The organism is Alistipes sp. DJF_B185 (assembly GCF_964250025.1).
Taxonomy (GTDB): Bacteria; Bacteroidota; Bacteroidia; order Bacteroidales; family Rikenellaceae; genus Alistipes; species Alistipes finegoldii.
In genome coordinates this window covers 173,014-230,684 of sequence record NZ_CAXUDY010000004.1, presented here as the reverse complement: position 1 = coordinate 230,684, position 57,671 = coordinate 173,014, and the positions used below count along the sequence as shown (strand labels likewise).

Sequence of the window (57,671 nt, the reverse complement as noted above, 5' to 3'; positions counted from 1 at the left end):
GGGCCAGCGGGTAATGCTGGATTTCGACCTGGCCGAACTCTACCAAGTAGAAACCCGAGTACTAAAGCAGGCAGTAAGGCGCAATATCGAAAGATTCCCCGAGGATTTCATGCTACGATTATCCGCCAAAGAGGCTAACAGATTGATAGACATAGGGAGATCACAAAATGTGATACCCCAAGGCTACAACATCGGTTCCTCGGAAATGTTTGCATTTACCGAGGAAGGCGTAGCGATGCTTTCCGGTGTTTTACGCAGTAAAGCCGCAGTACAGGTAAATATCGCCATTATGCGGGCTTTCGTGGCAATGCGCAACTACATCACAACCACAACGACGGTAACGGCAGAACTGTCCGAAATACGGGCACGGCTTGCGCTACTGGAGCAGACGGGCAAGGATAACGCCGAAGCGGTCAGCGACCTATCGGAGGATATGCGCCGAGAACTCGACAGCATCTACCAGGCTATCGGGGCGCTGTCGGTCAAGTTGCCGCAAACCCGCAAGCCCTCCCAGCCGGTAGGATTCAGACAGGCACACCCGGAGGCAAAGAAATAACCGCCCACCGCAACAGCCGCCCGCCCCGGGGCGGTTGTTTGCATTCAAGGCCCCCGGACCGTTGGGCCTTGTGCCGTGTATCCGGTCCTATCGTTGAGGCGAACAGCATTGGATTAAATACCCACAAAAATAAGGATTTGCCCCGGCCGTTCGGGTAAGTAATTAATAGATACCAACGGGCTATTGAGCCCCGACCCCGTCGAACATTGCCGGGTGTTCCTCTTGGCCCGCCGTGTCAACTTTTGACACTTCGGCCGTTTTTATCGATAATATAGCACGGCTATTTGTTCGAAAGGTTTGATATTTCCCGAACCAAAACACCCACAAGCGCTCTAAAATTGTTCCATTCGTTCAATACACACCAACACGTGCCGGGCCGCCGCTTCCCGTTATCCCGTTGATCCGTTCCCCGGCCGTTGAGGCAAACAGCCCGGGCGGCCAGCCCTCGGAGGGCATAGCACTGCCATCGTCCCGCAGTCGCACGGAACCGCTCCAAATTTCGACGATCTTCCGAAAACTGAACAACGCCACGACTGAAAGCATCGGAGGCCCTGCACGGGCTTCCATCGTTCGGCATCTGCAACATAGAGAATAACGGCCCCGACTGCCGGTCCTGCGCTATACCGTTGATCTGCTCCCCGGTCGTTGAGGCGAACAGCCCGGGCGGCCAGCCCTCGAACGTGTCGGCGTTGCACCCGATACAGTCCACCGCACCGACCGTACACCATGCACAAGCAGTGCCGACGGAAGACACTCCGCGACCAAGAGAGACCAACGCGAGGCGCCGCCAGGTCCTTATGCGTGCAAATATGCAAGAATAAGACGCCGGGAACGTGCGGAAAACATGCGATTTCGTGCAAAAAGACGATTAAAACGCGCGATTTCCGTACAAAAATCGCACGCATTTTCAATCAAAAAACGGGCGCTTTCAGCCGGCAACAACCTCAGGCAGAACCGGGGCGGCCCCTGTGTCATCCTCTCCGTACTGCTTGTATAGGACACGCTACGCGGACACAAAACAGCCCCACGAGTGCACCCGGAGGGGATAGCCGGGCCGAACGGCAAACGTTTCGCATAAGGGGATAGGGGGTAATATTTTATTGTTTTACGCGCTGCAAACCTCGCCGTGCCCGGCTTTACACACACGGACTTTTTTTCAAAATCGCCAACTTTTACGCACAAATACAAGCGTAGGGGCACCTGTATCTCCAGCCCCAGCCGGCCGCGGGTCGTCGATTCATCGTATTTTCAACCGGGCGGCATCCCTATCGGTCCTCATCGCGTTCCACCATCCGGAGGTAATCGGCATAAGGAATTGTTTTGCGCTGTGCCTCGTCCCGAAGTGTCTGAAAGCGCACCAACCGATACCGGAACACAAAACGGGCAAGGATCTCCGCCTCGTTCTTCATCGCGGTGCATTGTGGATCGTGTGTCACGTGCAGGAATGTTTCCTGCATGATGTCGGCATCATCCATTGCACCCTGGACGGGTCCGGACTGCGACGCGCAAAGCCTTTCCATCAGTCGGGAGTAGTTCCGAACGATCACCGAGGCGACGGCGGGCGAATATTTACCGCGGCATCTGTTTCGCATCTTGTTCTATCCGAATTAATCACTACCTTTGTTGTGGGTTCAGGGGTGATTCTTCGGAATTGCTCAAAAATCCGGGGCGGCGTAATACTGTCCCGGATTTTCTTTTTACAGTCCAGCGGTGAAGCAATCTAAAACGGCCCGACATCCCCGATTGCATCCGTTGCGGGATCGTCGTAGTCGGCTATCCGGGTCATACTTTCGTTATGTCGGAAAACTATGCTCCCCGTCGCACCTTCCCGGTTCTTGGCGATATGTAGCAGCCCGACACCCTCGGCAGAAATGGTTCCGTATCGGCCCGCGTCTATCTCGGTCCGCCCGTACATCGCCGGACGGTCGAGAAACAGCACCATATCGGCGTCCTGCTCGATGGCGCCCGATTCCCGGAGGTCAGACAGTAGCGGTGTCTTATCCGTCCGCTCCTCAACCTTGCGCGACAACTGCGACAACAAGATAACCGGAACATCGAGTTCCTTTGCGAGCAGTTTTGCCGAACGGCTGGCGGCGGCGATCTCCCGCTCGCGGGTGCTGTTCGTGTTCCGGCTTGCCGTGTCGAGCAGTTGCAGATAGTCGATAATGACCATCCCGCACCGTCCCCGGCGGTGCATCGCCTTGCATTGCGAGCGTATAGCCCCCATCGTGATATTGGCCCGGTCGTTGAGGTAAACCGGCAGCGCGGAAAGGTCCGCGGCGGCCTGTTCGAGTTCTCGCCAGCCGCCCGCGGCGACGCTCCCCACCCGGAACGCCTGCGAGTTCACCCCGGAATAGCCCACCAGCATACGCCCGGCCAACTGCCCGGCGGGCATCTCCAGCGAGAACACGCACGCCGAAACCCCTGCGATAGCAGCGGCACGGGCAAAATGCAACATCGTAGCACTTTTACCGGTCCCGGGACGGCCGGCCAACACTACAAGCTGCCCGCCCCTCCAGCCGCCCGTCAGCGCGTCGAGCCGTTGTAAGCCCGTAGAGATACCGATACACTCACCCTCCTGTCTTGCCTGCTGCCGTCGTTCCAAATCGTCGAGGGTGGCCCGCACGACATCCGACAATGGCGTGATGTCATCCGAACGCACGGCCCGGTCAGCTATCGCGGTTATTTCCGACGTAGCCCAATCTACGACACCATCCGGATCGGAGACAGCACGCGCCGAGAGTTCATAGCCGAAAAGGCACATACGGCGGCGTATTTCGGTGTTTGCGAGTTGTCGGGCGTGGTCCAGCACGTTAACGCCGGAATCTACTGCGTTGGTCAGTTCTGAAAGGTAACGCAACATTTCCCGGCCTTTCAGTTCCGGACGATCTGCGAGCGTGTAGAGGTCGATTTTGTTGCCACGCTCCAGCATTGAGAGCATCACGCCGTAGATTTTGCCGTTATTTGGGGTGTGGAACGCCGAAATTTCGACGATCTCCGCCACGTCGGGTAGTTGATCCGATTCAAGAACTAAAGCGCCCAAAACAGCCTTCTCGAGTTCGGGTGATTCCGGGAGCACCTCAACGGCATCCGGGCGGTTATAAGAAATTTGTTTTTCGCGTTTCATGGGTCGTTTGTTTTTGGGTTGTGGCATTAAACTCGGATTTGCGGCGCATCCAATTTCGTGCGGCGGCTTTCCAGTCTTTTATCAGGTTCTTACCGGTTCGCCAGCCGTTGGCCGTAAAATGGTCGTAAAAGCATTCGGCATCCGTATCGCTTCCGTTGATCGTCAAAAAATAATCTTTGACCATTTCGAGCGAGGGAGCAACAAACGCCCGGCGTTTAGTTGCGACTTCTCCCCCTATAACCCCCTTTTCATTAACATTAGCATTATCATTAACATTATGATTTAAGGGGTTGTTTTTGGGGTTGTCCTCTGGGGTTATCCTTTGGGGTTGTTTTCTCGCATTCTGATTCCCTTTCGGGGCGCCTCCGTTTTTCCCGTATTCGGCACCTTTAAGGCCGTTATTTCTACACGCGTCGTAACGCCTTATCGAAGCCTCAAGCTGCGGGCGTATCAGTTTCCACGCCAAGCGACCCACGGGGGACAATCCGTCCGGATCTACGCCGAAAAATGCAAAATCCGTAATAGCTTCGTATACTGCTAACTTGTCGGCGTCCGGCATATCGCGTATGGCGTCCTTAAAACTCCAATAAAACGCAAACGTTTTACGGCTTGGATTTTCCGTGTGCTCTATCGCGGCCATCGCTGCGCCTCCTTTCCCGCATTGTCTTGTTGAATAAAGTACCGTTTGAAACGGCCGCCGTGTTCGCTGTCGCACCACACATCGGCAATCGGCACGCCTTTCGCCCGTAGGTCACGTATCGAGCTGCGAGGATCTGACAACCTCAACGCCGCGGAAATATCCGCCACCGAATGGCACCCGCCCTGCAACAGGAAATTATATACCCGTCGTTGATGATAGCCGAATGAAATTTGCACATCATTTCCGAATTGCGTATATTTGCCGGTGCCGTTATTTGCCCCTGCGCGCTCGCTCCGAGTGCCGGGGGCATTCTCTTTTTGTTTCATATCTCCGGAACTATTTACGGTTAGCACTCTCGGCAATACGCAATGCGGCAGCGGTCCGCCTGTCCTCCGAATGGACAGTGTGCGCCTCGATCCACGTTAAAAGCTCCTTTTTCGAGAACACCGTGCGGCGTCCGAATTTCTTGTACGGAATCGTGTTTTTGTATACTTGATTGTAGAGCGTGGCCCGGGTGGTGGGTATGCCCTGCGCGGTCAGAAACCGGGCGGCATCTTCGACGTTCATGCCGTCTGTTTCGACGGGCTCGTTCTTGCGCCGGAAATCAGCGAGTTTAGGAAGAATTGCGGCCACCTCGTCGGCGACGATTTCGCGCAACTGTGCGGGAGTGGTTACGATAATTGGATCGTTCATACTTTGACGCTATTAACTGTTTGATACTATCCACTGATCGGGTTGGATACTCAACGTTGATAGGGCAAAGATGATAGATAATTAATATTTACGCATTTACCGGGAAAAAGCGCAAATATTGTCCGGTAAATGTGTAAATTATATTGGGTCAAAATGTTGGTTAGGGTTGGTTAGTGTCGCATTGTCATTTACTTTTTCCGATTGGGTATATATAACCCCGATTTGATTTTTTTTAGTTTTTCTATCGTCTTCTCTACTACAATTAATTTTCGGGGCGTTATGTAATCGCCATTAAATGCCGTATATAAAAACCCTTTAGATAACCAATCATCAATTGTTTTTCGATTACGCCCTGTTATGGCGGCAAATTCGCTTATATTAGTTGCATGAACAATCAACGGATGGGGGTCGTTGTCGCAAAATATAGTATTGAAAAGAATCATCCTATTTTGATAGCCCTTGCGCGCCGCTACTTTGTATTCATCGGCCTTGGGGCTCTCTAAAAACGTCTCTAACCGCTGTATAGAATCCGCAAACCTATGCCGTTGGCCCTTGTGTGCTCGTTTTACCCGGATATCGAGCACGGCCCAGTCATACAAATATCTGTTTATATTAGCGTTTTTACATAGATCTGCCGCTATGCCCTTAATAGTTGACTCTGATAGGTATTCACCCCCGAATTTATCAAATTTATACCGCCCCATAGTTCTAAAATTTCGTCAATAGCTCCGCATTTTTGATCCGCTCCTCCCGTTCGAAGCTGGCGAGGTAGTTCTCCGTCGTTCTCAAATCTTGGTGTCCGAGGCTTTCCGATATATAGGCAATATTGGTTCCTGCCCGCTTCAACACCGTGGCGAACGAATGCCGGGCCGTATAGGTCGAAATATTGCCGATCCCGAGCTGTTCGCCTACCTCCTTCATACGCTTGTTGATCGCGCGGGTTATGTATAGTGTTTTCATCTTCCGCCGCATCGCATCCTCCTGTCCGTCGAGGATCGGAAAAATAAAGTTATCGGAACGAAAGGGGTTGCCCCAACGGTTGATTATTGCCTGCATCCGCGCCGTGACAACGACCCGGATTTCCTTGCGGGTCTTGGTCGTCCGCTCGGTCTTTTGCCGAACGAAGCATATTTCACCGTTCACGATGTCCCGATACCTCAACTTTACGAAATCGGCAACGTTGATCCCGTTGCACAAGTAGAGGAACAGCCAATAATCGCGGTATTTGGCCGTTGCCTCGGTTCCATCCTCATAGTTGGCAATCTGCCCTATTTGCTCCAACGTAAGAGCCAATTTACGCCCTTCTCCGGCTTGTATCTCATACCGCCCCCGGCCGAATGGATATTGCGCATCCTTGATCGAGCCTAAACGTTTTGCCTCGTTAAGAATTGCCCGGAGGTGGCGCAAGTGTATCGCAATAGTCGTTTGTGTCTTGCCCTCCTTGCGCAGAAAATCAGCATACCGCCCCAGCCACGACACGGTGACTGCCTCAAAACGGATATGTGCCCCGGCAAAGCGTTCCAAACCTTTCAGAACATTATCGTAGACAAGCATAGACCCAACACGCCCGACTTTTTTAAGTTCTTCTATTTTGGCCCGGAACATCGTATTTACCGTATCGACCGCCGCCCCTTTCAATCGATTGTTGAGGGTGTCAAGCGAGAACCCGCCAGATGCCGCCAACTCCTCAACGGCCGCCCGCACTATTTGGTAGCTGCTTTCGATGTCCTTACGAACCGCTACGAGTGCGCGGGCCTTTGTAGTCGGCAACATCTCCCACTCCTCCGGGGTCAGGTCTTTCCCGGTCGGATAGTAATAACGGACTCGATTGTAAGTAACCCGGATTTTTACGGGACACCTCCCGGACTTTTTCGGGTGCGTAGTATCGAGCATCGGGGCCACCGTTATCCCGTCTTTTGAATAGTTCATTTTGTGTATAAATTTTGATTTTCGGTACACAATTTATACACAAACATATGAATTAAATCCAATTTTACAAAAATACAATGAAATAAAATAGCTATATTTGCACCTGAAATACAAACATTTATAAAACAAAATAAAAATCGCCTAAAATCGGCAAAAACCGCCGAATTATGCCTACGGATCAGAAGGTTACAGGTTTGAGTCCTGTCGGTGTCACAAGGAAAGAGAGTCCAAAAGGCTCTCTTTCTTGCATTTAAAGAGCCGGTGAAAAATGCGGCGTACTTCTTCGAGTCTCGGTTTAGAGCGATTTCCGTATTGAAATCGGACATTTGTTTAAACCGAAGTGTAAACCGAAATCGGTCATCCCCGCTCCACCGCCCCCGTATGCATTCATGCACCCCAAGACAGGGGCCGTCTCATAAGACAGACAGGCGCAGGCATGCACTCTATACGAACCGACCGGATGATAGATTCAGCCGCAATCCGGAGCTGGAGGCGATTTCCGGTTTCATTTTTGCATAGCCACGGGAAACAAACGTATTTTTACTCCCCTTGATTTATTTTCCATTGGAAATTTGTTTTATTGGAAAATATATCATATCTTTGTATCGTCATCAAGATAAGAAAAGATAAAATACCATACGGACCATGAAGAAACTATTAGTGACAGCCGCCTGCATCCTGACGTTCGCAGCCGGGGCCGACGGCCAGACCGACAACAAGAATGACAACACAAAACAAACGAATACCATGAAAACGATCGCATTGACCAAAGCCGACTTTCTGACGAAAGTCGCCAATTACGAAACCAATCCCACCGAGTGGAAATACCTCGGCGACAAACCCGCCCTCGTCGATTTCTACGCTTCGTGGTGCGGCCCCTGCAAAGCCCTCGCACCCGTGCTGGAGGAACTTGCGGCGGAATACGGGGACAGCATCTACATCTACAAGATCAACACCGAAGAGGAGCAGGAACTGGCGGCCGCATTCGGCATCCGCTCGATTCCGACGCTGCTGTTCCTCCCCAAAGACGGCAAACCCCAGATGGCGCAGGGCGCCCTGCCCAAGGCTTCGCTGAAAGAGGCGATCGACAAGGTGCTCCTCAATAAATAAGCGGGCTATGGCGCTTACGATCGACGAACTCCGCTGTCCGCAGGACCACCGCTGTCCGCTGATTCCGGTCTGCCCCGTCGGAGCGATTTCACAACTGGGAGACGGGCTTCCGACAATCGACCCGCAGAAGTGTATCGAATGCGGAAAATGTATCAGGCACTGCGGCAGGCAGGCCGTTCACAAAAAGCCGGAGTATGGACAAACTGTGTAGAATACGCGACCTGCAGCGGGCCGTACACCAGTTCGAAGCGAATCTGGAGCGGCTGTACGGAATCTGCCTGAACGAAGGCATGACCCTGTGCAGTCTCTCGAAGGCCGGAAGGCTCTCCTGCGGAGAGTTGAGCGACCTGCTGGGGCTGACCCCTTCGAACATGTCGAAAGTACTCCGCTCGGTCGAAGAAAAGGAATTCGTAAGGCGGGAGCTGGGAACTGCAGACAAACGCCAGATGTATTTCTCGCTGACCGACCGAGGGCGGCAGCTGCTGGCATCGATCGACTGCGGAAAGATCGAAACGCCCAATCCCATTACCGCCCTGCTTCAAAAGTAACTGACGCATCAAACGACAACCCCGTCCGGAATCCGGACGGGGTTGCTTATTTTAATAAATCAGTTGATAAGAATACCAATCTGACAAACAGACTTTAAGAGGATTTTCAGAGGTCACGGTAACGATTTGGAGAATGTGCGAAATTCGCTATTTTGCGTAACATATATTTCTGCATTGTCATATATTTCTTATTTTCGTAAAAAAGACTGATAAGTATGGCGAAAATGAAGGATGATGATTTTGGTATAGAACTGCCGAGAAAGCGGTTGGTAGGATGTCTAGGATTGTTGGTAGGTGGATTTTTATTTTTTTGCATTATGTGTTTGATCGTATATTATTACAATCGGTCTACTCCGGTCGTGCAAGAAAATCCATGGATAAATAATGACTCGTCACGCCCAGTAACCGATATAAAAGAACTCGACTACAACCGTCGTCTGATTATTTACCGTGATGAGAAACCCCGGCGACAATTACGGGAATTCGAATGGTCCAAGGATGAGCGAATATATGGCGTCCCTCAAAACCTATACGAAGATTACTACGAAGAGATATATGAATATTTTCACGATTAAAGAATATTAATATATGAACGGTAGAAATTTATTTACAACAGCGGAGCTAGTTACTATACGCGAGTTATTGAAAAGACTTCGGAATGTCTCAAAAACCCAACAGAAAGGAATTCGAGATAGTCTCCGAAAAATCGGATTTTATATAAGTGATTATAATCTCCCAAAGTGTACAGTTGATGATTTTGATGCATTAATTAAAAGCGGGCTAATTAAAGTTGTCGCATCTGAAATTGCATCGCATATAACTGTTCCATCGAAGACGATACAACAGAAAAATAAGTCTCAAACACAAGTGTCGAATTCTGACACAATAGCAACTATCAATTTTAAAACGATTGAAAATTTGCAACAAGCCGGATTCACCGGCTTTATTCCAATTGCACATTTATGGAGGGATTGTTCAGCTATTCCGAGAATCAAGGGTGTATATATGGTCGTGCGTACCACGACTGTCGCACCTGAGTTTCTCGAACAAGGCACGGGCGGGTATTTTCAAGATAAAAGCCCCAATGTGCCGCTCGACATATTACGTGCAAATTGGGTAAATGATGCTTGTGTTATCTATATTGGAAAAGCTGGAGGTGCTTCCTCTTCAACAACACTTCGAAGTCGGCTGAAACAATATCTACAATTTGGGCAAGGAAAGGCAGTAGGCCATCGAGGAGGGCGTTATATTTGGCAATTGAAAGATGCTGCTGATCTCTTATTCTGTTGGATGCCATTATTTTCAGATGACCCTACCGATGTCGAAACAAATTTGATCCGAACTTTTAAGGGACGATATAATGGGATGCGTCCGTTCGCCAATTTAAAAAAATAGAAAATATCCCGCCGAAATGGCGGGATATTTTACAGCGCAAAGGTTCTATTTCATGAAAGCCTTCACGACCATGATCTCACGGCCCGAAGTATTGACGATCCGGTAGGAGCCGGCCGCGGCCGACACCACGAACGTCTCGGCATAGCTGATCGGGAAGCTGTCGCCACCTGCGGTCTCGATGCGGGCGCTCTCGCCTTCGACCAGATTCAGTACATGGCATTTTCCTTCGGTCTGCACCTCCACCGAGGTGTCGAGCTTGTAGCGATGCACGTCGTAGGAGTGGTTGCGGTGCGTCGGCAGGTGCCAGAGTTCCCAGTCGGCGCCCTTTTCGAGCAGTTCGGGATGCGCGATCAGCTCGCGCTTCACCGTTTCGCCCTTGCGGTCGAAGCAGAGGTTCTCCATCGCACGGCGGATGTTCAGCGGACGGGGTTTGCCGTCGAGGTCCAGCGCCAGCCAGTCGTACATCTTGAACGTGAAGATGTAGGGCGTGGTGCTGATCTCCAGCACGAGGTTGTTGCGGCCCGAACTGTGAAGCGTCCCCGGAGGCATCAGGAAAAGATCGTGTTTGGCCGACGGTTCCGCATTGACGTACTTGTTCACGTCAAGCTCCGTCCCCTTCTCGAAACTTTCGGTCAGGGCCTGTTCGAACTTCTCCGGTACGATATCCTCCTTGAAACCGAGGTACACGACCGAATCCGGCGTCGTGTCGAGGATGTAATAGGTCTCCTCCTGCGTCAGCACCTCGCCGAAATTCTTGCGGATATACTCGCGCTGCGGATGACACTGGATCGAGAGGTTGCCGCCGTCGAAGTTGTCGAGGTAGTCCATACGGATCGGAAATTCGTCGCCGTAGAGACCGTAGCACTCCTTTCCCACGACCCGCTCGCCGGCCTGAAACATCACCGTATCGAACGAGACTTCGAGCATTCGTTCACCGCTGCGGAAGATCAGGCCGTTTTCGGGCACGATCAGCTCGAACGACCATGCGTAGTTGGGCACGTCGTGCGGCAGCGCCTCGATGTGGTTGCGGATCCACTGTCCTCCCCACGCTCCGGGCTCGAACCACGGACGCACACGGAATCCGTTGCCGGCGAGACGGTCCAGACCGCGGCGCAGATCGGCTCCTTCGGTCCACGTAATCTCCGTCTCGCGCTGGCCGTCGATCATCACGTCGATTTTCGGCAGCAACGCCTTCTTATGACGGTTGAGCACCACCCAGTCCACGAAGTAGAAACGCTTGTACATCTTCTTCGGCGCATCGGCCGCAGCGGCTCCCAGATTCGTGATGCTGCCCGCACGCGAGCGGAACTGAATCTCGTTCTTCGGAATGTCGATATAAAGCAGCAGGCCGTCCCAGCCGGCAAGCGAAGCGCCGATGCCGATCAGGATGTTCATCCGGGCAGCGTCGTCGGGACGTATCCGGTCCAGCTTCTCCCGGTCGAAGAACTCTTCGAGCCGGAGCGGAGTCCGGAATCCGAAGATCGGATCGTCACCGCCCAAATAGGGTTCGATCAGACGGTCGATCTCGGCAGGCTCCTTCATGGCCGCACCCGTGTTCCACCAGACGGGCCGGATGCCGAGCGTTTCGAGGGCCTTGTTCAGTTCACGGCTGAAAATATCGAAACGGACGCCGACGTAACCGTCGATAATCACCCGTTTCGATCCGGCGATCCGACGCGCCAGCGACATATAATCGCAAAAGATTTTCTCCTCGCCCAGATCGTGCGCCGGATAGATGTCGTATTGGTTTACGCCTGTTTCCGGCTTCTCGACGGGAAGTACAAACTGTGTGGTTTTTCTTAAAAGAGTCATATCTAAAATTATAAAAATAACGAAGCTGCACCAATCATGGCCGCATGGTCGAGCAGGGCCGAAGTGCGGACCGCGACACGGATTCCGTCCGCGGCGAAACGCCGCTCCAAAGCGGGTCCGAAAAGCGGATAAGCCCGCGAAATATTTCCGCCGAGCACCAATACGTCCGCGTTGAAACGGGTAAGGACCGGACCCGCGAACTGCGCCAGCTCTTCGCCGTAGACGTCGAAAAGACGGCGCGCAGCCGGATCGGCGTCGTACCGGGCGGCGACATCCCGCGCACCGGTCAGGGTCTCACCGGTCAGCTCTTCGTAACGGCGGATAATTCCGCGCGTCGAGAAGGCTTCATCCACGATTCCGCCGCCGAACGGCAGGCAGTAGACCCAGCCGTCGGCAGGCACCTCATCGCCCGAAGTCACCAGTTTACGGTCGGATACGAAACCCGACCCGACGCCTGTTCCGAGCGTGAGCGCCACCACGCGCCGGGCATCGCACGCCGCGCCGCCGAGACACTCGCCCAGCGCAAAGGCCGAAGCGTCGTTGACATAGCGGAACTCTTCGGCTCCGGACCGCCGCAGCAGCGGAAAAAGCGACTCCGAAATGTCAAGTCCGTAGATCCGCTCGAATTTATTGACGCCCCGAATCAGCGAAACGCCGTGTTCGTAGTCGAACGGGCCGGGGAAGGCGAATCCCACCCGGCGCACGGTCTTCAGGCCGGAAGCCGCGATGCTCTGCCGGATATTGTCCGCCCATGCGCCGAGTATCTCCCCGGCGCCGGCGTCGCAATCGACCTTGCCGGAGAGAGGCTCTCCGCAGATTTCACCCGTCGTCAGATCGACCACGGCCGAACAAATATGACTGCCGCCTATGTCAGCGCCGACGGCGTAACGTTCCATGTCGTTCGATATCATCGTATCCGTAAAAATTTTCCTTATCGGGCGCCGCAGTTCCGGAGACAATACGCCTCCGGAACCCGGCATCCTGAACCTAACTAACGGGCAATTGTGGTAATCTCCTTGACAGTCGTGTAATTGTAACGGTTGGTACCGTCGAACTGCCGCGTCGTCCGCGCGCCGAACCGCAGGAAATACTTCCGCGAAAAGGCCGGGAACGGCGTATAGGTGCCGGCGGGATTATAACCTCCCGGCTGTCCCGTACGGATGGTATAGACCTGATCGAACTGCACCATGCCGATAGCCGCACCGGAGATACGGGTCGAATAGTTGGGGCTGTAGCTGAAATCCCCGACATACATGTTCTCGCTCACGAACAGCCATGCTTCGGCCAGCGCCTCCTGATAGTCGGGATTGTCCGTACCGCGGGAAACCTTCACCTTCACGTCCACAGTTCCGTCGGCATTCACCACCGGCTCTCCGACCCACTCCACACGCAGCAGGGGTTCGACTTCCCAAGTCTTCTCGACAGTGCCCGAAATCTTGATCCGCTCCTCTTCCAGCGGCACGAACGCGCCCGAAGGGGTGATGCCGTACTCGCCCTTGAAAACCTTGGTGTTGTTGAACGTACCGTCCATCTTGACGTTCATGTCATAGGGCTGGGGGTTGTCGCTCCAGCTGTACTCCATCATGCGGATACGGATACCCGTATTGCCGATGGCCGTCTGGAACGGCTCGCCCGTCTGCTTGTCGATGAACTTTCCGCGGAAAGTCTCCTGCGGCTCGTCGTAATTGTCCTTGCTGCACGAAGCTGCAAGCAGCGGCAGCGAAAAGAGCAAAAGATATATATACTTTTTCATATCGATCGGTTTTTATGCTGTCCGGATTAGAAACCGGGGTTATTCTTGAGGTTGGGGTTCTTGGTCAGTTCGCCCGACGGCAACGGCTGGTAATAGTAGCGGGTGTCGTAGGTGAAGATGTAGTTATACCCGGCCCGCGGCTCGGTGAAGCGCACGTCGAAGAAGTACTTGTTGACGTCCGTTGCGAAGAAGGGCATCAGGATACGATAGCGCGTGGTATTCTGCTCGTCGTAGAAGATGCGCCAGCGGCGGAGGTCCCAATAGGTCTGGTTCTCGAAGGCCAGCTCCTTGCGGCGTTCGCGGCGTACGATATCGACCGAATTGAGGTCGGCGGCCGATGCCAGCAGATCGGCGCCCGCCCGTTCGCGGATGAGGTTGATGCAGCGGAAAGCCTCGTCGCGGTAGCTGTCACCCTCTTCGGAGGTCGTCTTGCCGAGCTGAGTCAGCTCGTAGGCGGCTTCGGCACGGTTGAGCAGCACCTCGGCATAGCGGATGTCGATCCAGTGCTGCGTGGATTTGCCGCCCGAATTATTCTCCAGATCGGGATCGAGGTACTTGCGCAGGTAGGTGCCGCCGATGTTGCCGAAGTTCCAGCCGTTCACCGGACCGTTGAGACCCGTGATGAGCATCGACGTGACGGGCGTAGCCCCCGGATAGGGAGTATAGGGCGTCTTGAGCTGGACGGCAGGACCGCCGTTGAAGTTTCCGGTCAGCTGCACGTCTTTGAGTCCCAGCGTTTCGTAGGCCGCGGTCTCGCCCTCCTTGATCAGACGCGAGATACCTTTGCCCTCTTCCACCTTGCCGGTGTAGAGACCGCGGCGGATTTCGATATACTGGTCCTTGAACTTCGACATGGGGAGGATGACCGTACCCAGCAGGCGCGGCTCGGCGTTGGCGAAGGCGTCCATCGGGTTGTCGTAGAGCTTGTAATAGCCGTTTTCGTCGAGGAACCCGAACTTGCCGTCGGCATCCAGCTCGACGCCGTCGAACATCTCGATGAAATCGACCGTGGGGCTTACCTCCGAGTCGTTGCCGCCCGTCGAGGTCGAGCGCGGCTGCACCGAGTTGTCGTAGTCGTGCGTCAGGAATTTCTCCTTGTAATAGCGGGCGAAGATGGTCTCGGTGTTGGCGCTGCTTTCGTCGAGGAACAGTGCAGCGAAGTTCTCGGCCTGAGCGTCGCGGTTACCGGCAGCCCACTTGGCCTTGTAGAGCGAATAACCGCCCTCGTCCACGATCTTCGAGGCTTTGTAAGCCGCTTCGAAATAACCGGCGGCCCGTTCGGCGGGAATGCCGCAGATACGCTTGCCGAGGTGTTCTTCATTGACGGTATTGTACTTGGCGATCGAACCGGCATAGAGCATGGCGCGCGACTTGAGAGCTGCCGCGGCATAGCGGGTGGCACGGCCGGAAGCGTTCTTGTCGGGCAGGCTGGCGATGGCCGCATCGAGATCCTGTCCGATAAAGTCCCAGCACTCCTCTTCGGAGGCACGGGGAGTCCACGTATCCTCCAGCGTCGCGTTGGCCGGATAATCAATCACGTAATCGATCTTCGGAACACCGCCCAGCCGCTTGACCATTGCGAAGTACACATAGGCGCGGATGAAATAGGCCTCGCCCAAGACCGTATTGTAATCGCTGTCCGAAAATCCGCTTTTGTATTTCGGAAGCCCCTCGATAAGCAGGTTGATTTCGCGGATCGTTTTGTAAGCGGCGTCCCACATGTTGCTGCCGGGTTCGGCGAAGAATCCCTGCGTGTCGCGTCCTACGGCTTCGCCCGTGGCGCAGCACATCTGGCGGTACATGGCGCCCGAATAGCCGAAGCCGTGTTCGAAACTATACCGGAAATCCTCCATGGGCAAGACGCCGTACAAGCGTGCAATATAGCTCGTCGCACCCTCGACGTTGCCGAAGATATCCTGTTCGTTAAAAATATTTTTCGGCGGTATATCCAAATCGGTGCACGCGGCGAATGCGCCCGCACAAAGAATCAGGAGATAATATTTCAGACGTTTCATTTTTTTGCTTTTTTAGAATTTGACGTTCAGTCCGATAGTATAGGTCTTGTTGATCGGATAGAAGTATCCCATATTGCTGGCCCCGCCATCCGACGGATGAATGTAGAACTCCGGGTCGAGATAATCCAGACCGGTGATCGTCAGCAGGTTGTAAGCGCTGGCGTAGATCCGGACATTCTCGATACCCACCTTCGTCAGCCACTTCTTGGGCAGCGAATAACCGATTTCGAGGTTCTTCAGACGCAGGTAGCGGGCATTCTGCAACCCATGCTCCGAGTTGGGATTTGCCGTCGAGCCCGTATAGCCGTATTCGCCGGCGACCCACTTCGTGGCGGGATCGTAGGGATTGGCCGTCGGATCGGCCGGATGCCAGCGGTCCATGTGTTCGCTGATGGCGTTGGTACGCGACCAGAGCGGCTCCTGCAGAAACTCGCGGGCGATGATGTAACGGTTGCCCGAACCCTGCCAGAGCATCGAGAAGTCGATCCCTTTCCACGATGCGCTGATCGTCAGACCGAAATTGACCATCGGAACCATATCCGTGTAGCCGATCGGGTGTACGTCCAGATCGTTGATCCAGCCGTCGCCGTTCCAGTCCTCGTAGAGATAGTCTCCCATCACGCTGCCGCGGCCGATATAGACGGGATTGTAGTACAACTGATCCCAGCTGGTGATACGCCCGCCTTCGCCGTAACCCCACCAGATGCTGTTGAAACGGTCGTTGTTGTTCTGACGCCAGTTCAGGTAGGAGTTGCCCGACTCGGCACGCTCGTAGTAGAGCGTCTTGCGGCGCGTGAACGAAACATTGCCCTTGACCGCATAGGAGAAATCGCCGACGCGGTTGCGGTGGCTCAACTCAAGCTCGAAACCGGTATCCCGGTCGCTGTTGAGGTTTTCCAGCGGCAGACTCGCGCCCACGCTGCCCGGAAGGCTCAGATTTCGTCTGGCATAGAGTCCGTCACGATGCCGGCGAAAATAATCGAAGGTCAGGCCGAGTTTGCCGTTCCATGCGCTGAAATCCAAACCGATGTCGAACATTTTGATGGTCTGCCACGTAATATCCTTGTTGGCAATGCCCTTGGGAACGGAACCGTTGACGTAATCGCCGCCGAGGATAGCTCCGCCGGAAGGATAGGTAAAGCCGGTCAGGAATTCGTAATTCAGATCTCCGTCGTACCCCGTCTTACCGTACGATGCACGGATTTTCAGATTCTCGATGAAGTCGAGCGAAGACTCTTTCCAGAAGTTTTCCTCCGAAATGCGCCATCCGACGGATACCGAGGGGAAGAAGACCCAGCGCAGGTCGCCCGACGGGAAGCGCGACGATGCGTCGTAGCGGAAGACGAATTCGGCGAGGTACTTGCCGCCGAAGTCGTAGTTGAAACGGCCGGCCAGCGACTGGTAGGCATAGTCGTAAAGCGAACCGCCGCCTGACGACTGGTTGAACTGCTGCGTTTCGCCGTCGCCGACAAACACCTGATCCATAGGCAACACCACTTCGCGGCTGCCGTAGAAGTTGTCGCCCACCTTGTGCTGATCCTCGAAGAGCAGCATGCCCGATACGGAGTGACGGCCGAAGGTGCGGTCATAGCCCACCTGCACGTGCCACTGGCGATGTTCCTTGCCGTAATAGTTGCGCTGCACGAAATAATCGTGCGCGTCTCCCTTCAGGAAACTGGTCGCGGCTCCGGTAGAAGTATAAGTGTTGAACGCCTTTCTGTAGAACTTGTTGTCGTTCATGATATAGTCGTAGCTGAAGAAGCCCTTGGCATACAGTCCCGGCAGGAACGGCATGTCCCAGCGCAGCGAGAAGGCAGACTGGAACCAGCGGCTGATCAGGCTCTGGTATCCGTTGGCGTCCTTGTCGATCATGGCCAGCGGGTTGACGATGCCCGTGTTGTCGTCCTTGGTATGGTACATGGTCTGCTCGTCGTCATAGTAGAACGGATCGAGCGGGGTGAAGAGCCACGTGCTACGCACGATGTCCGAAGAGGAGAAGTTGCTCATCTTCTTTTCATCCATATGACCTGCGAGGTTGACATCGAGGGTCAGGTTCTTGGCGATCTTCGCGTTGATGTTGGCGCGCAGCGTGTACTTGTCATAGGTAATAGGCGTGTGCTGCAGGAAGCTCTCCTGATACTGGTAACCGAGACTGGTATAGAAGGTGACCTTGTCGTTGCCGCCGCTGGCGCTCACCGTATGCTGCGTCTGGGGCGCCGAATTGCGGAAGACGGCATCTTTCCAGTTGTAGGACTTCTTCTCGCCGTTGCGGTAGGCGGCGATATCCTCCTGACTGTACTGCGGAACAGGCGACATGTTGTCTACGGAGTGCATCGCGTATTTCTCGTTGTAGAGCGTCATCCAGTCGGCCGCATCCACGAGATCGGGGAAGTTCGAAGGACGCTGCCACGATATGTTGCCCGAATAATTGATATTGACCCTGCCCTTGTCGCCTTTCTTGGTGGTGATAAGCACGACGCCGTTACCGCCCTTCACGCCGTAGATGGCTGCCGACGCATCCTTCAGCACCGAAACCTGCTCGATATCTTCGGGATCGAGCCGCGCCATGTTGTCGCGCGGCACACCGTCGATCACGATAAGCGGAGCGCCGAAGCCGCGGATGTCCATCGAGGTATTGAACTGGCCCGGTTCGCTGGAGTTCTGTCTCACGCGGAGTCCCGCGACCTTACCGGTCAGCATGTTCTGGACGTTCTCGTTCTTGGTCGTGATGATCTCTTCGTTGTTGATGGCCGAGATGGCTCCCGTAAGGGAGGCTTTCTTCTGGGTGCCGTAACCTACGACGACCAGCTCCTCGATTTCGAGGGCGTCGCTCTCCAGCACGAAATCATAGGTGGTCTTTCCGGCTACGACTTTGGCCGACTGCTCGGCGTATCCGACGAAACTCACCTTCAGCACCGAGCCGGGAACGACCTGCAGCGAAAAGCTGCCCGTCGTACTTGTTACATCTCCTTTTTGGGTCGTGGTGTCGAAGACCGTAGCTCCGATCACCGGCTGCCCGGAAGCATCCTTGACGGTACCCGATACCGTAAAGGCCTCCCCTTGCGCGCGGGTTTCGAGGGCCGCGAAAGCCAACGCCACGCACATACAAACCTTCAGCAGGTTCAAGAAGTTAGTACAAATTTTCATACGTTTTGTTTTTAAGTAGTTGGTTTCAAAAAACTCCAGCCCGACACGGGGTCCGGCCGGAGCCGGGAATTCAGATTTCCTTTTTCAACATAAGCGGTTTATAATTAGGTCTAATTGGCGTTGCTATTCCGTAAGCGACGTGTTAGGCTCCGGAGCGAGCGTGATTTTCAGACGGCCGCCGCGCACCACGTCCGCGAAAGGCAGCTGTACGCCCGTCAGGGGTTTGCCGTCGAGCTGCGCAGAACCGATATAGTAGTTCTCCGGAGCGTTGCCCGCGGTCTCGATCACGAATTCGCGGCCTTCGTAATAATCGGGATTCAGGCTGATCGTAATCTTGTCGAACAGCGGGCTGCAGAGCTGGAACGACGGATCGGGAGCCGTCAGGCCCTTCACGTCGAAGAGTCCCATCGAAGCCATGACGTACCATGCGCCCAGCTGTCCCTGATCCTCGTCCTGTCCGTAGCCGTAGCCGTGAATCTCCTCCGTACCGTAGAATTCGTTGCAGATCGTGCGCATCCACTTCTGCGAGAGCCACGGCTTGCCCGAAAAGTTGAACAGGCCCGAAATATGGAGGTTCGGCTGGTTGCCGTGGTTGTAGTAGGTATGCAGTCCCGCGAAGGCGTCGATGGTCTTGCCGCCGCCGAAGATATTTTCGCGCGAAATAAGGAACGTGCTGTCAAGCCGGTTGTTGAACTCCTCGCGGCCGACCATCTCCACCAGACGGTCGATATCGTGGGGAACATAATAGGTGTACTGTACGGCGTTGCCCTCCTGAAAGCCCACCCACGGCGCATAAGGATCGAAGTCGGCGATAAACCGGCCCTGCTCGTCGCGCGGACGCATCAGTTTGGTTTCGGGGTCGAAGAGCAGTTTCCACCCTTCGGAGAGCTTCGAAAGCCGTTCGTAATCGGCTTCATGTCCCAGCTGGCGGGCCATCTGGGCCACGGCATAGGCGCTGAACGAATATTCGAGCGTATGCGAAGCCGAGAAACCCGAACCGCGGGGCGTGGTCTGCATGTGCAGCTCCGTCGAATAGGGCGAATAGCCGCGCTCGACGAACTGCCCCACATCCAGCTTGCCGGCTCCCGCGGGACGGCCTTCGCTGCCCAGCTCGTTCTTGCGAGCGGCTTCGTAGCCGAGCGCCACGTCGAAATTGCGGATGCCGCAGTTGTAGGCCGCCGCGATGGCGAGGCCCGTAAAGTTGGTGCCCACGCCCGAAACATACTTGCTGCATGCGATGCCGTCGCCCAGCCAGCCGGCGTCCTTGTAAACCAGCAGCTGGCTCGAAATCCAGTCGGCGTAATATTCGGGATAGGCGATGCTCCACAACTGGGTCAGGTTCCAGAATCCGCCCCAAATGGCATCGGTATTATAGTGGTTATGCAACGGGTTGCCGGCGGGGTCGAGCGGAATCTGCCCGACGGTTCCGTCGTTCGCGGGATAGGCCCCGTTCACGTCGCTGGCCAGACCGCGTCCCAGCACGGCATGGAACAGCCCCGTATAGAATTTGACCCGGTCCTCCCGTTTGCCGCCCTCGACGCGGATGCGTCCGAGCGCCTCTTCCCATGCTTCGTTTGCGGCCAAGAGCGCCCCGTCGAAATCCAGATCGGCGGCTTCGGCCTGCATGTTCAGGCGGGCGTTCTCGACCGAAGTATACGACAGGCCGATCTTCACGCCGACGTCCCGACGCGCACGGGTATCGAAACGCAGGTACACGCCGGCGCCCACGCCCGTACGGCTCCGCTCACCGGCAAAAACCTCCTCGCCGCAGAAGGCGCCCCACGACGCAGGTTCGGCATCCACGACGGCGCTGAAATACATCTTCACGACGGCGCCCTTCTGATAAATGTCCACATAGACGGGTTCGGTCACCACCCAGCCCTCGATACGGCCGTCCTCGGTGAAGGTCACCGAAGCGTCGCGCGCAGGACCGCTCTCGCCCATCTTCGTGCCGATGTTGAAGATCAAGGTTGGCCTCTTCCGAAGCGGGGAAGGTATAGCGGTGGAAACCGACGCGCTCGGTAGCCGTCAGTTCGGCTTTCACGCCGTAGTCTTTCAGCAGTACGGAGTAATAGCCCGGCCGGGCCACCTCGTCTTTCTTGTCGAAGCGCGAACGGTAACCCGCCTCCGGATCGTCGAGGGGACCGGGAACGGTCTGCAGCGCGCCGACGGTCGGGGCGATCACCACGCCGCCCACCTGAAATTCGTGGAAATTGGCGAAACCTTCGATCGAAGTATGGCGGGCGTCGTAGCCCACGGCCTGCCAGCCGCCGGGATTTCCGAGGTGGCCGTCGGTGGTCGGCGCCAGTTTCGCCATGCCGAACGGCACCGCCGCGGGCGTGAAGAAGAACCAGCGCGAATGGGCCGTTCCGATACGGGGATCGACATAGTCGGTCAGCGGTTCGGGCGACGTGCAGGAGGTCATGCAGGCCGCCAAGGAAATCAGGGATAAAAAGAGTCTATTCATAGGTAGTTTGAATTATTCGGTTTCGACTTTGAGCATCAGGTACTCGAAGGGTTTCATCCAGAAGGAGCGGTCGTCGAACGGCGCGAGGGGCTGTTCGCGGTAGTCGCAGACGCTCACCCGGCGGGCCTTCATCCGGCCCCAGACGAATGCGGAATGCACGCTTTGATCGCCCATGTTCTGCAGACGCACGATATAGCCCGTCCCGTCCGCCGAGGGCGCGATGCCCGACACGGCGATCCGGTTGCGGCCTTCGAGCCGGAACAGCCGGCCGACAGGTTCGGCCCTGCCGCTTTCGACGGCGATCAGGGGCTGTTCGCGTTCGGCACCGCGCTGTTTGAGTTTCAGATCGAACGGGTCGCATATCTGCAGCGAATAACGGAAGCTGGCCACGCCGCCCTGCGACGCCTTGTAGTTCGTCCGCCATGTATTGTTCATCACCCACGAATAGACCACGGGCGAAATCTGCGCCGAGGGCCACCAGCCGTAGCCGTGGCGGGGATTGAGCCGGTAATCTTCGCCCGAAGGCGTGCCCAGCTCGACGAACGGCGCGTCGAGGGTGGTCAGGCATACGGCGTGTTCCAGATCGCCGACGGCCATGCCGTTCAGCAGCGAATAGTAGTGCTTGTTGACGCCCGCGAGCTGTTCGCGTTCGGGGTGCATCTCGCTCATGGCGAGGTCCATCGTGATTTCGGGATGCGCGAAGTTGAACGGGAAGACGAAACGCACGCTTTCGTGCTCCAAAATATCCTGCTTGTCGACCGTATTGCGGATATCGACGCGGCCGAGTCCTCTGTAAACCGTCACGTCGCGCCAGAGGGCATTGCAGCCCGGAGCGTCGGAGACGATGCGCAGGGTCGCGGCGACGGGGCCGTCGTCGAGCACTTCGACGCGCGTCACCCGGTCGATGCCCCGCGGATCGGCGGCAATGCGGCCCGAATAGATATAATCGTTGAGTCCTTCGCCTGCGGCATATTCGTAATCGGCGCCCGCAGCCTTCAGCGAGCGGATCGTACCCTTCGCCGGATCGACCGCGACACGCACCAGCCCGTTGTCGAGCACGTTGCCGCCGATCATCGAAACCGGAGCCGCAGGACTCTTCTTCGCCTTCGCGGCAGGCGCGGCAGGAACGATCCGGTAAACGGACGACGAAAGCGCGGGCACCTCCTCGGCAAGGAAGATCCAGCCGCCGTCGTGCAGGCGCTGAACGGCGACCGGCTCTCCCGAAGGAGCGAGCAGCCGCTTGCCGGTCAGGTCGGCCGCCACGGTCACGACGTCCGTACGGGGCCAGAGGTTCGTATTGAGCACCTGAACATACCCCTCGCCGGCCGTTATGCCGGCCATCGCCTCGTCGCAGAGACGGCGCGACTGCACGTCGGCGCTGTCAGCGTACATCTTCTTGCCGGCCCACAAGTCTTTCGTAAACTGCGAGTAGGGATCGGGACCGCTGGCCGACGCGCCCCACGTATGTTCGGAAAAGAGCAGCACGTTCTTCCACGCCTCGGCGAGTTCACGGGCAGGATAGTCGCTTTCGGGAGAAAGCATGCTCCAGAGAATTCCGGTACGGGTCAGACGGGCGGCGCTCTCGCGGTTCATCGCCGTTTCGCGGGCCGTCGAGGAGGCGCCGTCCTCCCACGTCGGGGTCATGTCGCCCCCGTAGGTGGGCAGGTATTCGCCGTACTGCTCTTCGAATGCCGTAAAGAATTCCTTGGTCGTCGTGATGCGGAACTGCGGCGAATCGTAACGCTCGTTCCACGCGCGGATCACGTCGGGCATCAGCTCGTCGGGAGGTCCGTTGTCGCCGTGGACCGTGTAGCGCAGATAACAGGTGTTATAGGGAAATTCGTCGGTCTCCAGCTCCTGCAGGTAGTTCCAGATCGGCTCCACCCCGCACACCGAAAGGCGTCCGGCCAGCCAGCCGTGGAACCACGAATAGCCGCGTCCGGCCTGCCACACCAGCACCTTGTCGGTTCCCGACTGCGACTGCCAGTAGAAGGGCCGGTCGCCCCATTCGACGTGCAGGGCCGCGGCGCGGTCGTTGCCGATCTTTCCGTAGAAAGGCACGTAATTGGGACCCGGCGAGTAGTACTTCACGCCGTTTTTGGACATGGCGGTGGCAAGTCCCCAGACCTGTCCGGGAACGTCGCTCATCATCGCCGTATTCACCTCCACGCCGATTTCACGGGCAAGCCGGTGCGCGTCGTCGAACATGTGCATCAGCTCCTCCTGCCGGCAGATGCCCGTCAGGATACTGCCCAGCGGGGCGTCGATGTTGATTACGCCGTCGCGTACGGCCTGAATCAGCCGTGCGGCCTTGTCGGTTCCGGCATAGGCTTCGAGATACCCGGCGATCGCCCACGTCGCTTCGGTATTCCAGCGGTAACGGGCGCCTTCGGGATAATCCTTCGTCCGCTCGGCGAGGTCCATCGCACGCTCCAGATTGCGCCACTGGAACTTCATCACGTCCATCTGACGGTGCGTATAGCCGATGTCCTGATGCGAATGGGAGAGGAAATTGACGGTCCATTTGCGGGCGGCAGGCACCTCGAAACGCTTTTCGACGGTTCCCTGACGGCTCGTCAGACGCACGTCGAGCTTCGCCGTCTCCTCCATGTATCCCGCCGGGAAAAGGCCGTCGTAACGCACGACGCCGACGCCCGAAGGTGCGATTTCGGCGCTCCACGTACGGCCGCCGCATTCGAACGCGAGGTCGGCCCCGGCATATATCGGATTGTCGAAGCGCAGGGTGAATTCGCGCGACGGCCCTTCGGGCGTTTTCAGATAGCCCTGCGAAGCCGCGAATGACAGCTCCGAAACGGGAGCCAGCGTGCGTACGTCGGCGCGCTCCTTCGTATAGAAACGGATTTCGGCCAGCCCGTAATAATCGGGATTCTGGTGCATGTCGGCCGCTTCGCGCATGACGACCGGATCGTTGCGGTCGTAGTGGTTGCCCTCGCCGCCGGCAGCTGCCGTAAAACAGATATAGCGGGCTTTCAGGCCCGGTGTGTTCAGGATAAGGTCGGCCGGTTCGGGATTGCGCCCCACCGACTCCGGAATGACGTGGTAGTCGAGCCGTCCGTCGGGCAGCAGCTGCCACGTTTGGCCGTCGGCCGAATACTCGACATATACTTTGTTCAGTCCGCGGCGGGTGTGTTCGTTCTGGTTATGATTCCATATGCGGATCTGGTCGATTTGACGGGGGGGGGGGAATTCTTATCGCCCACCTGACAGAGGAACCACACTACCCCTTCGCGCGTCGAGGGGCTGTAACGCACCGTTCCGGCCGAAGCCTGCGACACCCACATGCCATGCCCCAGATTATTGGCTTCGTGCAGGTCGCCCCGCATGCCGGCGCCGTCGACCGCAGCCGCGGCGGACGAGCCCCTGAGCGTCGAACTGGCCGACGCCGTAATTTGGTCGGAAGGCAACTGGCGATAGACTTCGACACGCTGCGCATGCACGGCGGCGGTCGTCGCCAGCGTCAGGAGCCATAAAAGGAGTAACTTCTTCATTTCTACAGGTTAGTCGTTATACGTATCCGGCAGGCCGGAAAGACATATGTCGGGTTGTTTTCACATATGTCCATACATTACCACATCGCAAATGTAAAAATATTTTCCGTATTCTGTTTGTTTCAAGCGAAAAAATTTCAAATAATTTTTCAAACGCACCATACGACGCAGACGAACAAGAAACATAAAACATTGTATTTCAATATATTAAATATAAATAAACGTATCAAACACGCTCTATCCCAAAAGACCGGACATGCCAGACCGATTATTGTGCAAACAATAAAATACATAGCAGAAACATACCGCACCCTCTGCGGCCGAAGATTCCGGCGGGAGGCTTAACGCCTTGTAGACGACCGGGTTTTGCACCGACGGACAATCGGGCATGTCCGATGTCGGAAACCACAACGCCGACCGCCGTCACGCGCAAAACAGCCCTACTGCGACAACATATCCGCCAACGGCGAATTATCCGCATTCCGAGAGCGAAGCCCGGACAGCAACCGCCTTTTCCATATATAATAATAGGTAAACACCGGCAGACGCCTGTTTCAGGCGGCAGGGAACGCACATATGTACCTACAATAAAAACCATAAAACAGCGGCAAATTCAACTTTTCCGAGCAAAAAAGAGCTGAAATTTGCATTTACACGAAAATTTTGTTTATTTTACGCCAAAATTGTATGAACATTTAATCAACCAACAAACCCAAACCATGAGAAAAACATTGTTTTCGGGAATTGCAGCATGCCTTTTCGCCACGGCGGCAACGGCTGCGGAGCAATCTCCTTCGGTTATATGGACGGTGGGACAGGCCGACCGGTCGGCGTCCGAATTCGCACTGGCTCCGGACCGCTTCCGCGACTTCCTCGCCAACGATTTCGGCTATGAAGACAAATATTTCCTCGTCGGGCACTCCGTTCCCGCCGCCGATTTCCCCTACGTCCTGCCCGGACCTGCCGACACGTGGGGCGGCACATGGCCCACGTCGGGCTGGCGCACGCATCAGGTCAATATCCTCTTCGGCCTGAAAGAGATTCCCTCCGACGGAACCTGCACGCTCGTCGTCGATCTGCTCGATTACGCCAAAAACTTCCTGCCGCTGGTAAAGGTTTCGGTCAATACGCAGGATGCCAAGTTCCAGCTCGACGCTCCGGGACTCAGCGTCGCCGACCAGCGCAAGCCCAACCAGATGGAAAAGATCGTCGATACGCTGTCGATCACGGGCAATCTCGCCAAAGCGACGCCCCGCCGGCTCGAAATCCCGATCCGTCCCGGCGTACTCAAGGCCGGCGGCAACGAGGTGACGATCACCGTGCTGGAAGGCTCGTGGATACTTTTCGACCGCGTGAGCCTCGAAGGCCCTGCCGGCACGAACGTGGAACAGCCGCAGCAGCTCTTCATCCGCAACATCGAGGCCGCTCCCTATGAACTGGCCGACGGCAAACGACGCGTCCAGCCCCTGCTGGTCGATCTCGAATGGCTCGAAGGCGCACCCGCGCTCAGCGTCGAACTCGACGGCAAAGAGATACTGAACCAGCGCATCGAAACGGGCCGTTACCAGCTCGAAGCCCCGATGCCGCAGGTGAAGAAAGCCAAAAAGAGCGCTTACCGGATTCTTTGCGACGGCCGTGAAATAGCACGGGGCAGCGTCGTACGCACGCCGCAAAAGCTCCAGACGCCGGCCGATTACGTGGATACGCGCATCGGCACGGCCCACTCGCGCTGGATGATCGCGCCGGGACCGTGGATGCCGTTCAGCATGGTCAAGATGAGCCCCGACAACCAGAATACGGGATGGCAGGCCGGCTACCAGCCCTCGTTCGAGAATATCGGCTGTTTCAGCCATATCCACGAATGGACGCTCGGAGGACTGGGCATCATGGCCGCAAACGGCGAGCTGAAAACCCGCGTCGGCGACGAACAGAAGCCCGACGAAGGCTACCGTTCGCGCATCGACAAGCGCACCGAGCGGGCCGACATCGGCTATTACAGCGCCGACCTGACCGACTACGGCATCAAGGCCGAAGTGACGGCCACAACGCGCTGCGGCTTCGAGCGTTTCACCTTCCCCGCAGACCGCGGCACGGGCCGTATCCTGATCGAGCTGCATCCCGAAACCGAGTACGGCATCCAGCTCAAAAACGTCTCGGTGAAGCGGGTCGGAGAGCACCGCATCGAGGGTTCGTGCCACCAGTTCTCGCCGGGCGTATGGAGCCACGACGCCGATCAGGACTACGTACTGCACTTCGTCGTCGAATTCGACCGTCCGATCCTCCGCGTGGGCAGTTGGAAAGACGACGTCGTCGCCAACGACATCCGGGAGCTCAGCAGCGGCCCCTGCAAATACGCAGGCCTGTTCGTGGAGTTCGATCCCGTGCGGAATCCCGTCGTACAGGTACGTTCGGGCATCTCGCTCGTCAGCGTCGAAAACGCCGCGCAGAACCTCGCCGCCGAAGTCACCGAACCTTTCGGCTGGGATTTCGAGGCCGTACGCCGGAATCAGGTGGACACATGGAACGACCTGTTCAGCCGCCTGACTGTAAAGACCAACGACCGGCTCGAAAAGGTCCGTTTCTACAACAACATGTACCGTGCGATCTGCAGCCGCAACACGTGGAGCGACGTAAACGGCCAGTGGGTTTCGACCGACGGCAAAGTGCACACCGTGGCCGATCCCTCGGAAGACGTCATGCTGGGCTGCGACGCATTCTGGAACACGTTCTGGAACCTCAACCAGTTCTGGAACCTCGTGACGCCCGAATGGAGCAGCCGCTGGGTCAACTCGCAGCTGGCGATGTACGACGCCAACGGCTGGCTGGCCAAAGGTCCCGCAGGCATGAACTACATTCCCGTCATGGTCGGCGAACACGAAATTCCGCTGATCGTCAGCGCATGGCAGATGGGCATCCGCGACTTCGACGCCAAGAAGGCGCTCGAAGCCTCGGTCAAGATGCAGACCACCCCGGCGCAGAAGGTATTCAAGGGCTTCGCCGGCAACCGCGACCTGACCGCCTACATGGAACACCACTACGTCCCCTACGACAAGGGCCGCTTCTCGAATACGATGGAATACTCCTACGACGACTGGACCGTAGGCCAGCTGGCCAAGGCGCTCGGCGACGAAGAGACCTACCGCACGTTCAACGACCGCGGCTACTGGTGGCGCAACGTCATCAGCGACGAGGGCTACTGCCACATGCGCGACAGCAAGGGCCAATGGCTCGAAAACTTCGATCCCTTCCGCAGCGGCGCCAACCAGCACTACGTCGAAGGCAACGCATGGCAGCTCACCTTCTTCGTGCCGCAGGACGTCCCGGCGCTGGTCGAGAAGATCGGCAAGCAGCGCTTCACCGACCGCCTGCTCTGGGGCTTCAATCAGGACGAGGCGTGGCGTTACAACGCCCCGAACGACCAGTATTGGGACCACCCCGTCGTGCAGGGCAACCAGCAGTCGATGCACTTCGCATTCCTGTTCAACTACGCCGACACGCCGTGGAACACCCAGCGCTGGAGCCGCTCGATCCTCGACCGCTACTACGGTTACGGCATCGCCAACGCCTACCTCGGCGACGAGGATCAGGGACAGATGAGCGCATGGGCGATCATGACCTCGATCGGTCTGTTCCAGACCGACGGCGGATGCCGCGTGGATCCGGTTTACGAAATCGCCAGCCCGATTTTCGAAGAAGTGACGATCGACCTCGGCGAACGTTACGGCCGCGGCAAAAAGTTTACCGTCAAGGCCCACAACGCTTCGCGCAAAAACATCTACGTGCAGAGCGCCCGCCTGAACGGCAGACAGCTCGACACGTTCCACTTCCCGGCTTCGGAGCTGCTGCAGGGCGGGGAGCTGGTTCTCGAAATGGGACCCGAACCCAACAAGAGCTGGGGTCTGAAATAACCCCGGAGATACGGACAAGAATAAAGGCGGAACATAGTTCCGCCTTTATTCGTATTGTCTACCGGCCTGCTCCGCAGTCCATAACCTCCCTACGGAACGCCCCGCCGCAAAGACCGAGTCCGACACTCCGGACCGTCTTACAGACCAACCCTGCGCCCGGTCTGTCTCTGCACCGCCGGATTCAGCCATACCGGACACCGCCCCGCCGTTGCAGCCACACTGCCGTTTCGGCCGCATCCGACACCGATCCCGCTGTCTCGGCCGCGCCGCCATTTCAGCCGCGCACCGCAGACCTGCATCCTGCCGTCTCAGTTGCGCACCGCCGGGTTCAGCCGCCGCGCCGTCAATCGTTGGTGAACTCGATCGAATAGGTAAAGCTGTCGGCCCGGTAATAGCCGATGTTGTATTCGACGGGTTTGTCGTTTACGTCGAGCACGAAGCGCTTGCGCACGAGAATCGGCGCGCCTTCGCTGATGTCGAGCTTGTCGGCCAGATCGGGACTCGCCGCACGGGCATAGATCTGCTCGCGCGAAGTCTTGACGACGATGCCGTAATTCTTCTGCAGGTTCTCATACAGCGGCATGGCCATATCCTCCTCGCCCGTCATCGGAATCGCCGGATTGAAATAGGAGATGAAATAGACGAACGGCAGTCCCGGACGTCCGCGCAAACGCTCCAGACAGAGCAGTTTCGTTCCTTCGGGAGCGTTCAGAAACGCAGCCGCCTCCTGCGAAGGGTGTTTGCGGCTGATATGCAGTTCGAAATTCTGCACCACCATTCCCTGCGCGTGCATCTCCTGCGAAAAACTCATCCAGTTGCGGGCGTTGCTCATCACGTTCTGCGGCGCAACAGTCGTGCCGTAACCCTTCTTGCGGATAAGCAACCCTTCGAAAACCAGCCGGTTGATGGCCTGCCGAAGCGTATTGCGGGATATGTTCAGTTCTTTGGAGAGTTCCACCTCATTGGGCATCAGCTTGCCTTTTTTATACTCCTCCTGCTGAATCATTGTGCGCAGCAGCTCCTCCGCCTGCTGATGCAGCGGCTGGGTAGAGTTCGGGTCGAGTCGAAGTTTCATTGCGCTATTTATTATCGTAATACAAATATACGACATTTATTTGATTATACATAGTATGCACATGCGATATTTTCCGGCAGCGTCCATTCCGCAATACGACCGCAAATCGGGGACCGATAGCAAAATAGGAGCGTTTCAATGTACTCACATAAATACAGCGACCGGAACGACAGACAACATATACATGGAAACGTATTTTACGACCGGACATGAAGCAAGGACATCCGGAAAGGATTTTCCGGATGTCCTTATCAACCGACATGCAAACCAACTATCTGATTCCCAACTCGCCGCGTTTTTCGGCCAACAGCCGCGCCAGCTCCCGGCGGATAGGGAGGTATCCGCGCTCCTCGTAAACATTATGCACCTCGCAGGGGTCTTTCCGCAGGTCGTACAGCTCCCAGAAGTCGATATCGGGATCGCCGTCCGCCCCCGGACCGAACCAATGGATCAGCTTGTAACGATCGGTCCGGATGCCGTAATGCGCCCGTACGCTGCCGACGGCTGGGTAATCGTAATACTGGTAATAGAGCGACGTCCGCCAGCCACGCGCCTTTCCGCTGCGGAACAGGGGTTGCAGCGAAACGCCGTCCATTCCGTCCGGGACCTCAACGCCGGCGGCGTCGAGCAGCGTCGGGGCATAGTCGATATTCTGCACCAGCTCCCGGCAGACCGTACCGGGACGGATATGCCCGCGCCACGCCATGATCAGCGGCGTGCGGAACGACTCCTCGTACATGAAACGCTTGTCGTAGAGACCGTGTTCTCCCAGCAGAAATCCCTGATCGGAGGTGTAGACGATCAGCGTGTTGTCCATCAGGCCGTTTTCCTCCAGATAGTCGAGCACCCGGCCGATCTGGTCGTCCACCGAACGGATCGTGCGGCAGTAATCGTGTATGTAACGCTGGTACTTCCAGCGCAGCAGCTCCTTCCCTTCGGGACGGTCGGCCAGAAAGTCCCGGTTCTTACGACCGTAGGAGTCGTCCCACACGCGGCGCTGTTCGGGCGTCAGCGTGCTCATGGCGATATCCCAGCTGTCGTGAATGTATTGCAGAGTCGGCTCGTCCTTCAGCTCCTCCACCTTGAAATCGAAGGCATATCCCATGTGGCGGTCGATCGTCAGCTGCTGCTGGCGCATCTGGTCGCCGCGCGTGGCGTAATCGTCGAAAAGGGTTTCCGGCTCCGGGAACTCGACATCCTCGTACAGATCGAGGTACTTCAGGTCGGCCATCCAGTTCCGGTGCGGGGCCTTGTGGTGGATCATCAGGCAGAAAGGCGCGTCGTCGTCCCGGCGCGCGTCGAGCCACGCCAAAGCGTGGTCGGTAATGATGTCGGTGGCGTATCCCTCCTGACGGACGTACCTGCCGCCGGTTTCGGGCGTGCGCATCACCGGATTGTAATACTCCCCCTGATCCCACAGCAGGTCGTAATGATCGAAGCCCTTGGGTTCGACGCTCAGGTGCCATTTGCCGAAGATCGCCGTCAGGTAGCCCTCGGCCCGGAGCAGTTCGGGGAAATGCACCAGCGTCGTATCCATAATGCCGTAGCTGAGCGTGGTCTGCCCGTGACGATGGCTGTACACGCCGGTCAGCAGGGTCGCCCGCGAAGGCGCCGAGATCGAGTTTTCGACGAACGCCTCGCGGAAAAGCATCCCTTCGCGCGCCAGCCGGTCGATATTGGGCGTCGGAGCCAGCCGCGAAATCGGATGCCCGTAGGCGCCGACGGTCTGATAAGCATGGTCGTCGGTCATGATATAGACGATATTGGGCCGCCCGGATTCCCTGCCGCCCGCCCCCTGCTGCGCGGCGCATGCCGCGGGAACGGCGGCCGCAACTCCGCAGAGGAGGGCCGGAGAGAGATGATTCTGCCTCATTTGTCCTTACTTTATTTAAATGTATGAACAAATATAGCGATAAAATCCGGAAATACGACTCCGGCATCCGGTTTTTCGGTCGAAAAACTCTGATCGGCGTGTTTATTCCACCCCCTGCTGCAAGATGCGGGTCACGGCGGCTCCCTGACGCGGGAACAGGCGCAGGTTGTACGAGAACTGGGCGAGGAAATAGCGGCCCAGACCGAGGTTCGAGACGTTGCGGATGTAGGTGCCCGTCACCGTGCGGCGGAAAGTCGTGCCGTTCTGGTCGAAGAGATCATTGACGCCGACGGTCACCTCGCCCAGCCGCCTGCGGAAGAGTTTGCATCCGACCTGCAGGTTGCAGATCAGCCGCTCCTCGCGGAACGTGTCGGTGATTCCCTTGTAATAGTTGTAGTCGGCGCTGCCGCGCAGCACGATCCGCTGCCGCACCACGAAGTTCAGGTCGGCCGTGAGGTATTGGCTGACATAGACGTTGTCCACGGTCCGTATCTGCGAACTGTTGCGGCTCACGTTGTAATAGCCCGTATAGCCGATTTTGAAATCGACGCTCTCCGAGATGTTGCTCCCCAGCGTCAGCCCGGCGTCGTACGAATCCCCGTTCAGGCGGTTGCGCGTTCCGTTGATGACGCTCGGAATACGCCCGGTCGTAACTCCGGCCCTGACGTTGAGGTTGCTGCGCAGCCACCGCACCGGAAAACCGTAGCTGAGCGTCGTGCGCAGGTTCCAATAGCCCGGCAGATTGACCGGCCGCACAAACTGGTTGCCCTCCCCCAGCTCCGTGCCGTCGCCGTCGATGACAAAGTGCGGCGTGTCGATCACCAGCGAATCGGCAATCGTATTGGGGCTGGCCGAAAACCGCACGGCAAGCGTGAAGGTGCGGCCCTTGGCGGCGTTCGAACGGATATACTGCGCCGAAAGATCATGCGTATAGACGGGCTTCAACCCCGGATTTCCGGCAAAGACATGCTGCCGGTTGGTGGTATTGACGATGCTCTGGAGATCGGCGGCGCGGGGATTCCGCGTGCGCGACGCTGCGTCGATCCTGAGCAGGTTGCTGCGGTCGAAATGGATGTTGCCCACCACGCTGTAGGTTATGTTGTCGAACGACGCCGAAGTCCTGTCCGGCACGGGCAGCGTGTAGTCGCCCCCGAAATCGACATGCTGGTAATAGACCGACGCCGCGACCTTGGTCTTCTTAAAAAGATACTGGTAGGAAAGCCCCGCACGCTGGGTCAGGTAGTCGTAATCGTAATCCGTAGACTGGCGCGGATCGGGTTCCGGGCCGAACATCCCGGTTTTATTGTCGAAAAGCACCGTCCGGCGGTTCACCCGGTTGGCGGCGTAAGTCACGCGGTAATCGGCGCTCATGCGCGAACGCCGGCCGAACGCATGGGTGTAGGCCGCGTTTCCGCTGACGTAATAGCCGGGCTGTTCCCGGTTCGTACGCGAAATATTGCGGGCGTCGTAATCGGTCGTATCGGCTTCGATGTCGTCCGGATCGCGGAAGGTATACTGCCGCGGCAGGCTGAACTGCTCCCCGCCGCTGTATCGGCCGCCGACGCCGAAAGTCAGGCTGCGCAGCTTGCTGCCCGGCAGCCGGTAACGGTAAATCAGGTTGTTGGAGACGTTGTACCCGAAATTGTCGTTGTGCGCGAAGTTGCGGCGGCGGTTCACGAAGCGGATGTCGTCGTCCGCGAATTTGTTGTCGGTACGGCTAAAGGTCTCGTTGTCGAGCAGGTAATCCTGCACGCTGAACGCCGTGCGCATCATCAGCGAATGGCGGTTGTTGAATTTGTAGTCGAAACGCGAATTGAAGCGGTGGTTGACATTTTCGATCCGCGCATCGGTCGCGCCGTCGTACAGCACCAGCTTTTCCGAAGAGGTGAAGGTCTGCCGGTCGGTCAGGCTTTCGTTGCGGTTGTCGGCCCGGTTGAAGAAATAGCTGGCCGTAATCTTGGCCTTTTCGCCCCACTCATCGCTGTAGTTCGCGCCCACGGCCTGCACCGTCGAGACGCCGTCGAGCGGCCGCACCATGAAGTTGCCGCTGCCGCTGCGGGCGTTGGCCTGCCCCTGCTCCGTCGTCCCCAGAATATCCTCGGACGAGAAATTCTGCATATTGACATTGTTCACCAGCGCGATGACCGACAGCCGCCGCGCCCGGTCGAAGATATTGACATTGCCGCCGCCGATATATTTGTCGGGGATTCCGTACCCGGCGAACAGGCGGCCGAAAGCGCCGCGCCGCTTGTCGGGCTGCGTCACGATATTGATGGCCGTATAGCCGTCGCCGATGTCCACGCCCGTAAATTCCGACTGGTCGCCCTGCGAATTGTAGACGTCGATGCTTTCGACCATATCGGCCGGAATGTTGCGGACTGCCGACATCACGTCGTTGCCGAAAAACTCGCGGCCGTCCACGAACACCCGCTGCACGGTCCGGCCCTGCGCTTCGATAACGCCGTCGGCCACCTCCAGCCCCGGCATCTTGCCGATCAGCGCCCCGGCGTCGGCTCCGAACGTGACTTTGTAGGCCGAGGCCCGGTAGCTCAGCGTATCGCCGCGAATCGACGACCTCAGTGCCGGCACCTCCAGCACCACGCTCTCGATCGCTTCGGCGCCGGGCGACATCTCCAGCGTTCCGAGATCGGTTTTCCCGCCCGAAGTCCGCAGCTCGCGCTCCAAAGCCTCGTATCCGAGCGAAGTCACGCGCAGCCGCCACGCCCCGGCCGGCACACGCTGCAACAGCGCCGCCCCGTCAATGTCGGAAGCCGCATAAAACGGAGTCCGGGCGGTATCGGCCTGCGAGCGCAGTTCGGCCACGGCCCCGACGACCGGTTCCCGCGTAACGCGATCGACCAGACGCAGGTGCAGCGTGCCGTTCTGCGCCGACACGCTCAACACGCCCGCGAGGGCCGCCAGCAGGAAAAGCCTCTTTATCATTTAACGCGCTGCTCCGAGTTCCAGATAACGCGCATAAAGATAATCATAAATTGCATGCCGTTCCATATCGGGACGATATTCGGCCGAAAAACCGGGGCGCATAGCCTGCTGCGCTTCGGCAACCGACCCATGAATGCCCGCCGCAACGGCCGCGAACATCGCAGCCCCCAGCGCACAGGCCTGATCGCTGTCCAGCACCCGGATCGGCATGCCCATCACGTCGGCCATCGTGCGCATCACGAAAGAAGATTTGCGCGCGATGCCTCCGATAGCGATGATGTTGTCGATCGGCACCCCCTCTTCGAGCATCCGCTCGTTGATGGCACGGGAACCGAAAGCCGTCGCTTCGACCAACGCCTTGAAGACAGCCGGAGCGGAGGTCGCCAGCGTCAGGCCGTCGATCGCTCCGTGCACGCGGGGGTCCGCATCCGGTGTCCGGCGTCCGTTGTGCCAGTCGAGCGCGACCGGATCTCCGGTCGTCAGCGGCAGCGATTCGGCCTCGGCCGTCAGCTCGCCGAGTATCCGCTCCTCAAGAGTTTCGTCCCCCTGCGCGATCCGGCTCAAGGGCCACGCCATGATCCGCCGAAACCAAGCATAGATGTCGCCGAAAGCAGCCTGTCCGGCTTCGAATCCGACATATCCGGGCAGTACCGAGCCGTCGACCTGACCGCAGATGCCCCGTACGACACGGTCCCCGACTTCGCCGTAGGTACCGACCACGATGTCGCAAGTCGAAGTCCCCATCACCTTTACCAAGGTTCCGGGAACGATTCCCGCCCCGACAGCGCCCACATGACAGTCGATAGCTCCCACGCCGACTGCAATCCCCGGCCGCAGTCCCAACCGTGCGGCCCATTCGGGGCATAACCCGCCGATACATTCGTCACCGGTAACGGTCCGGGTATAGAGATGCCCGCGGAAAATATCCAGCAGCGGATCGACCGCCGAGAGGAATTCGGGCGACGGGAGACCGCCCCACGACTCATGCCACATCGCCTTGTGCCCTGCCGCACAACGGCTTCGGGCAATGGTTTCGGGCTTCGTGTCGCCCGTCAGCAGTGCACATATCCAATCGCAGTGCTCGACCCACGAACAGGTTTTCGCACGCAATGCGGGATCGCTGCGCAGGCAGTGCAGCATCTTCGCCCACACCCATTCGCAGGAGTAGGCGCCACCGCTGTAACGGGTATAATCGACCTCCCAGCGTTTCGCCAGATCGTTTATCTCATCCGCTTCGGCCAATGCCGTATGGTCTTTCCAAAGCACGAACATCGCATCGGGATTTTCGGCGTATTCGGGCAGCAGGGCCAGCGGAACGCCCCGCTCGTCGGTCAGCGCCGGCGTCGAAGCGGTCGTGTCGAAAGAGATGCCGCAGATATTGTCCGCCACCTCTTTGCCGCACTTTTCCAAAGCTTCGCGCACACACTGCTCCAAGGATTCGATATAGTCCAGCGGATGCTGACGGTAGCGATTCAGGGAGGGATCGCAGTAAAGCCGCTCTTTCCAGCGGGGATACGCCGCCACCGCCGATGCGATTTCCGCCCCGTCGGCCGTGCCGACAATCAGGCAGCGCACCGAATCGCTACCGAAATCGACTCCTATTACATACTTGGTCTGAGTTTGCATATCACGTCGCAGCATAAAAAATCGCAAAAAATTTGTTTGTTAAAACGTTTTAATTACCTTTGCAAAGGTAAGAGAATTTCCGGGATATCACAAAAAATCGCAAAAAATATGCGGACACGCAAAGTAACCATAAAGGACATAGCCACCGAAGCGGGCGTTTCGATCGCACTGGTGTCATTCGTCATGAACAACAAAGCCGACGGCAAGGAGACCTACCGCGTCAACAAAGAGACGGCGCAACGGATTCTGGAGGTCGCCGAAAAGCTTAACTACCAGCCCAACAATGCCGCACGTACGCTTCGCAGCGGCAAGACGAACACCATCGGGGTAATCGTATCGGACATCTCCAACAAGTTTTTCGCCGACATCGCCCGCTGCATCGAAGACCGCGCATATAAACATAAGTATACCGTATTGTTCGGCAGTACGGACGAAAATCCGCAGAAACTCGAAAACCTGATCGAGGTTTTCCGCAACAAGGGCATCGACGGGCTGATCATCGTCCCCTGCGAAGGTGCCGATGAAATTATCCGCAATGTCGCCCTGCAGAATATCCCCGTCGTACTGCTCGACCGCGAAGTGCCGGACACCGAACTGAGCAGCGTCGTACTCAACAACCGGCGCGCCGGCGTCGAAACCACTCAGGCGCTGATCCGTCAGGGTTTCACGCGGATCGAAATGATCTCCTACTCGATGAACCTGTCCAACATCAGGGAGCGCGAAGAGGGCTACCGCTTCTGCATGACGGAAGCCGGCCTGAGCGACCGGATCAACATCCATCACCTGCGTCACGACAAACTCGGCAAAATCGACGAGATCGTCCGCGATGCGAAGATGCGCAATGTCGAAGCGTTCGTATTCGCCACCAACACATTGGCCGCCAACGGACTGACAGCCATTTTCCGCAACGGCTGGCGCGTTCCGCAGGACTTCGCCATGGCCTGTTTCGACAGCAACGAAGCCTTCGACATCTACAAAACGACCGTCGCCTACGTGCGGCAGCCGATCGAACAGTTCGGCACGGAAGCCCTCGACCTGCTGATCAAGAATATCGAACAGAAAGACCAGCCGATCAACAGCATCCGCATCGTACTGACGCCCGAAATCGTCGAGAGCGGCATACCCGGCCGGGAAACGGAAATTTCGCAACTTATCGAGGAATAATTTCCTCTTTTCGCTGATTGGCTAAAACGATTTACAATAAAATATACGAATAAACTAAATATCGCTAAACCCCTTCACCATGCACCCTACCAAACTTCAGGGCATCATTCCCCCGATGATTACCCCGCTCAAGGGCGACGACGAACTCGACCGCGAAGGAACCGTACGACTCACGGAGCACCTCGTCGCCGGCGGAGTCCACGCCATTTTTCTGCTCGGCACGACGGGCGAAGCCCAGAGCCTGACCTACCGGCTGCGTTATGAATTCGTCGAGCTGGTATGCCGTCAGGTCGCAGGACGCATCCCCGTGCTGGTCGGAGTCACCGACACCGCCTTCATCGAGAGCGTCCGGCTCGCGGAGCATGCCGCCAAATGCGGCGCCGTCGGCGTCGTGGCCGCCCCGCCCTACTACTTCGCCCCTTCGCAGCAGGAGCTGATCGAATACTACACGGCGCTGGCCGACGCCCTGCCCCTGCCGCTCTACCTCTACAACATGCCGTCGCACGTCAAGGTCTTCCTCGAACCCGCGACCGTCAAGACGCTGGCCAACCATCCGAACATTATCGGACTGAAAGACAGCTCGGCCAACATGACCTACTTCCAGACACTCCTCTACCACTTGGGGGACAATCCCGACTTTTCACTTTATGTCGGACCCGAAGAGCTGACGGGCGAATGCGTCCTGCTCGGCGCCGACGGTGGCGTGAACGGCGGCGCAAACATCTTTCCCGAACTCTACGTCGCCATGTACGACGCCGCATGCGCCCACGACATCGCCCGCGTCCGCGAAATCCAGCGCCGCATCATGCAGATCAGCACATCGGTCTATACCGTCGGAAAATACGGATCGAGTTACCTGAAAGGCGTCAAATGCGCACTTTCGCTGCTGGGAGTCTGCGACGACTACCTCTCGTACCCCTACCGGAAATTCCGCACCGAGGAGCGCGCCCGGATTCGTCAGGCACTCGAAGCGCTGGGCGCCAACTGCAACGTATAACCCATAACAACCAACCCTCATGGAGATAACCTTACTCGATTACCTCGTATTTTTCGTCTTCGTCGGCGGCGTCGCCCTCTTCGGCTGCAGCTTCTACTTCCGCAGCCGCAAAGGCGCGGCCGCATTCACCGCCGCCGAAGGATCGCTGCCGACATGGGTCGTGGGCATGTCGATTTTCGCCACGTTCGTCAGCAGCATCAGTTTTCTCGGCCTGCCCGGCGACGCCTACAAAGGCAACTGGAATCCCTTTGTATTCAGTCTCTCGATCCCTATCGCCACATGGCTGGCCGCCAAGGTATTCATTCCCCTCTACCGCAGCGTAAACAGCGTCTCGGCCTACCACTACCTCGAAATGCGTTTCGGCTACTGGGCGCGCTGCTACGTGGCGGTCTGCTACCTGCTGACGCAACTGGCGCGCATCGGCTCGATCCTGCTGCTGCTGGCCCTGCCGCTGAACACGATGTTCGGCTGGGACATTCAGACCATCATCATCTGCACGGGAATCGCCACCCTGATCTACACACTGCTGGGCGGTATCGCCGCCGTGGTCTGGACCGACGCCATACAGGGCATCATTCTGATCGTGGGTGCCCTCGCCTGCGCCGCGATCCTTACCTTCACCATGCCCGAAGGCCCCGGACAGCTCTTCGAAATCGCCGCGGCACACGGCAAATTCAGCCTCGGCAGTTTCTCGCTGTCGCTGACCGAACCGACCTTCTGGGTGGTGCTGATTTACGGCCTTTTCGTCAATATGCAAAACTACGGCATCGACCAGAACTATGTACAGCGCTATATGACCACCAAATCGACGGCCGAAGCCGTGAAATCGACACTCTTCGGCGGTCTGCTCTACATCCCCGTCTCGCTCGTCTTCGTCTACATCGGCACGGCGCTCTTTTCCTATTATACGGCCCGGCCCGAACTGCTCCCCGCCGGCACGCCGTCCGATCAGGTCTTCCCGTGGTTCATCGTCCACGGGCTGCCCACCGGACTGACCGGACTGGTCGTCGCATCGCTCTTCTCGGCCGGCATGTCTACCGTCGCCACGAGCATCAACTCCTCGGCGACCATCGTACTGACCGACTTCGCCAAACGGCTCTCGAAAAAGGAGCTTACCGAAAAGCAGAATATGGGTACGCTCTACGCCACCTCGTTCGTCGTCGGCACGCTCGGCATCGTCGTCGGGCTGCTGATGATGCGCATCGACGGCGTGCTGGACGCATGGTGGAAGCTGGCGTCGATCTTCAGCGGCGGCATGCTCGGACTGTTCCTGCTGGGCGTGGTCTGCAAGACCGTGCGCCGGGTCCACGCGGTCCTCGCCGTGATCCTCGGACTGCTGACCATCGCGTGGATGAGCCTCTCGCCGCTGATCAACGAAGGTTCGCCCTTCTACCGTTTCCACAGTCCGCTGCACACCTACCTGACGATCGTCTTCGGCACGACGGTCATCTTCCTCACCGGCTTCCTGCTCACGGCCCTGAACCGCCGCCGAGAAGCCGAATAGCCGACACGAACAAACAACCTGAAAAACACAGAATATGACCACTTCACATCCTAAAATCGGGATCCGTCCGATCATCGACGGCCGCCGCGGCGGAATCCGCGAATCGCTCGAAGCAATGACCATGGGCATGGCGCAACGCGTAGCGCGTCTTTACAGCGAAGAACTCCGTTATTCGGACGGCTCGCCCGTCGAATGCGTCATCGCCGACACCACGATCGGCGGGGTCGCCGAAGCCGCGGCCTGCGCCGACAAATTCCGCGACAGCAATGTCGGCGCCGTCCTTTCGGTCACCCCTTGCTGGTGCTACGGCGCCGAAACCATCGACATGGACCCGCTCACCCCCAAAGCCATCTGGGGTTTCAACGGCACGGAGCGTCCGGGCGCCGTTTATCTGGCTTCGGCACTGGCCGGGCACAACCAGAAGGGACTGCCTGCCTTCGGCATCTATGGCCGCGACGTACAGGATATGGACGACGATACGATTCCCGCCGACGTACGCGAAAAACTCCTGCGTTTCGGCCGCGCCGCCGTCGCCGTCATGCAGATGCGGGGCAAATCCTACCTTTCGATCGGTTCGGTGTCGATGGGTATCGCAGGCTCTATGCCCGACCCCGATTTCTTTCAGGAGTACCTCGGCATGCGCAATGAAGCGGTAGACTGCTCGGAGATCGAACGCCGCATCGAACTGGGCATCTACGACAAGGGGGAGTTCGCCCGCGCCATGGAGTGGGTCGAAAAATACTGCAAGCCCAACGAAGGCAGCGACTGCAACCCCGCGCATCTGGTCTATTCACGCGAACAAAAAGACGCCGTCTGGGAATATGTCGTAAAGATGACACTCATCTTCCGTGACCTGATGCACGGCAATCCGAAACTGGCCGAAATGGGCTTCGAAGAGGAGGCCATGGGACACAACGCCATTGCCGGGGGATTCCAAGGGCAGCGCCAGTGGACCGACTTCCGACCCGACGGCGACTTCCCGGAAGCGATCCTCAACTCGTCGTTCGACTGGAACGGCATCCGCGAAGCAGTCACCTTCGCCACGGAAAACGACACGCTCAACGGCGCTTCGATGCTCCTGCTGCACCTGCTGACCAACCGGGCGCAGCTCTTCGCCGACGTACGCACGTTCTGGTCCCCCGAAGCCGTCGAGCGCGTCACGGGCCGCCGGCTCACGGGCCGCGCCGCAGGAGGCATCATCCACCTCATCAATTCGGGTTCCTGCACGCTCGACGCCACGGGACAGCAGTCCGATGCGGCGGGCAATCCCGCAATGAAGCCGTTCTGGGAGATATCCGACAAAGAAGCGGAAGCATGTCTCCAAGCCACGACATGGTACCCGGCAGGACGTGAATATATGCGCGGCGGCGGATTCTCGTCGCACTTCCTCACCCGCGGCGAAATGCCGATGACCATGTGCCGCCTGAATCTCGTGAAAGGACTCGGCCCCGTATTGCAGATCGCCGAAGGCTGGGCCGTAAACGTCGACAACGAGATTTTCGAGATCATCAACAAGCGCACCGACCGCACGTGGCCGACGACATGGTTCGCCCCCCGCCTGACAGGCCACGGCGCTTTTCGCGACGTCTATTCGGTGATGAACAACTGGGGAGCCAACCACGGCGCCATCAGTTTCGGATACGTCGGCGCCGACCTCGTCACGCTGGCCGCGATGCTCCGCATTCCGGTAGCCATGCACAACCTCGACGCCGACCGGCTCTTCCGCCCCTCGGCATGGGGCGCCTTCGGCTCCGACCCGGAAGGTTCCGACTATCGCGCCTGCGCGACCTACGGACCGATCTACAAATAACGACCGACACACCTAAAAACCGCAACCATGACCATCAGAAAACTTCTAACGCTCACCGTCTGCACGGCACTCCTCGGCTGTTCGGACGACCCGGAGCAAACGCAGCAGGTTCCCCCGACGACAGGATTCGGCAACCGGCTTTCGGGGCTTACGGCGATCATTCCGGAGGCAGGCGTCACGGATAAAAGTTCGACGACGCGAACCGGCGCCGCTGAAACCGGAGCGACCGTCTGGCTCGTCGACGATGCCATTACCGTCACCGACGGCCTGCACGCCGGCACATTCGACGTCGCAACCGGCATCGGCACCGCAACCGGAAAATTCAACGGTTCGCTCGATTTCGAACAAACGCCCCTTTACGCCGTCTATCCTGCCGTAAGCGCCATGAACGGCTTTACGGCTCCGGTCGTCATCGGCACCATGCAGAACGCCCGGACCGCAGGCGCCAACAACATCATGACCGCCCGGTGCGAAGAGGTCAAAGCGGCCAGCGAATCGCAGTTCGTTTTCCGCAAAAAGGCCGCCACGGCGCAGCTCTCGTTCGACTTCACCTCCGAAGGAAAATACGCTTCCGAAAAGGTCAATTCCATCAAGATTACGGCCGAAGGCGTAAATTTCGCGGGTGCATGCGACTTCGACCTGACCGATCCCGACGCTCAGCTCCGGGGATCGTCCAACAGCATCACCTACACGTTCAACGAAGCCCCGTCGCTGGCCGATAAAATCGAATTTACCATCGGCCTCGCCCCCTGCGACCTGACACAGGCCGCCAACATGTATTATCTGGTCAGCACGGACCGCTACACGTTTCTTTTCAACAAACGGCCCGCCCAATCCAGTCCGGAAGGGAGCGCGATTTCCGTTTCGCTTCCGCTCGATCAGTTCACGGCGACCGACAGCGAGACTCCCGCGGAAGGAGAAGTCAAGATCACCCACGAACTCCCGGCGCTCAACCTCAGCGCACAAGGAACGGCCAACTGCTACATCGTCGACAAGGAAGCGCGGTGCAGTTTCGATGCGACCGTAATGGGCAACGGCAGCGAAGGCATTATCCCCGGCGGAAGCTTCACCGACTACCTCGGCAATCCGCTCACGGCACCGGCGACAATCGCCCCCGTCTCGGCCGAACTGCTGTGGGAGACGACCGACGGACTGATCTCGGAACTGGTACTCAGCGACGGCATCGTCTCGTTCAACACCTCGGCCGGCAAGGGCAACGCCCTCATAGCGGTCAAGGACCAGCAGGGCCGCATCATGTGGAGCTGGCATATCTGGTGTACGGACCACCCCGCCGATCAGGTTTACATGGCCAATAAATACGGCAACAGCTATACCTTCATGGACCGCAGTCTGGGCGCCACATCGGCGCTGGACGACACCGGCTCGCTGGGCATGTCCTACCAATGGGGGCGCAAGGACCCGATCCCCGGTTCGTCGAAATTCTACGACATGACCGAACCGACCCTCTACGGATCTGTAACCAAGGTGAGCGTCGCCGCTTCCGACGCATCCACCGGCACGATCGCCAATGCGATCCAGAATCCCGTAACCTTCCTCAAGGCGGCGGACTGGCTTTTCGCCGGACGCAACAACTACCTCTGGGGCAATCCGCAGGGCGAGGAAGAGCTGACCGCGACTCATCAAAAGTCGATCTACGATCCGTGTCCCCCCGGCTACAGGATTCCGGGCAAGGATGCCTTCTCGATCTTCACGAAGACGGGAGAAAACACCACCGACCCTGCCCAACACAACGTCGTAAACACAAGTCCGACCAAACGCGGATGGTATCTCTACTACGCAGCCACGGGTTCGGGCGAGCAGGCGTGGTTCCCCTACAACGGGTGCCGCTACTACAGCTCCGGCGCACTGAACCGCGGTTCGTTCTACTATTACTGGACCTCGGCTCCCTCCGCCGGAACGAAGAGCTGCTGTCTGGCATTCAAGAACGACTGGAAAGAGGTCGATCCGCTCTACACCTTCCAGCGCGGAAATGCCCAAACGATCCGCTGCGTCAAGGAATAACGACCGGAAGCATTCCCTGCGCAGACAGGATATCTGCGCAGGGAACGAACCGGCAAAGCAAAAACCTAAAAAACCAAACAAGATGATTCGTATATATAATGCACTGCGCCGCAACTTACGGCTCTGGCTGATTCTCCCCGTACTCTTCGCGGGGATGGCGGGACCTGCCGGGGCGCAGACCAAAGGACATAAGGTCGTCGGCACCGTAATGGGTCCCGACAGCCTGCCGCTGCAAGGAGCCACCGTCATCATTAAAGAGGTGAACCGGGGCGCCGTATCCGATTCGAAAGGACGTTACGTCCTTTCGAACGTACCGCCGACCGCAAGTCTCGTGTTCTCTTTTCTGGGCATGGTGTCGCAAGAAGTTCCCGTAGGTCAGAAAACCGAGATAAACGTCGTGCTGACCGCCACCGACGCCCGTCTCGACGAAGTCGTGGTCGTCGGCTACAGCGAAGTGAAATACAAGGACCTGACGGGCAGCGTGGGACGCGCCAACGTCGGCGACATGCTCAAAACCGACGCCGGCAACATCGGCGAAGCCTTCGCGGGCCGCGTAGCCGGCGTGCAGGTAACTTCGAACGAAGGCATGCCCGGCGAGGAGATGAATATCGTCATCCGCGGCAGCAACTCCGTCACGCAGTCCAACTCACCGCTCTACGTCATCGACGGTTTCCCGCTGGAAGACACCTCGATGGGTGCCCTCAACCCCTCGGACATCGCTTCGATCAGCATTCTCAAAGACGCTTCAGCAACCGCGATATACGGCGCCCGCGCCGCCAACGGCGTGGTGATCATCACCACCAAACTGGGCACTCCCGGAACGACGAAAGTGACTTTCGACGCAAGCTGGGGATTCGCTCAGATATCCAAGAAAATCGACCTGATGAACGCCTATGAGTTCGTCACACTTCAGCAGGAGATCATGACCGAAGCCGACTTCAACAAAACCTATCTGGGCGAAGGGGGCACGATCGAGGATTACCGCAACGTAAAGAGCATCGACTGGCAGGATCAAATCTTCCGGACGGCTCCCATACAGAAGTACTCGGTCAATCTGTCGGGCGGCAACCGCTCCACGCGATTCAGCACAACGCTTTCCATGCTCGATCAGGACGGCATCATCAAAAATTCGAATTACAGCCGCTATCAGGGCCGCGCCACGATCGACCACCGCTTCGCCAAGAAATGGCACGTACAGGCGACGGCGAACTATTCGCGTATCCTGCAGACCGGCGACTCTCCTTCGCAGACCAACTACACGGGCAGCGCCAACCTGCTACCCAACGTATGGAGCTACCGTCCGTTCGTGTCGGTCGGCGACGACGACCTGATCAACGAGTGGGTCGATCCCTCGATCAACCCGTCGCAGGATTTCCGGGTAAACCCGATCTACATCGTTTCGGACGAATACCGCAAACGCATCAACAACTATTTCAGGGCCAATGCCTATGTCGAATACGAAATCATCAAAGACTTGAAGCTCAAAGTCATGGGCGGATTCCTGACGGACGATTATTCGAATGAGCAATTCAACGGTTCGCGTTCGCGCACGGGTAACAAATACCGTTCGGACGGAGTCAACGCATCGGTGCAGAACAAATCGACCCAACAGTGGGTCAACGAAAACACCCTGACCTACAAGACCGCCTTCGACAAGGACGAAAAGCACAAATTCGACATTCTCTTGGGACAGACCATGCAGGGCAGCCGCTACAAAAATACCTACATGAAGGCCACGCATATTCCCAACGAGCATCTGGGCATCAACGGATTCGGCGAAGGCTCCCCGGTGGTTTCGACCTACAATTCGGCGGAATGGACGCTGATGTCGTTCCTGTCGCGCATCAACTACAACTACGACAACCGGTATTACTTCACGGCGACGTTCCGTGCCGACGGCTCTTCGAAGTTCGCCAAGAACAACCGCTGGGGTTACTTCCCGTCGGCCTCCGCCGCATGGAACATCTCCAACGAGAAGTTCCTCAGTCAGAACAAGGTCGTCTCCAACCTGAAACTCAGGGCCAGCTGGGGACAGACGGGCAACAACCGCGTTTCGGAATACGCATACCGGACGCAGATGTACGCCACGGAGGGATCGGAGTACCCGTTCGACAACAGCAACACCACGGGCAACATCATCGTCAATCTGGGCAACCGGAATCTCAAATGGGAAACCACCACGCAGTGGGATGCGGGAGTCGATCTGGGACTGTTCCGCAACCGGCTTACGATCGCCGTGGACTGGTACCGCAAGATTACCTCCGACCTGCTGCTGTCCGCCGACATCCCACCCTCGTCGGGCTTCTCCACCAACACCATGAATATCGGAAAAGTCCGGAATCAGGGCTGGGAATTCACGCTCCAGACCGAGAATTTCAACACGAAAAACTTCCGCTGGACGACCGATTTCAACATCGCCTTCAACCGCAACAAGGTGCTGGCGCTGTCGCACAATCAGGAGAGCATCGTCAATGTCATCTCCTACAACAACGCCTATATCACCAAAATCGGCAAGCCGATGGGCATGCTTTACGGCTATATCTACGAAGGGACTTACAAATACGACGACTTCGACAACGTCGACGGCAAATGGGTCCTCAAAGCCGACATTCCCGACAACGGCACCGGCCGTTCGGGCGTGCAGCCGGGCGACGCGCGCTTCCGCGACATCAACGGCGACGGCACGGTCAATGCCGACGACTGTACGATCATCGGACGCGGCCAGCCGTTGCACACGGGAGGTTTCAACAACACCTTCGAATTCTTCGGTTTCGACCTGAACGTCTTCTTCCAGTGGAATTACGGCAACGACATCCTCAACGCCGCGCGCACGCAGTTCGTACGCGGCAAATCGGAGGTCGGCTACAACCGCTGGAAGGAGTACTGCGGACGCTGGACTCCCGAAAATCCGATGAGCGACATTCCGCGCGTGGGCGGCTGGGGTTCCTCCCAGTATTCGACCTTCGAAGTGGAAGACGGCTCGTTCCTGCGCCTGAAAAATCTCTCGCTGGGCTACACCTTGCCCTCCAAGATCACCAAGAAATTCTTCGTCCAGAAGCTGCGGGTCTACTTCTCGGCGCAGAATCTGGTGACATGGAGCAACTATTCGGGTTACGACCCCGAAGTTTCGACCAAAAATACGGCGCTCACTCCCGGATACGACTGGTCGGCCTACCCGCGCTCACGCGTCTACAACTTCGGAATCAACGTCGTATTCTAAAAACAACGATCATGAAAAAACTACTTTTTATATTCATCGCAGGCATAACGCTTGGTTCCTGCAATTTCTTCGACGTCGAGACTGCGGGTTTCGTGTCGCCGGAAACCTCGTACAAGGACGAGGAGAGCGTTCAGAAAGCACTGGTCGGCGTTTACGCGCCGCTGTCCGACCTGTCGTTCTACGGCCGGGACTGGTTCTATGCCTTCAACCTGCAGGACGACCTGAGCTACTACGACCGCAACTATACCAAGCAGGAACTGTTTCTGAACAACTACACCTATACGAACGCGACGCTGAACAACCTCTGGGCGAATCTCTACACGGGTATCGACCGCGCCAACTCGTTCCTCGAATATATACAGGGCTCGCCGATCGACGAAACGCTCATCGCCCAATACATGGGTGAAGTACGATTCCTGCGCGCCTACTATTTCTTCACGCTTTCGAGCCTTTGGGGCGACGTACCCTTACGCCTCAAATCGACCCGCGACACCGACATGGAAGCGCTTCAGATGCCCTCGACTCCGGCCGCGGAGGTTTTCGACTTCATCACAACCGAAATGGAGGACGTCGTAGGACAGGTCAGGACGGCCGACCAGCTCAACGGACCGGGCCGCATCTCGAAATCGACCGTCCAAGGCATCCTCGCCCGCGTCTATCTGAAAATGGGCGGCTTCCCCCTCTACAAAGGCAAGGAGGCTTTCGAAAAGGCCGCATACTGGGCGCGCAAAGTCCGTAACAGCCGGCTCCATACGCTGAATCCCGATTACAAAGAGGTGTTCACCAACCTCAGCAAGGATATCTATGATCTCACCTACCGCGAAAGCATCTGGGAAATCGAATTCAAGGGCAACAATCAGGACGGCCACACCACGGGCGGCTGCGTCGGAAGCTACAACGGCGTTTACAACAACCAGAACGACGCCTACGGATTCGGTTACGGATACGTATCGGTGACGCTCAAACTGTTCGACCTGTTCGACGATCCGAACGACGTGCGCCGGGACTGGAATATCTGCGAGTACTACTACCGCAACGGAGAGAAACTGTGGCGCAACCTCAACAACAAACAGTACGTTTACTGCAACGCAGGCAAATTCCGCCGCGAATACGAACTTTCCGACACGAAGGACAAGGACTACACGCCGATCAATTTTCCCGTGCTGCGCTATTCGGACGTACTGCTGATGCTGGCGGAAGCCGAAAACGAAGCCTACGGCGGTCCGACGACTCTGGCGTACGAATGTATCAACGAGGTGCGTCAGCGGGCCAATTCCGACTATCCGGCCGTCGCAGGTCTCGGTCAGGAGGATTTCCGCCGGCTCGTCATCGACGAGCGGGGCCGCGAACTCTGCTTCGAAGGGCTGCGCCGTCTGGACCTGATCCGCTGGGGACTCTACGTCGAAGCCATGACCACGGAGCGCCGGGCGCAGGTGGCCGATCCCCGCTGGCACGCGAACAAAAGCTATGCGGACGGAATCGCCGACTACACCGAGTACCGCCACAACTGGTATCCAATACCGAGCAAGGAACTGGCTACCAACTTCTCGATCAAACAAAATCCCTTATGGTAAAGGACTTAATCACCGATACGATGAAAAAGAATCTGATCATCACGTTTATTACGGCCCTTCTGTTGTGCCTGATCTCCTGCGGGGAGGTGCTGGAAGACGTTTCGTTCGGGGTGACTCCCGACAGCGGCAATGTCTATGAAGCCGGCAAAGAGGTATACTTCAACTTCAGCGGCAACCCCGACTACATCACCTTCTATTCGGGCGAAGCAGGACACAAATACGAATACGCCGGGAAAATCGACGGCGAAGGAACCGCCAATTACGGCATTCCGGTCAAAGCCATGAATGCCAGAGCCGACAATTATTCATATATTTACGAAACCGCAGGGGAATACGACGCCGTATTCGTCGCCCGGAACGCCACGTTCGAAGGCGAAAGCAAAGTCGTCGCACGATTGAAAATAACGATCGCCGAACCTGCGGACAACGAATAAAACACTTCTGCGATGAACAGAAAAACACTTTTTACCGCCCTGCTGCTCCTCCTCGGCCGAAACGTTTGTTCGGCCGGGGAGCCCGGCCCGACGATCCGGTTCGCGGAAATCCCGGCCGGCTGGTTCTACATGGGTTCCGGCGGACCGGGCGCAGACTACGACGAGACGCCGATCCACAAAGTGGTCATCTCCCGACCGTTCCGGATGTCCGTCACCGAGATCACCAACGCCCAGTACGAAGCGTTCGATCCTTCGCACCGCGCCCTGCGCGGCAAACAGGGGTTTTCGAGCGGGGACAACGAAGCCGTGATCTTCGTGGACTGGCATCAGGCCGATGCGTTTTGCCGCTGGCTCTCCGAAAAGGAGGGCCGCACCTACAGGCTTCCGACCGAAGCCGAATGGGAATACGCGTGCCGGGCCGGCTCCTGCATGCACTACTCCTTCGGCGACCGGCTTCCCAAAGCGGCGCTGAAGAATCAGGAAGAGCATCACTCGTTCATCCCCGTCGATCTGACCGTGGCGCAGAGCGCGCCCAATGCCTTCGGACTGTACGACATGCACGGCAACGTCGAAGAGTGGTGTTACGACTGGTACGGCCCCTATTTCAGAGGCGACCAGACCGATCCGGTGGGATATGCCGACGGCTTTTACAAGGTGACGCGCGGCGGCAGCCATTCGACCCCCGTCGAATACCTCCGCTCGGCCAACCGCATGGCCATGATCCCGGAAGACAAGCATTTCCTGACCGGATTCCGCATTATCGAAGCGCCCTATCCGGCCACGAAGCCGGTTCCCGCTTCCACCGCCGCCGAACCTGTAGCGCAACACGTCGCACATTGGGTAGATATGAACGACCAACCGCGTTATTACACTCCCATTGAATACGTCATACCGCCGCAGATCTCCACAGCACCGATGTATCCCCACAACCATTGTCCGGCAGTCACGTGGTGCCGTAACGGCGACCTGCTCGCCGTCTGGTTCTCGACGATCAGCGAATTCGGCCGGGAAATGGCTATCTGGCACAGCCGCCTGCGCTGCGGAGCCGACTCGTGGGACGAAGCGAGCCTTTTGTGCAAGGTTCCCGACCGCAACATGACCGGATCGTCGCTCCGGTGCGATCCCGACAGCGGCCGCATCTATCTGCTCAACGGCGTCGAAGCCGGCGGCTGGTGGCGCAATCTGGCGCTCTTGGCGCAGACCTCGGACGACAACGGCGCGACATGGAGCCGCCCGCAGATCGTCTCCCCGGAACATACTCCGGGACATCAGGTCATCGCCGGCATGATCCGCAGCAGCGAAGGCTGGCTCATCAATGCCTGCGACGGAGGCCCCGACAACAACGAAGGTTCGGTGATTCAAATCAGCCGCGACGACGGCCGCAGTTGGACATCTCCCTGCGGGGAAAAGCCCGAAGAGTTCGAAGCGGGACGCACCGGCGGCATGATCGCGGGTATCCACGCCTGCGTTGTCCAGCTCAGGGACGGCTCGCTGATGGCGTTCGGCCGCGGCAACGACGTCGCCGATGCGAAGGGGCGCCGCCGAATGACCCGGAGCATCTCCGGCGACATGGGCAAAACATGGCGTTACCAAGCCTCTCCGTTCCCGCCGATTTCAGGCGGCCAGCGCTGTACGATGATCCGGCTGAAAGAGGGGCCGATCGTATTGGTATCCTTCACCCACCACCCCCTGCGTCCGCCCAAGGACGAAGACCGGATGCGTTTGGGCGGGAAGATCAAAAGCGGCATGTTCGCCGCCGTGTCCTATGACGAAGGCAAGACGTGGCCTGTCCGCAAACTCATCACCGACGGACAATACCGGTTCATGGACGGCGGGGCGTGGACCGGCTTTTTCGAAACGGACGCCGACCGGGCCGAACCACGGGGATACCTGGCGATGACGCAGTCGCCCGACGGAATAATCCACCTGCTGAGCAGTAAAAACCACTACCGTTTCAACCTCAAATGGCTGGAACAAAACGATTAAAAGACCTGCACGATGAATAAGACGATCCGATGCGGCCTGCTCCTGACGGCCGTGACGCTGAGCTGCACGGCGGGGTTCGGCCAGCAGCCCACGTTATTCACCAACAATTACGACCCAAAGGCCGAAATCCCGAAGCTGGATGCGGAGAAGAGCGTAATCTACGACCCGGTCCGTACATGGACCTACTCGCACCACCCTTCCGTCGCCTTTTTCAAAGGCACCTTTTACGCCGTCTTCTCGAACGGACCCGAAGGCGAAGACGAGTGCGGCCAGCGGATCATGCTCGCCACCTCGGAAGACTTCACCGACTGGAGCGAACCACGGGTCATACTCTCTCCGGGCGAGGGCGAGTTCGGACAGACCAAGATACTCACGCCGGGCGGCATCACCGTAATCGGCGGCAAGCTGACGCTCTACTACACGGAAAACGACAACGACGGCGTTTCGAACAAACGGATAAAGGCGACGCTGTTCGCCATCACGAGCGAAGACGGCCGGACATGGTCCGAGCCGGTCAATCTCTCGATCCGCGTATTCCCATGCCACCGGCCGCTGACGCTCTCCAACGGCCGTATCATCCTCACGGGCAACACGCTGGTCTATTACACCGACGATCCCTCCGGCACCGGCAAATGGAACCGCTGCCGCATGGAGGTTCCCAAATATCAGGACGGGGCCGTAACCTTCGAGCAGGTACACCCTTCGCTCTGCGAAGGCGCACTATTCGAACACAACGACGGTCAGGTTTTCTGTCTGCTCCGCAGTACGGGCAAAACCTATGACGGCTACCTGTGGCAAATGCAGAGTACCGACGGCGGAATTTCGTGGACGTCGCCCGTAAAAAGCCGCTTTACGGACAACAACACCAAATCGTTTTTCGGCAACCTGCCCGACGGACGCTATTTCTACGTCGGAACCCCGGACACTTCCCGTCCGGGAGAACGCTACCCGCTGGTGCTGGCCCTCTCCGAAGACGGCTACAACTTCGACAAAACCTTCATCCTTTCCGACGACAGATATACCCAGCAGTACAAAGGCCGCTGGAAAGGCGGCGATTACGGCTATCCGTACGCCATGGTTCACGACGGCTATATCTACGTCATCGTCTCGCGCCGCAAGGAACGCATCGAAATAATCCGTATCGAAATCGACGCCCTGCAATGAGAAACGCCGTTATCGCCATAGCCGGACTATTCGGCCTGCTTCTGCCGGCCTGCGGCGGGGACGGGAACGAAAGCCCTCCGCCCGCACCGGGAGCCGAACCAAAGGGAACAGACCGTATCTCCATTTTCAGAAATGCGTACGATCCCGCCGCTGACCTGCCGCGCATCGAACCTGAACACGCCGTAATTTACATGCCGTCCGGCAACTGGAGCTATTCCCACCACCCCTCGGTCACCTATTTTCAAGGCGCCTTTTATGCCGTCTATTCGAACGGCATGCGAGGCGAGGACGAGCCGGGGCAACGGATGATGATCGCCTCCAGCCGGGACTTCATCCGCTGGAGCGCTCCGCAGCTCCTCGCGGAACCGTCCGACGGCGACTACGGCACCAAGAAAATCCTCACTCCGGGCGGCATCCGGGTCTGCGACGGCAGGCTGACTGTCTATTATACGGAAAACGACAACGACGGCACGAGCAACGCCCGGCTGAATCCGCAGCTCTACGCCGTGACATCGCCCGACGGCAGGACATGGACACGGCCGGTATCGCTCGGACTGGCCATATTTCCCAGCCACGCCCCGCTGCGGCTCTCGACCGGACGGCTGGCGATGACCTGCAACCGGGCGTTCTATTACTCCGACGATCCGACGGGGCTGCGCGGTTGGCATAAATGCGGCACGGCGGCGCAGGACCAGACCGGGCATGTCACCTTCGAACAGATCCGGCCGTCATTGTGCGAAGGCGAGCTGTTCGAGCATGCCGACGGCACGCTGTACTGCCTTTTCCGGAATTCGTCCACGCCCTACGACGGCTACCTCTGGCAGGCACAGAGCTACGACGGCGGGCGCAACTGGACCATGCCCGTACGCAGCGATTTTTCAGACAACAACACCAAGTCGTTTTTCTGCGCCCTTCCCGACGGACGCTATCTCTACATCGGCACGCCCGACAACACCCGTCAGGGCACCCGTTATCCGCTGGTGCTGGCCCTCTCCGAAGACGGGTTCAATTACGACAAATGCTACATCCTCTCCGACGACCGCTACACCCGGCAATACGAAGGACGCTGGAAAAGCGGCGATTACGGCTATCCGTTCGCCTACATCCGCGAAGGCTGGATTTACGTCATAGTTTCCCGACAGAAGGAGCGGATGGACGCCCTGAAATGTAAAATCTCCGATCTAAGATGAAAACCAAACACTTATTAGCGCTACTGCTGCTTGCCCTCCTCCCGCTTCCGCTGACGGCCGACATCCGGCTGCCGGCCGTTATCGGGGACAACATGGTGCTCCAGCAGCAGACCGACGTCCTGTTGTGGGGTGAAGCCTCGCCCCGCTGCAACATCACGCTCGAACCGTCATGGAGCCAAAGCGTCTACACGACCCGGACCGACGACGACGGCAACTGGAAAATCACGCTGCCGACAATCACGGCGGGCGGCCCCTACAAAATCGCCATCACGGCCGGGAAAGACACGAGAACGCTGAAAAACGTCCTGCTGGGCGAAGTCTGGCTCTGCGGCGGACAATCGAATATGGACGTCAGTTTCCGGGGACTGGCCAATCAGCCCGTCGCCGATGCCGCCGACGAAATTCTGGATTCGGCTTATCCCGACCTGCGCCTGTTCCGTGTGAAGCGCGACTTCAGCCTACAGCCCCGACACGACTGCCGGGGAAGCTGGACAGTCTCGTCGCCCGAATCGGCCGAAACGTTCAGCGCCATCGGCTTCCTCTTCGGCCGCATGCTCCACCAGCGGGAGAAGGTGCCCGTCGGCATGATCGTATGCGCATGGGGCGGCTCCGAAGTCGAAGCATGGATGAGCCGCGAAAACCTGATGCGATTCGCCGGAGTCCGGTTCCGCGAATCCGCAGACCTGCGGACCGCCAACGTCACCCCGACCGCCCTGTACAACGCCATGCTGCTGCCCATAAGCGGCTACACGATCAAAGGGTGCATCTTCTATCAGGGCGAAGCCAACATCACCGACCCGGCGGCCTACCGCACGCGGTTCCCGGCCATGGTCGCCGAGTGGCGCGCACGCTGGGGTGAGGAGTTCCCGTTCTTCTACGTCCAGCTCGCCCCCTACGGCTATACCAATATGGGCTGGTCCCCCGACCAGACGCAAGCGGCGCGTTTCCGCGAAGTGCAGCAGCAGTGCATGTCAGACATTCCCCGCAGCGGCATGGTAGCCACGACCGATATCGGAGCCGTCCACACCATCCATCCGCCCGACAAGAAAACGGTCGCCAAGCGTTTGCTTTACCTCGCCTATGCCCGTTGTTACGGCTACAAGGGCTTCGAATGTTCCGGCCCCGTATACAAGTCGATGGAGATTCAGGGCGAAAACATCGCCCTCTCGTTCGACCATGCGCCTTACGGCGTCAGCTCCTACGGAGAGCCGCTCGCAGGATTCGAGATCGCCGGCGAAGACCGGATTTTCCACCCAGCCGAAGCTTGGCTTAAAGGCCGCTCCACGGTCATCGTACACAGCGGCGAGGTCAAAGCGCCCATCGCAGTACGCTACTGCTATAAAAACTATGCATACGGAAATCTTTATAATAATTACGGCATCGTCGCACCCCCGTTCCGCACAGACGACTGGAACGAATAAAACACACAGCATATGTTCTCAAAAACCATTCTCAGCCTGATCGCGTCGGCCATGCTCTTCACCGGAAGCGTCGCTGCCGCAGAACCCGTCCGCATCATCTTCGAAACAGACATGGGCAACGACGTGGACGACGTGCTCGCTCTGGACATGCTCTACAAATATCAGGATGCGGGCAAAATCCAGCTTCTTCTGATCTCCAACAACAAAGGCAACGCCTATTCGGCACCGTTCATCCACCTGATGAACGACTTTTACGGCTGGTCCGGAATTCCCGTAGCCAGCTCTCCCGCCGAACTGCTTCCGCGGCAAAAGGAGAAACAGCCCAGCTACGTCGAAGCCGTCGCCGCCTCAGGCGTCTTTCCTGCATCTTCGGCGGAGACATTCGATTCCGTGGAAAAATACCGGCAGGTCCTCGCGGCACAACCCGACCGCAGCGTCGTGATCGTCTCCGTCGGACTCCTGTCCAACCTCAAACGGCTGCTGGATTCGGCCCCGGACAGATACAGCGAACTGCCGGGCCGGGAACTCGTCGCCCGCAAAGTCCGGCTGCTGACCATGATGGGCGGCAACTTCGACGGCCAGCGGCGCAGGGAATTCAACATCCGCATAGACATTCCCGCAGCCCGTGCCGTCTTCGGCCGTTGGCCGACCGACATACTGGTCAGCCCGTGGGAAGTGGGCGGGCAGATTTTCTATCGCTGCGCGGCGCTCGACAAGATCAGCTATGCCGCACAACATCCGCTCAAAATGGCCTATGCCAGCTATCTTCCCATGCCCTACGACCGCGAATGTTGGGACCAGACCGCCGTCATGGCAGGCGTCGAAGCCCCTGAAAAATGGTTCGGGCTTTCAGCCCGCGGAGAAGTCGAAGTGGACGACGACGGACGCACGGAATTCACCCCCGCGCCCAACGGACGCATCCGGATCTTGCAGACGACTCCCGGACAAAGAAAAAAAGCGGAAAAATATATCATGAAACTCGTCGGGCAGACTCCTGAAAAATACACGAACCGGAAATAACCTTCCGGCGGAATACACCTCAAGCGACAGCGGCGGCAGAAATTTCTGCCGCCGCTGTGCGTCTGCCCACAACGTCGCGGAACCGTCGGTTTTTACTAATATTTTCACATAATTAACGCCGATTAAATAACTTTTCGTTATTAATTCTGGTATTTTAATTAAAAATTTCTTAGATTTGTAGAAATTGGATAACACCACGATCTTATGGCACAACGGGAACTACTACTCGGAGACGAAGCCCTCGCACTGGGCGCGCTCCACGCCGGACTGTCGGGCGTCTATGCCTATCCGGGCACGCCCTCGACCGAAATAACCGAATTCATTCAGGGTCATCCGCTCACCGCCGAGCGCGGCGTGCACTGCACTTGGTCGGCCAATGAAAAGACCGCCATGGAGGAGGCCCTCGGCATGTCGTTCGCCGGAAAACGGGCGCTGGTCTGCATGAAGCACGTGGGCATGAACGTCGCCGCCGACGCATTCGTCAATTCGGCGATGACCGGCGCCAACGGCGGGCTGGTTGTGGTCGCGGCCGACGACCCTTCGATGCACTCGTCGCAGAACGAGCAGGACTCGCGCTTTTACGGCCAGTTCGCCCTCGTGCCGACCTTCGAACCTTCGAACCAGCAGGAGGCCTACGACATGGTGCAGGCGGCCTTCGACTTCTCGGAGAAGTACCGTATTCCCGTACTGATGCGTCTGACGACCCGCATGGCCCATTCGCGGGCCGTGGTCGAAGTCGCCGGTGTCCGCGCCGAGAACGAACGCTCCTACCCCACCCAAACGCGCCAGTGGGTGCTGATGCCGGGCAATTCGCGCGTAAGGTACAACACGCTGCTCGACGACTACGCCCGGTTCGAGACCGAAGCCGCCGAGAGCCGCTTCAACCGCTATACGGACGCCCCCGACAAATCGGTCGGCATCATCGCCTGCGGCATCGCCCACAACTACCTCGCGGAGAATTATCCCGGCGGCTGTCCGCATCCCGTGCTGAAAATTTCGCAGTATCCGCTTCCGGCCTCACTCGTACGCCGCATGGCGTCGGAGTGCGGTTCGCTGCTCATCATCGAAGAGGGACAACCCGTCGTCGAGCAGGCCGTGCGCGGTATCCTGCCCGCACCGCTCGATATTCGCGGCCGCATGACGGGCCAGCTGCCCCGCACCGGAGAACTTACGCCCGACAGCGTGCGCGCCGCACTGGGACTCGCGCCGCACGCCACGCACGCGGCCAGCCAAATCGTCGTGCCGCGTCCGCCGGCCCTTTGTCAGGGCTGCGGCCACAGGGACGTCTACACGGCTTTGAAAGAGATTGCGGACGAACACGAAAACGCCAAGGTATTCAGCGACATAGGCTGTTATACGCTGGGCTGGCTGGCTCCGTTCCACGCCATCGACACCTGCGTCGATATGGGCGCTTCGATCACGATGGCCAAAGGAGCCGCCGACGCGGGCGTATATCCGTCGATCGCCGTCATCGGCGACTCGACCTTCACCCATTCGGGCATGACGGGACTGCTGGACGCCGTAAACGAGCGCAGCAACATCACGGTCATCATCTCGGACAACCTGACGACGGGCATGACCGGCGGACAGGATTCGGCCGGCACGGGCCGTCTGGAGCAGATATGCGCCGGCATCGGCGTCGATCCGGCCCATATCCGCGTCGTGGTGCCCCTTCCCAAAAACCGGGAAGAGATGAAAGCCATACTCCGCGAGGAGATCGCCTACGACGGGGTTTCGGTCGTCATCCCCCGCCGCGAGTGCATCCAGACCGCCAAACGCCACAACGCCGCCAAACAGAAACAATAGGGCCGACGGCACTGACGGCGGCAAACACGCGACAGGAAAAAACGCGGCAACGAACACCAACCAGCAAACAACGGAACACTTATGAAAAAGGACATCATACTTTCGGGCGTGGGAGGACAGGGCATCCTCTCGATCGCCACCGTCATCGGCAAAGCGGCCCTCGACGCGGGCCTCAGCATCAAGCAGGCCGAAGTCCACGGCATGAGCCAGCGCGGCGGCGACGTACAGTCGAA

40 protein-coding genes and 1 pseudogene (2 of these 41 only partly in view) are annotated in these 57,671 nt (G+C 57.9%); 22 read left to right on the top strand and 19 right to left on the bottom strand.

Translation table 11 applies throughout. The features are described 5' to 3' along the window. Positions 1–556, top strand: partial view of an ORF6N domain-containing protein gene (locus ACESTR_RS07470; RefSeq protein ID WP_130063756.1) — the 3' portion only. It extends 41 nt beyond the left edge of the window; 556 of the gene's 597 nt are visible here — the last part of the coding sequence; the start codon falls outside the window, past its left edge; it ends in the stop codon at positions 554–556. 1,265 nt (positions 557–1,821) lie between these two features. On the opposite strand, the gene ACESTR_RS07465 is transcribed toward ACESTR_RS07470, so the two are convergent. The 7 genes from ACESTR_RS07465 to ACESTR_RS07435 all read right to left on the bottom strand — a co-directional run bounded on the left by ACESTR_RS07465 (position 1,822) and on the right by ACESTR_RS07435 (position 6,945). After that, positions 1,822–2,148: a hypothetical protein gene (locus ACESTR_RS07465; protein ID WP_237958750.1), complete on the bottom strand. Its 327-nt coding sequence runs from the start codon at positions 2,146–2,148 to the stop codon at positions 1,822–1,824. A gap of 128 nt (positions 2,149–2,276) precedes the next feature. Beyond that, the gene (locus tag ACESTR_RS07460; protein ID WP_302267968.1) at positions 2,277–3,683 is read right to left on the bottom strand and encodes a replicative DNA helicase; all 1,407 of its coding nucleotides are present in this window, start codon (positions 3,681–3,683) and stop codon (positions 2,277–2,279) included. Continuing rightward, positions 3,655–4,323: a DUF6291 domain-containing protein gene (locus ACESTR_RS07455; protein ID WP_302267966.1), complete on the bottom strand. Its 669-nt coding sequence runs from the start codon at positions 4,321–4,323 to the stop codon at positions 3,655–3,657. Before ACESTR_RS07455 ends, ACESTR_RS07460 begins: the two co-directional genes overlap by 29 nt. Continuing rightward, on the bottom strand, positions 4,311–4,649 hold the full coding sequence (locus tag ACESTR_RS07450) for a hypothetical protein (protein ID WP_302576239.1): 339 nt from the start codon (positions 4,647–4,649) through the stop codon (positions 4,311–4,313). The genes ACESTR_RS07455 and ACESTR_RS07450 overlap by 13 nt, the downstream gene beginning before the upstream one ends. 10 nt (positions 4,650–4,659) lie before the next feature. Then, complete coding sequence (locus ACESTR_RS07445; protein WP_302267962.1) at positions 4,660–5,016, bottom strand: helix-turn-helix domain-containing protein; 357 nt, start codon at positions 5,014–5,016, stop codon at positions 4,660–4,662. Between the two features lie 188 nt (positions 5,017–5,204). Further along, positions 5,205–5,720 carry a hypothetical protein gene (locus tag ACESTR_RS07440; protein WP_302267959.1) on the bottom strand — a complete coding sequence of 172 codons (516 nt, stop codon included), beginning with the start codon at positions 5,718–5,720 and terminating at the stop codon, positions 5,205–5,207. 4 nt (positions 5,721–5,724) lie between these two features. Continuing rightward, positions 5,725–6,945, bottom strand: coding sequence for a site-specific integrase (locus ACESTR_RS07435; RefSeq protein WP_302267957.1), 1,221 nt, complete (start codon positions 6,943–6,945; stop codon positions 5,725–5,727). Between the two features lie 645 nt (positions 6,946–7,590). On the opposite strand from ACESTR_RS07435, the gene trxA reads away from it, so the two are divergent. The 5 genes from trxA to ACESTR_RS07410 all read left to right on the top strand — a co-directional run bounded on the left by trxA (position 7,591) and on the right by ACESTR_RS07410 (position 9,998). Next, positions 7,591–8,055, top strand: a complete 465-nt coding sequence (trxA, locus tag ACESTR_RS07430; protein WP_270388744.1) for a thioredoxin — start codon at positions 7,591–7,593, stop codon at positions 8,053–8,055. Between the two features lie 7 nt (positions 8,056–8,062). After that, positions 8,063–8,266, top strand: a complete 204-nt coding sequence (locus ACESTR_RS07425; protein WP_270388743.1) for a 4Fe-4S binding protein — start codon at positions 8,063–8,065, stop codon at positions 8,264–8,266. Then, positions 8,250–8,603: a MarR family transcriptional regulator gene (locus ACESTR_RS07420; protein ID WP_237958757.1), complete on the top strand. Its 354-nt coding sequence runs from the start codon at positions 8,250–8,252 to the stop codon at positions 8,601–8,603. Before ACESTR_RS07425 ends, ACESTR_RS07420 begins: the two co-directional genes overlap by 17 nt. Before the next feature lie 215 nt (positions 8,604–8,818). Continuing rightward, on the top strand, positions 8,819–9,178 hold the full coding sequence (locus ACESTR_RS07415; protein WP_237958758.1) for a hypothetical protein: 360 nt from the start codon (positions 8,819–8,821) through the stop codon (positions 9,176–9,178). A gap of 13 nt (positions 9,179–9,191) precedes the next feature. Further along, a complete protein-coding gene (locus tag ACESTR_RS07410; protein WP_022044424.1) occupies positions 9,192–9,998 on the top strand; it encodes a GIY-YIG nuclease family protein in 807 nt (268 codons plus the stop codon). A gap of 45 nt (positions 9,999–10,043) precedes the next feature. Here the strand turns inward: ACESTR_RS07410 and ACESTR_RS07405 are convergent, their stop codons facing one another. The 8 genes and pseudogenes from ACESTR_RS07405 to ACESTR_RS07370 form a co-directional block, all read right to left on the bottom strand. Beyond that, positions 10,044–11,810 (bottom strand): class I mannose-6-phosphate isomerase, encoded by a 1,767-nt coding sequence (locus ACESTR_RS07405; protein ID WP_195289897.1) that lies wholly within the window; start codon positions 11,808–11,810, stop codon positions 10,044–10,046. 8 nt (positions 11,811–11,818) lie between these two features. Beyond that, entirely contained in the window at positions 11,819–12,721 is a 903-nt protein-coding gene (locus ACESTR_RS07400) for an ROK family protein (RefSeq protein ID WP_270388740.1), read from the bottom strand. Between the two features lie 80 nt (positions 12,722–12,801). After that, positions 12,802–13,563 carry a DUF3823 domain-containing protein gene (locus ACESTR_RS07395; protein WP_009597817.1) on the bottom strand — a complete coding sequence of 254 codons (762 nt, stop codon included), beginning with the start codon at positions 13,561–13,563 and terminating at the stop codon, positions 12,802–12,804. Between the two features lie 26 nt (positions 13,564–13,589). Then, positions 13,590–15,578 carry a RagB/SusD family nutrient uptake outer membrane protein gene (locus ACESTR_RS07390; protein WP_279182751.1) on the bottom strand — a complete coding sequence of 663 codons (1,989 nt, stop codon included), beginning with the start codon at positions 15,576–15,578 and terminating at the stop codon, positions 13,590–13,592. A gap of 12 nt (positions 15,579–15,590) precedes the next feature. Next, positions 15,591–18,725 carry a SusC/RagA family TonB-linked outer membrane protein gene (locus tag ACESTR_RS07385; RefSeq protein ID WP_302267946.1) on the bottom strand — a complete coding sequence of 1,045 codons (3,135 nt, stop codon included), beginning with the start codon at positions 18,723–18,725 and terminating at the stop codon, positions 15,591–15,593. Positions 18,726–18,848: 123 nt separating this feature from the next. After that, a pseudogene (locus ACESTR_RS07380) lies at positions 18,849–21,192 on the bottom strand (GH92 family glycosyl hydrolase). A gap of 12 nt (positions 21,193–21,204) precedes the next feature. Then, a complete protein-coding gene (locus ACESTR_RS07375) occupies positions 21,205–24,234 on the bottom strand; it encodes a glycosyl hydrolase family 38 (RefSeq protein ID WP_373179053.1) in 3,030 nt (1,009 codons plus the stop codon). Between the two features lie 89 nt (positions 24,235–24,323). Then, the gene (locus ACESTR_RS07370) at positions 24,324–24,701 is read right to left on the bottom strand and encodes a hypothetical protein (protein WP_373179052.1); all 378 of its coding nucleotides are present in this window, start codon (positions 24,699–24,701) and stop codon (positions 24,324–24,326) included. Positions 24,702–25,420: 719 nt separating this feature from the next. On the opposite strand from ACESTR_RS07370, the gene ACESTR_RS07365 reads away from it, so the two are divergent. Next, positions 25,421–28,609, top strand: a complete 3,189-nt coding sequence (locus ACESTR_RS07365) for a GH92 family glycosyl hydrolase (RefSeq protein WP_302267944.1) — start codon at positions 25,421–25,423, stop codon at positions 28,607–28,609. Positions 28,610–28,952: 343 nt separating this feature from the next. Here the strand turns inward: ACESTR_RS07365 and ACESTR_RS07360 are convergent, their stop codons facing one another. From ACESTR_RS07360 to ACESTR_RS07345, 4 genes are all read right to left on the bottom strand, one after another. Then, complete coding sequence (locus ACESTR_RS07360) at positions 28,953–29,684, bottom strand: GntR family transcriptional regulator (protein ID WP_009597830.1); 732 nt, start codon at positions 29,682–29,684, stop codon at positions 28,953–28,955. A 271-nt stretch (positions 29,685–29,955) separates the two neighbouring features. Beyond that, positions 29,956–31,557, bottom strand: a complete 1,602-nt coding sequence (locus ACESTR_RS07355) for a sulfatase (RefSeq protein WP_302267943.1) — start codon at positions 31,555–31,557, stop codon at positions 29,956–29,958. 102 nt (positions 31,558–31,659) lie between these two features. Further along, positions 31,660–34,500, bottom strand: coding sequence for an outer membrane beta-barrel protein (locus ACESTR_RS07350; protein WP_373179051.1), 2,841 nt, complete (start codon positions 34,498–34,500; stop codon positions 31,660–31,662). Further along, positions 34,501–36,141 carry a ribulokinase gene (locus ACESTR_RS07345; RefSeq protein ID WP_373179050.1) on the bottom strand — a complete coding sequence of 547 codons (1,641 nt, stop codon included), beginning with the start codon at positions 36,139–36,141 and terminating at the stop codon, positions 34,501–34,503. Between the two features lie 93 nt (positions 36,142–36,234). Here ACESTR_RS07345 and ACESTR_RS07340 point away from each other — a divergent pair, with 93 nt between their 5' ends. From ACESTR_RS07340 to ACESTR_RS07270, 15 genes are all read left to right on the top strand, one after another. Then, positions 36,235–37,290, top strand: a complete 1,056-nt coding sequence (locus ACESTR_RS07340) for a LacI family DNA-binding transcriptional regulator (RefSeq protein ID WP_373179049.1) — start codon at positions 36,235–36,237, stop codon at positions 37,288–37,290. A gap of 79 nt (positions 37,291–37,369) precedes the next feature. Further along, positions 37,370–38,287: a dihydrodipicolinate synthase family protein gene (locus ACESTR_RS07335; protein ID WP_373179048.1), complete on the top strand. Its 918-nt coding sequence runs from the start codon at positions 37,370–37,372 to the stop codon at positions 38,285–38,287. 19 nt (positions 38,288–38,306) lie between these two features. Continuing rightward, positions 38,307–39,791: a sodium:solute symporter gene (locus ACESTR_RS07330; RefSeq protein WP_373179047.1), complete on the top strand. Its 1,485-nt coding sequence runs from the start codon at positions 38,307–38,309 to the stop codon at positions 39,789–39,791. Between the two features lie 34 nt (positions 39,792–39,825). After that, positions 39,826–41,601, top strand: coding sequence for an L-fucose isomerase (locus ACESTR_RS07325; RefSeq protein ID WP_302267939.1), 1,776 nt, complete (start codon positions 39,826–39,828; stop codon positions 41,599–41,601). Positions 41,602–41,628: 27 nt separating this feature from the next. Then, positions 41,629–43,623, top strand: coding sequence for a hypothetical protein (locus tag ACESTR_RS07320; protein WP_244076271.1), 1,995 nt, complete (start codon positions 41,629–41,631; stop codon positions 43,621–43,623). Positions 43,624–43,705: 82 nt separating this feature from the next. After that, the gene (locus ACESTR_RS07315; RefSeq protein ID WP_302267938.1) at positions 43,706–46,843 is read left to right on the top strand and encodes a SusC/RagA family TonB-linked outer membrane protein; all 3,138 of its coding nucleotides are present in this window, start codon (positions 43,706–43,708) and stop codon (positions 46,841–46,843) included. Between the two features lie 11 nt (positions 46,844–46,854). Beyond that, positions 46,855–48,417, top strand: coding sequence for a RagB/SusD family nutrient uptake outer membrane protein (locus ACESTR_RS07310; RefSeq protein WP_195559559.1), 1,563 nt, complete (start codon positions 46,855–46,857; stop codon positions 48,415–48,417). Next, positions 48,411–48,851, top strand: coding sequence for a DUF5017 domain-containing protein (locus ACESTR_RS07305; protein WP_009597769.1), 441 nt, complete (start codon positions 48,411–48,413; stop codon positions 48,849–48,851). Before ACESTR_RS07310 ends, ACESTR_RS07305 begins: the two co-directional genes overlap by 7 nt. A 12-nt stretch (positions 48,852–48,863) precedes the next feature. Next, on the top strand, positions 48,864–50,837 hold the full coding sequence (locus tag ACESTR_RS07300) for an SUMF1/EgtB/PvdO family nonheme iron enzyme (protein ID WP_279064545.1): 1,974 nt from the start codon (positions 48,864–48,866) through the stop codon (positions 50,835–50,837). 12 nt (positions 50,838–50,849) lie between these two features. Then, on the top strand, positions 50,850–52,001 hold the full coding sequence (locus tag ACESTR_RS07295; protein ID WP_022044445.1) for an exo-alpha-sialidase: 1,152 nt from the start codon (positions 50,850–50,852) through the stop codon (positions 51,999–52,001). Next, positions 51,998–53,191 carry an exo-alpha-sialidase gene (locus tag ACESTR_RS07290; RefSeq protein ID WP_022044446.1) on the top strand — a complete coding sequence of 398 codons (1,194 nt, stop codon included), beginning with the start codon at positions 51,998–52,000 and terminating at the stop codon, positions 53,189–53,191. The genes ACESTR_RS07295 and ACESTR_RS07290 overlap by 4 nt, the downstream gene beginning before the upstream one ends. Beyond that, positions 53,188–54,612, top strand: a complete 1,425-nt coding sequence (locus ACESTR_RS07285) for a sialate O-acetylesterase (protein WP_022044447.1) — start codon at positions 53,188–53,190, stop codon at positions 54,610–54,612. Before ACESTR_RS07290 ends, ACESTR_RS07285 begins: the two co-directional genes overlap by 4 nt. 12 nt (positions 54,613–54,624) lie before the next feature. Beyond that, positions 54,625–55,632, top strand: coding sequence for a nucleoside hydrolase (locus ACESTR_RS07280; protein WP_373179046.1), 1,008 nt, complete (start codon positions 54,625–54,627; stop codon positions 55,630–55,632). Between the two features lie 204 nt (positions 55,633–55,836). Next, complete coding sequence (locus tag ACESTR_RS07275) at positions 55,837–57,438, top strand: thiamine pyrophosphate-dependent enzyme (RefSeq protein WP_373179045.1); 1,602 nt, start codon at positions 55,837–55,839, stop codon at positions 57,436–57,438. 81 nt (positions 57,439–57,519) lie between these two features. After that, a protein-coding gene (locus ACESTR_RS07270) for an indolepyruvate oxidoreductase subunit beta (protein WP_373179044.1) crosses the window boundary here: on the top strand, positions 57,520–57,671 show its start. Its footprint extends 433 nt past the window's final position; 152 of the gene's 585 nt are visible here — the first part of the coding sequence; it begins with the start codon at positions 57,520–57,522; its stop codon lies beyond the right edge, outside the window.

Bases quoted from the DNA above. Each gene is read 5' to 3' on its own strand.
- ACESTR_RS07370 (WP_373179052.1), bottom strand. From the start codon at position 24,701: ATGAAGAAGTTACTCCTTTTATGGCTCCTGACGCTGGCGACGACCGCC.
- ACESTR_RS07445 (WP_302267962.1), bottom strand. From the start codon at position 5,016: ATGAACGATCCAATTATCGTAACCACTCCCGCACAGTTGCGCGAAATC.
- ACESTR_RS07275 (WP_373179045.1), top strand. From the start codon at position 55,837: ATGGCACAACGGGAACTACTACTCGGAGACGAAGCCCTCGCACTGGGC.
- ACESTR_RS07435 (WP_302267957.1), bottom strand. From the start codon at position 6,945: ATGAACTATTCAAAAGACGGGATAACGGTGGCCCCGATGCTCGATACT.
- ACESTR_RS07350 (WP_373179051.1), bottom strand. From the start codon at position 34,500: ATGATAAAGAGGCTTTTCCTGCTGGCGGCCCTCGCGGGCGTGTTGAGC.
- ACESTR_RS07425 (WP_270388743.1), top strand. From the start codon at position 8,063: ATGGCGCTTACGATCGACGAACTCCGCTGTCCGCAGGACCACCGCTGT.
- ACESTR_RS07340 (WP_373179049.1), top strand. From the start codon at position 36,235: ATGCGGACACGCAAAGTAACCATAAAGGACATAGCCACCGAAGCGGGC.
- ACESTR_RS07285 (WP_022044447.1), top strand. From the start codon at position 53,188: ATGAAAACCAAACACTTATTAGCGCTACTGCTGCTTGCCCTCCTCCCG.
- ACESTR_RS07460 (WP_302267968.1), bottom strand. From the start codon at position 3,683: ATGAAACGCGAAAAACAAATTTCTTATAACCGCCCGGATGCCGTTGAG.
- ACESTR_RS07305 (WP_009597769.1), top strand. From the start codon at position 48,411: ATGGTAAAGGACTTAATCACCGATACGATGAAAAAGAATCTGATCATC.
- ACESTR_RS07300 (WP_279064545.1), top strand. From the start codon at position 48,864: ATGAACAGAAAAACACTTTTTACCGCCCTGCTGCTCCTCCTCGGCCGA.
- ACESTR_RS07315 (WP_302267938.1), top strand. From the start codon at position 43,706: ATGATTCGTATATATAATGCACTGCGCCGCAACTTACGGCTCTGGCTG.
- ACESTR_RS07335 (WP_373179048.1), top strand. From the start codon at position 37,370: ATGCACCCTACCAAACTTCAGGGCATCATTCCCCCGATGATTACCCCG.
- ACESTR_RS07325 (WP_302267939.1), top strand. From the start codon at position 39,826: ATGACCACTTCACATCCTAAAATCGGGATCCGTCCGATCATCGACGGC.
- ACESTR_RS07320 (WP_244076271.1), top strand. From the start codon at position 41,629: ATGACCATCAGAAAACTTCTAACGCTCACCGTCTGCACGGCACTCCTC.
- ACESTR_RS07390 (WP_279182751.1), bottom strand. From the start codon at position 15,578: ATGAAACGTCTGAAATATTATCTCCTGATTCTTTGTGCGGGCGCATTC.
- ACESTR_RS07330 (WP_373179047.1), top strand. From the start codon at position 38,307: ATGGAGATAACCTTACTCGATTACCTCGTATTTTTCGTCTTCGTCGGC.
- ACESTR_RS07345 (WP_373179050.1), bottom strand. From the start codon at position 36,141: ATGCTGCGACGTGATATGCAAACTCAGACCAAGTATGTAATAGGAGTC.
- ACESTR_RS07290 (WP_022044446.1), top strand. From the start codon at position 51,998: ATGAGAAACGCCGTTATCGCCATAGCCGGACTATTCGGCCTGCTTCTG.
- ACESTR_RS07295 (WP_022044445.1), top strand. From the start codon at position 50,850: ATGAATAAGACGATCCGATGCGGCCTGCTCCTGACGGCCGTGACGCTG.
- ACESTR_RS07400 (WP_270388740.1), bottom strand. From the start codon at position 12,721: ATGATATCGAACGACATGGAACGTTACGCCGTCGGCGCTGACATAGGC.
- ACESTR_RS07280 (WP_373179046.1), top strand. From the start codon at position 54,625: ATGTTCTCAAAAACCATTCTCAGCCTGATCGCGTCGGCCATGCTCTTC.
- ACESTR_RS07365 (WP_302267944.1), top strand. From the start codon at position 25,421: ATGAGAAAAACATTGTTTTCGGGAATTGCAGCATGCCTTTTCGCCACG.
- ACESTR_RS07310 (WP_195559559.1), top strand. From the start codon at position 46,855: ATGAAAAAACTACTTTTTATATTCATCGCAGGCATAACGCTTGGTTCC.
- ACESTR_RS07420 (WP_237958757.1), top strand. From the start codon at position 8,250: ATGGACAAACTGTGTAGAATACGCGACCTGCAGCGGGCCGTACACCAG.
- ACESTR_RS07415 (WP_237958758.1), top strand. From the start codon at position 8,819: ATGGCGAAAATGAAGGATGATGATTTTGGTATAGAACTGCCGAGAAAG.
- ACESTR_RS07465 (WP_237958750.1), bottom strand. From the start codon at position 2,148: ATGCGAAACAGATGCCGCGGTAAATATTCGCCCGCCGTCGCCTCGGTG.
- ACESTR_RS07410 (WP_022044424.1), top strand. From the start codon at position 9,192: ATGAACGGTAGAAATTTATTTACAACAGCGGAGCTAGTTACTATACGC.
- ACESTR_RS07360 (WP_009597830.1), bottom strand. From the start codon at position 29,684: ATGAAACTTCGACTCGACCCGAACTCTACCCAGCCGCTGCATCAGCAG.
- ACESTR_RS07440 (WP_302267959.1), bottom strand. From the start codon at position 5,720: ATGGGGCGGTATAAATTTGATAAATTCGGGGGTGAATACCTATCAGAG.
- ACESTR_RS07395 (WP_009597817.1), bottom strand. From the start codon at position 13,563: ATGAAAAAGTATATATATCTTTTGCTCTTTTCGCTGCCGCTGCTTGCA.
- ACESTR_RS07450 (WP_302576239.1), bottom strand. From the start codon at position 4,649: ATGAAACAAAAAGAGAATGCCCCCGGCACTCGGAGCGAGCGCGCAGGG.
- ACESTR_RS07405 (WP_195289897.1), bottom strand. From the start codon at position 11,810: ATGACTCTTTTAAGAAAAACCACACAGTTTGTACTTCCCGTCGAGAAG.
- ACESTR_RS07355 (WP_302267943.1), bottom strand. From the start codon at position 31,557: ATGAGGCAGAATCATCTCTCTCCGGCCCTCCTCTGCGGAGTTGCGGCC.
- ACESTR_RS07455 (WP_302267966.1), bottom strand. From the start codon at position 4,323: ATGGCCGCGATAGAGCACACGGAAAATCCAAGCCGTAAAACGTTTGCG.
- trxA (WP_270388744.1), top strand. From the start codon at position 7,591: ATGAAGAAACTATTAGTGACAGCCGCCTGCATCCTGACGTTCGCAGCC.
- ACESTR_RS07385 (WP_302267946.1), bottom strand. From the start codon at position 18,725: ATGAAAATTTGTACTAACTTCTTGAACCTGCTGAAGGTTTGTATGTGC.